Consider the following 57,671-nt stretch of genomic DNA (forward strand, 5'->3'; position numbering starts at 1 on the left):
CAAAGGAATTTCTCAACCAGCCCGAAAGCTGGACGAGGAATAAATTGGCATTTGACAAGTGCACGCTGTTGAGTTCTCAAGGATCGGATGCTCCTGCGTTCCGGCCTCTCGGCCTTCCCTTCAGGGCAACTTCTCTATCTTATCCGTCTCGCTCAGGCTGTCAAATCGACACGCCGTGAGGTTCAGAACCGGATCCGTTATCTCGTTTCCGAGGCAACTTCTCTAGCTTATCCCTCCCGGCCAGCTTGTCAAATCGACGTTCCTGGCGGACGGTCACCCTCTCAAGCGCACGCGCTTGACCCCGCCGCAGGGAGAACCTGCGAAGAGGAACCGACTTCCGAAGAAGAAGGTGGGTGGTGTTCGTCGCTTGGGGAGTCAGGCCTTCCGGCCCTTCGCTCTACCGCTTGGGGCGAACAGGTAATAACTTACGTGGATCCGGGTGGTCCGGCAAATCGGGGCGCCCACTCGGGCGTGTCGCGCACCGTTCCGCGGCCGGTCACCGCGGATTCATGCACCCCGCGACGCCGAACGCCACGCGGGCGCGAACCGCATCACCAGGATCAGCCCGAGGGTCAGGACGCCCCAGACCCCGCAGGCGAGCGGAAGCGTCCGATAGGCGAGGTGCCGAACGGTGAACTCCTCGGTGAGCGGCCCGTACGCGGCGAACCCGAGGGCGACGGCCAGGATCAGCATCACGGGGAGCGACAGCCACCAGCTCATTCGGATCCCGAGCGGCGCCGGATCCACCGGTCCCGGCGTGCGGCGGCGCAGCCAGAGCGCACCGGCGATCGCGAGCACGAGCAGTCCGCCGATCCCCGATCCGTACTGCAGCCACTTGTATCCGAGGAGCGGCCCCCACTGCTCGTCCAGGGCGGGGATCAGAGAGAGGCCCGCCCTCCCCTCGTGCGTGAACGCGTCCCAGAGGACATGCGTCACCACGCCGAGCGCGAGAGCGAGCACGAGGAGGAGCGCACGCGCGACGGTTCCGAAGGTCTCGGCCAGCACGGCGCGCGGGCCTCGGTCCCACTCCTGTGGAAGGCGCGCGCCGAGGAAGCGCGGCGCGAGCAGCCGGCAGGCCGGCCGCAGCACCATCCGCCAGAGGAGGAGCAGCGCCAGCGACAGCAGCACGGTGACCGGCAGCCAGCGCAGATCGTGCGTCACCGAGTAGTCGACGATCAGTCCGCGCGTGAACAGGGGCAGGTCCGGCGCCATCGCGCCGATCGCGATCGCCGCAGGCACGAGCGGCGTACGGACGAACGGCAGGGCGACGATCGCGTGACTCGGCGTGAACGGCATGGTCCGACCGTACCCGGGCCGGATCCCAGGTTCCCGGGAGACGTCGCGGTAGCCGGCCCATCCACGTCGACGCCCCTCCGAAAGATCGACGCCCCCTCCGACTTACGCACCCCCAGAGGGGGCGTGGACAGTCAGAGGGGGCGTCGGCGGATCGGGTCCACGTAAAGACCAGGCGGATCCGGTCCGCGAACAAGCCGGGCGGATCCGGTCCGCGAAGGTCAGGCGGGGAGCAGACCGGCGAGCGTCTTCTTGCCGCGGCGCAGCACCGAGACTCCGCCGGGCAGGCCGAGCGGCACGGTCGCGTCGTCGGACTCCACCCGCTCGCCGTCCACCGAGACCCCGCCCTGCGCGATGGCGCGCCGGGCCTCGGAGGCGCTGGAGACCAGCCCGGTCGCGACGAGCGCGTCGACGACGGTGGATCCGGCGGAGACCTGCGCGTTCGGCAGCTCCTCGAGCGCGGTGCGCAGCGTCGCGGCGTCGAGCGCGGACAGGTCGCCCTGCCCGAACAGCGCCTCGGACGCGGCGATCACCGCGGCGGTCGCGTCGACGCCGTGCACCGTGGCGACGACCTCGAGGGCGAGGCGCTTCTGCGCGGCACGGCGGAAGGGCTCGGACTCGACGAGAGCCGCGTACTCCTCGATCTCGGCGCGGCTGAGGAAGGTGAAGACCTTGAGCCGGTCGACCACGTCGGCATCCGCGGTGCTCAGCCAGAACTGGTACATCCGGTACGGGCTGCACATCTCGGCGTCGAGCCAGATCGCATTGCCCTCGCTCTTGCCGAACTTGGTGCCGTCGCTGTTCGTGATCAGCGGCGTGCCGATCGCGTGCACCGAGGCGCCCTCGACGCGGTGGATGAGATCCGTGCCGCTGGTGAGGTTGCCCCACTGGTCGGATCCGCCGGTCTGCAGCACGCAGTCGTACTGACGGTGCAGCTCGAGGTAGTCCAGGCCCTGCAGGATCTGGTAGCTGAACTCCGTGTAGCTGATGCCCGCGTCGGAGTTCAGGCGCGCGGCGACCGCATCCTTCTTCAGCATGGTGCCGACGCGGTAGTGCTTGCCGATCTCGCGCAGGAAGTCGATCGCGCTCATCGGCGCGGTCCAGTCGAGGTTGTTCACGATCCGCGCCGCGTTGTCGCCCTCGAAGCTGAGGTAGCGCTCGACCTGCGCGCGCAGGCGCCCGACCCAGTCCTCGACGGTCTCGCGCGTGTTCAGCGTGCGCTCGGCCGTCGGGCGGGGGTCGCCGATGAGGCCCGTGGATCCGCCCACGAGTCCGAGCGGCTTGTGCCCGGCGAGCTGGATGCGGCGCAGCGTGAGCAGCTGCACGAGGTTGCCGAGGTGCAGGCTCGGTGCGGTCGGGTCGAAGCCGCAGTAATACGTGATCGCGGGTCCTGCGAGAAGGGCGCGCAGCGCCTCCGGATCCGTGGACACGTGGACGAGTCCGCGCCAGACCAGCTCATCCCACACGTTCTCGAACGTGGGGTCGATGGCCGGTGTCGCGGTCGTCAGGGTGGGGTTCGACACCGGATCAGGCTACCAGCGCCGCTCCCGCCCTCCCGCCGCGCCCGCCTCTGCTCCTCCCCTTCCCCGCGAGACTCCATCTCCGCGACGAGACTGCGCTCCGCAACCGCAGTCTCGTCGCCCAGTTGGAGTCTCGCGGTCAAGAAGGGGGCGGATACAGTGGGGGGCGTGTTGGGAACGCGCGCGGGACGCACGGTCCGGGGCCTCATCGCCGCCCTGGTCGCGACGTTCGTGGCCTCCGTCTCGCACTCCACCGCCGACGGCGAGCCCGCCCCGCTGATCGGGATCGTGCTCGCACTGCTGTTCGCGGCGCCCGTCTGCATCGCGCTGGCCGGGCGGACGCTGAGCTGGGCCCGCCTGTCGCTCGCGGTGGGCCTGAGCCAAATCGCGTTCCACGGGCTGCTGCTGATCGGCGTGGGATCCGGATCCGGATCCGAGGTCGCCGCCGGGCACCTGCACGGCGCGGAGCTGGCCGGCGCCCTCGGCACCACGGCGGTCGACGCCGGGCACGCCCTGCACCTGCAGCCCGCGATGTGGGTCGCGCACGCGATCGCCGCCGTCCTCACCGTCCTGGCCCTGGGCCGCGGCGAGCAGGCGCTGCGCGCGCTGCTCGAGCTCAGCGGCTGGAACCTCGTCGCCCGGCTGCTCACCGCGCCGCCGGCTCCGGCGCATCGTGTTCCCGCCGCACCGCGCGCCGCCGCTCAGCCGCTCGGCTCTCTCTTCGTCCTCACCGTCGTGTCGAGGAGGGGTCCGCCGCTCGCGGCCTGACCTCCCTTCACCCGCACCTCTGCCGGGCCGCTCGCCGCGCGCCCGCGGTGCACACACACGACCTCAGAAAGAACGAATCCATGCGCAAGACCACTGCTTCCCGCGTCCTCGCCGGCCTCGCCGCCGGCGCCGTCCTCGCCCTCGCCGCCCCGCTCGCCGCCTCGGCGCACGTGACCGCGACCCCGAACCAGGCCGAGGCCGGATCCTGGACCTACGTCACCTTCCGTGTTCCGAACGAGTCCACGACCGCCAGCACCGTCAAGCTCGAGATCCACCTGCCCGCCGACACCCCGTTCACGAGTGTCAGCTACCAGCCCACCGCCGGCTGGACGGGAGCGGCGACCAAGACCGCCCTGCCCAAGCCGGTCAAGGTCGAGGGGAACACGATCAGCGAGGCCACCACGGAGGTCACCTTCACCGCCGACGCCGGCGGCGTCGCCCCGGGACAGTTCCAGACCTTCACGCTCTCGCTCGGACCGGTGCCCGACACGGGCCGCATCGTGATCCCCGCGACGCAGACCTACTCCGACGGCAAGGTCGTGGAATGGTCGGCGACGCCCGAGGAGGCCGCCAAGGACGACACCCTCGAACCCGCCCCCGTGGTGTGGGTGAACGACGCTCCTCCGGCCGACCACCACGGCGGCGCCACCGCGACGACCGCACCGGCGGCCGCGGCGGAAGCGCCCGCGAACGGCCAGGGCGGCCTCGCCCTCGGCCTCAGCATCGCCGCGCTCGTGGTCGCGGCGGGCGGTGCGCTGCTGGGCGGCTTCGCCCTGGGACGCCGGAAGAAGGCGGACGCATGACCCTGCGTCACCGTCTCACCGCACTCGCCGCGTCCCTCGGGGTCGGGCTCGTCCTCGCCACCGCCGGAGCCACGGCGGCGAGTGCGCATGACACGCTCGAGAACACGGACCCGGCCAAGGGGTCGACCGTGAAGAGCCTGTCGTCGGTCGCGCTCACGTTCAGCGCGGATCCTCTCGGGACCGAGGGGGCGACGATCATCCAGGTGATGGGGCCCGACAAGAAGTACTACGAGACGGCGTGCCCCGATCTGAACGGACCCGTGGTGTCCTCGCCCGTCGCGCTCGGAGGCGCCGGCACCTACGAAGTGCTCTGGCGCGTGGTGTCCTCCGACGGGCATCCCATCTCGGGCAGTTACACCTTCGCGTACGCGCCGGACGGCACCGCGACGCCCGCGGCGGCCGGATCCGTGAAGCCCGTCTGCGGTCCTGCCGCGACGGCGACCACCGAGGCGCCCGCAGCGGGCGGTGCCGACCCGGGTCTGTGGATCGGACTCGGCATCGGCGCCGTCGTGCTCATCGGCGTCGGCGTGGGCGCCTGGGCTCTCGCCCGCGGCCGCAAGAACTGAACACACCCTGACCGAAGCGGAACGCGGTGCCCCTCCGGGAGCACCGCGTTCCGTCGTTTCGGGCCTGACCGCGCTCTCGACCCAGGCACCGCTCGAACACCCGAGGGGCGACCCCGTCAGCGACGCGAGGCCGGCACCGCGGGCACGCGCTCGAAGACCAGCGCCCGCCCTCCGCGCAGGGTCCGTGACGTGAGTCCGGCGTCCTCCAGGAGGCGCACCACTCTGCGCGACAGGGTGGGCAGCGCGGCCGGCGTACCGCCGGGCTTGCGGGCGATCCCGGCGATGATCGCCACCTCGACGCCGGATCCGCGCGCCTCGATCCGGGCGAAGTCCCCCTCCGCGCGCCAGACCAGTCGCTCGAGCTCGCGGTAGCGGATCCGCTGCTCGGCGCCGTCGACCTCGATCCGCAGGCGATCCGCGTCGAAGCGCACCGCGCAGGCGACCGCACGTCGGCGCAGGAGCCAGGACATCAGCAGATAGGCGGGGAGACCCGGCACCGCGACGTACAGCAGGAGGAAGACCTTCGGCCCGACGTTCAGGATCGTTCCGCCCGACGCGATCACGACCACCATGACCAGGATCGCCACGACGGCCGCGGTGAGGACGCACCAGAACACGAGCGCTCTCGTGGTGAGCGGCACCCCGCGAAAGCGTGCGATGGATCCTCGCTCCGCGGGCTCCCACTGCGGAGCCTGCGGCGCCTTCGCGGCGTCCCGCGCGCCGATCATCGCCGTGAGCCGGCTGATCAGCCCCAGCCACACCCAGCCGGCGGCCGGCACCGCCGCCATCTGCAGCACCGCGAGGAGTGCGCGTGCGGGGTTGGGCTTGGGCGCCAGCAGCGCGGGGACCCCTTCGGCCAGGAGCCACAGCAGCAGCCCTGCTCCCACCGCGCCGACGACGTGCACGATGAGCCCGCGCCGACCCGGGGTCCGCAGGGTCGCGTTCACGAACGAGAAGCCGCAGAGCCAGCCGCCCACCAGTGTGAGGAGGAACGGAAGGAGCTCGAGACGGCCGCCGAGGTACCCCGGGACGGCCAGGGCACCGCACACCAGCGCCCAGAACAACGGCAGGTGCAGGATCCGCCGCCAGAGCGGCCCCGGCTCGGGGTTCACCGGCTCCGGATCCGCAGGCGCCACGGAGTGAACCGTGTGGTGCGTCGAACGCGGGACGGGGTGCTCGGACATCCCGGTCAGTCTAGGGAGCGCGCGGGCGCCGTCGTGGCCCCGGACCGCGCTACCCGAGCGCGCGCAGTCGCGCGTCGAGCTCGGCGAGACGCTCCGGCTCGATCGAGCCGAGTCGTGCGGCGCCGTCGGACAGGGTGATCCCGCGCGCGAGGAAGACGAGGGAGTGCGTCGAGACGCCGGGCACGATCTCGTCCAGCACGGCCCTCGCCTGGGGGTCGTCGAGGATCTCGCCGAGGGTGCTGTCCAGTGTGAACCGCGGCTGCTCGTCCATGGATCCTCCTGCCGGAGCGTTCGTGCGATCGGGGGCGGCGCCGCAGCGGCGTCCCCTCAGGACAAGGATCCCCGCGCCGCGCGCCCACGGCAACCCTGTGGCGACTCGGGCGGCGAGCGGCGTCGCTCAGAATCCGGCGCGCGCAGCCCACCACAGCAGCAGCGCGCCGCCGAGCGCCACGACCCAGCTGACCAGGCTGCCGACGAGGAAGTACTCCGCGCGGCCGCCGTTGACGCCGTCCCGGGAGATCTCCGGGAATCGCACGATCCCCTTCGCCGCGAGCATCGCCGCGAGCAGCGGATAGGCCGCGAACAGTGTGAGGAGGAGCACGAGCACGCGTTCGAGCGGGCCGATCAGGCGTCCGCCGCGGAAGCCGTGATCCGCCGCGGGCATCGGCGGAGTGGGTTCGGGCGCGGTGGGGGTTCCGGGGTCGACCGCACCCGGCGGCACGGGGACGAGCCCCGTCACAACAGCCCCACCGGCGCCCGCACCGGCACCGGCGGCTTCGCGCTCCGGCGCCACGTCCTCGGGGATCTCCGCCCGCTCGCCCAGCAGCGCCGCGCGAACGATCACGTTGCCGGTCTCGAGCAGCACGGCGAAGACGCCGAGGCCGAGCACGAGCAGGTCGAACCCGATCGGCCCGAACGGCGTCGCCAGCCAGCGCCCGGCGAAGAGCCCCGTCATCACGCGGGCCGGCATCAGGGCGACGAGCGCGACCACGAGGACGGCCAGCAGCACCGCCGGCCAGAACGACAGCCGTGGCCGTCCGTCGAGCGGGAGCAGCCATACCCACAGCGCGGCGACCACGAGCCCGGCGACGGCGTGGAGATAGGCGCCGCCCAGGGCCGCGAGCACCAGGACGAGGACGCCGGCGACCGCGATCCCGGCCCACAGCGCGCGACCGCGCAGGAAGCGTCGCAGCACGTCGGCGAGCCCGACCGAGAGCAGGATGAGCCCGGCGAGGATCATGACCGCACCGCCTTCCGCTCGTCGCCCGCCACGACCGGGCGCGGCGCCGCGCGAGGCGCGGACGCCGGCACGGGGGCGAGAGGGATCGTGGGCATGTACCCATCCTCCCGCGGACCACCGACAATCCGGGAGGCCCCTGCGGCGCGCCCGAACCCGGGGCGACCGAGGGGGAGGCCCCTGCGGCGCGCCCGAACCGGGGCGACCGAGGGCGAGGAAGGGGCGAGCGCGCCTTCTGCCGCGGCCGTCACGACGCGGAGCGGGGCGGACGCGAACGCCCGCCCCGCTCCGTGACGGATCCGTTCACGCCGAGAAGTCCTCCGGGACCTCGAGCGGACGCCGGGAGAAGTAGGCGTCCTTCGCCTTGCGGTAGAAGAGTGCGAGCGGCACCACCCCGATCGCGATCAGGCCGAGACCGAGGATGTTCACGACGGGCTCGTTGTTCGGGATGGACGTGAAGAAGATGTACATCATGAACAGCGCTCCGACCAGGGGCCAGATGCCGATCAGGATCGTGTTCTTCACGGATTTGAAGATCACCTTCCGGAAGCCGATCACCACGGCGAGACCGGCGAGCGAGTAGTAGAACGCGATCTGCAGGCCGATCGACGACACCGCCCAGCCGAGGATCTGGCCCACGCTGTCGCCGAACACGTTCGCGAGCACGAACAGCAGCAGGGAGACGACGACCACGACGAGGGTCGCGAAGACCGGCGTCTTCCACCTGCGGTTGATCCGGCCGAAGGCGAACGGGATCGTGCGGTCGCGCCCCATCGCGAACAGCGTCCGGCTCACCTGCACGAGCGTGGTCTCGAGCGTCGCGATCGTGGAGAGCGCCACCGCGATGATGAGGATCTTGCCGCCGATGCCGGGCATGATCGCATCGCCCAGCACGCTCAGCACGTTGCCGCTGTTGGCCTCGATGGTCTTGCCCGGGAGCATCACGAGGGTCGTGGTCGTGTAGATCTCGAACAGGATGAAGACGATCACGATGCCCAGGATCCCGGCCAGGCCCGTGGTCTTGTGCGCGTTCTTGGTCTCCTCGCCGAGGTTCGCGGTGACGTCCCAGCCCCAGTAGTAGAAGGCCGCGATCAGCGCGGCGGAGACGAAGACGCCGGCGGTCGTCAGATGCCCGAAGCCGAACCAGTCCCACGAGAACGTCTCGCCGTGGTGATACGTCGAGATCGCACGCGGGATCGCGATGGCGGCGAACACCACCAGGATCCCGACCTCGACCACCGACATGATCCACTGCGCGCGCTCCGTCGTATGCACGCCGAAGACCACGGCCGCCGCCATCACGAGGAACCAGACGGATCCGACCAGCGTCACGAGCAGCGTGTTGTTCGCCTGGTCGGGGGCGAACAGGGCGACGGTCATCTGTCCGGCGGGCAGGGCTCCCGCGACCATGAACACCGTCGCCGAGATCACCAGCGCCCACCCGGCGAAGAAGCCGAGGATCGGGTGCAGGCCGCGGGCGACCCAGGAGAAGGACGCGCCGGCATGGCTGTCCACCCTCGCGAGGTGGCTGAATGCGAATGCGATGCCGAGCATCGGGATGCCGCACCACAGGAGCGCGGCGGGGGCGCCGACGCCCGCGGCGCCGATCAGGAGAGCGGTGCTCGCGGCGATCGAGTACGCGGGCGCGCTGCCCGCGACGGCCATCAGCGTCGAGCCCGCTTTGGAGACGCCACCGGCCTGGAGCGCATGCTCCTGATAGTCGATCGCGCGTTGCAGAGACGTGTCCGTCTCGAGCGGATTCTGAGTCACTCTGTTCCCCTGTCTCATCGTCGGGTGTGGGGGATGACAGAGGGACGCTAGCACCGCGGATCCCCCCGCCACCAGAGCCGGATCCGATGATTTCGCCCACGGTTTCCGCAGCGGGGCGAAGGGGCGCGAAATGACGCGGATTCCCGCGGAAACTGACATCTAACGCATAGGTTTCCGTTGCGGAATCGACGCCGCTGATACGGGATGCGAAGGGGCGGTCACCATTCCCCGGTCGGACCCGGGTCCGACCAGGGCGACAGGCACTCCGGCTAGCGCACGTCGAGCGCGAGGCGCGCCCCGAACAGCATCAGCACGCCCCCGGTGATCCGGTCCATCCAGCGGATCACGCGGGCGGAGCGGAGTTTCGGCGCGAGCCGGTTCGCACCCAGGATCAGCGCGCCGAGCCAGACCGTGCCGAGCACGCAGTGCACGGCCGCGAGCAGCAGCCCGACGAGGAGCGGGGACTGGCCGGCCGGGACGAACTGCGGGATCGTCGCCATGTAGAAGACGCCGACCTTCGGATTCGTGATGTTCGTGACGAGGCCGAGCAGGAAGCCGCTGCGCGCACCGCGGCGGGAGGGGGCGACGGCCTCGACAGTCGGATCCCACCCGCGGCGGAAGGTCTTCGCGATCATCGTCGCGCCGAGATACACCAGGTAGGCGGCGCCCGCATAGGAGAGCACGCGGTAGCCCACCTCGCTCGCGGCCAGGAGGGCCGCCGCGCCCGTGGCCGCCGCGGCGCCCCAGACGAGCGTTCCGACCTGGATCCCGAGCAGCGCGGCGAAGCCGTAGCCCCGCCCCCGGGTGATGGTGCCGCGGATCACGAGCGCCGTATCGAGGCCCGGGATGATCGTGAGCAGGCCGACGACGAGCGCGAACGAGAACAGGGCCTGGGCGAGCGTCATAGGACGAAGGTAGCGCCCGCGACCGACGGTGCGGGCCGCCGCGCTCCCGTCCGTGCAGGCACCCTCGCGCCGGGACGGACGGGGGAATAGGCTGGTTCCACGTCACGCAAATGCTGTTGCGTATGGCGCAACGAGATCGAGGAGTCGTCGTGCTGAACCTTCTGCCCCAGCCGTCCCGCGTCGAGGCCGGATCCGGCGCGTTCCGGCTCTCCGCCGCCGCCCGGATCCGCGTCGCCGAGCCCCTGCGCGCGGCGGCGGAGCGGCTGCAGGAGGCGCTGCGGGCGGGGCTCGGCCTGTCGCTCGCACAGGATGCGTCCGCCGATGACGAGGGCGCCGCCATCGCCTTCGCCGCCGACCCGCTCCTCGCGGAGGAGGCCTACACGCTCGCGGTGGACGAGGGCGGCATCCGGATCACGGCCGCCGACGTCCGAGGTGCCCACTCCGCGGTGCAGACGCTCCTGCAGCTGCTGCCTCCTCGCGCCTACCGGCGAGCGCCGATCGCCCCCGAGGCGGCGGTGAACGTGCCCGCGGTGCGCATCGAGGACGCCCCGCGATACCGCTGGCGCGGCCTCATGCTCGACGTCGCGCGGCACTTCGCGCCGACGGCCGAGGTGCTGCGCGTCATCGACCAGCTCGCGATGCACCGGCTCAACGTGCTGCACCTGCACCTCACCGACGACCAGGGCTGGCGCGCCCAGATCCGCAAGTACCCGCTACTGACGGAGGTCGGCGGCTGGCGTCCGTCCTCCCAGCGCGGGTCCGGGCCCGGATCCGCGCAGGACGGCAGGCCGCACGGAGGCTTCTACGCCCAGGACGACCTGCGCGAGATCGTCGCCTACGCCGCCGCGCGCGGGATCACCGTGGTGCCGGAGATCGAGCTTCCGGGGCATGTGCAGGCGGCGATCGCGGCCTATCCGCAGCTGGGCCTGGTCGCCGAGCCGCTCGATCCGTGGACCGGATGGGGCATCAACCCGCACGCGCTCAACGTCGAGGAGTCGACGGTCGCCTTCTTCTGCGACGTGCTCGACGAGATCATCGAGATCTTCCCCTCCGAGGTCATCGGCATCGGCGGGGACGAGTGCCGCAAGGACGAGTGGCGCGCCGACGCCCGCACGCAGGAGCTCATGCGCGAACGCGGTCTCGCCACGGAGGACGAGCTGCAGAGCTGGTTCATCGCCCGCATCGACGAGCACGTCCGCTCGCGGGGCCGCCGCCTGTACGGCTGGGACGAGATCCTCGAGGGCGGCACGGTCACCGGCGCGACGGTCGCCTCCTGGCGCGGCACGGCGGGCGCGGTGATCGCGGCGCGGCGCGGATCCGATGTCGTGATGTGCCCGGAGGACACCGTGTACCTCGACTACCGGCAGTCCGACTCCCCCGACGAGCCCGTCCCGACCGGACTCGTGACGACGGTCGCGCATGTGCGGGCCTTCGATCCGATCCCCGAGGCGCTCGAGACCGCGCATCACGGGCGCATCCTGGGCGGGCAGGCGAACCTGTGGGCCGAGCACGTCGACTCCGCCCGCCGCCGCGACTACCAGCTCTTCCCCCGGCTGTGCGGCCTCGCGGAGGCGCTGTGGAGCGGGCAGGATCCGGATGCGGTCGGCTCGTTCGCCGATCGGCTCGAAGGGCATCTCGCCCGTCTGGACGCGGCCGGGATCGAGTACCGCCCGGAGGCCGGCCCCCGCCCGTGGCAGCGGATCCCCGGCGTGCCGGGCAAGACCTTCGACCGTGCGGAGCGCGCCGCCGAGATCGCCCGGCTCACCGCGAACCTGGAGTAGGCACGGCCTCCGCGGACGGAGGCGCCGCCGCCGCGCGTCGGCTGCGCGGCGGCGAGGCGCGTCAGCCGCGGGCGGCAGCGAGGAAGGCCCGAGCCTTCGCCGTGACCGCGGACCAGTCGCCCGCAGCGACGTCGGCGGCCGAGACGACGCTCGATCCGGCCGTCACCGCGATCGCGCCCGCGCGCAGGTAGTCCGCCGCATTGCCCTCGTGCAGTCCGCCCGAGGCGACCAGGGGCAGCTGCGGGAACGGTCCGGCAAGGTGCCGGAAGTACCCGGCGCCCACGGTCTCGGCGGGGAAGATCTTCACGGCGGCGGCCCCGAGCCGGGAGGCGGTGAGAGCCTCGGTCGGCGTGAAGGCCCCCATGATCACGGGCACGTCGTGCGCCGCCGCGACCTCGGCCACCTCGGCGATCACGGCCGGCGTCACCAGGAACGCGGCCCCGGCGGAGATCGCGTCCCGCGCCTCGGCCGCGGTCGTGACGGTGCCCGCGCCGACGCGCACTCCGGGGGCGTCCGCGCTCGCGGCGATGAGCTCGGTGACCCCTGGGGTCGTGAACGCGAACTCGACGACGTGGATCCCGCCCGTGGCGAGCGCCGCGAGCAGCGGCCGCGGATCCGGGATGCGCGCGAGTCGCGGCAGCGCGAGCGCCGCGTCCCGGCGCAGCAGTGCCATCACGTCGTCGGTCGCAGTGGTGTCGTTGTCGATCTCGGCGCTCATCGCGTCCCCTCCTTCGTCGCGCGCAGGCTCCGGCCCGACACGCTCTCCGTGCGTTCGCCGTCCCGGATCGCGAGACGGCCGTTGACCCACACGCCGGCCATGCCCTCCGCCGTCCGGCGCGGCTGCTCGAACGTCGCGCGGTCCTGGATGCGCTCGGGATCGAAGAGCACCAGATCCGCCGCGAACCCCTCGCGCACGAGGCCTCGATCGGCCAGGCGCAGCCGCCGGGCCGGGGTGGCGCTGAGGTGGCGGACCGCCTCCTCGAGCGTCAGCACGCCGAGCTCGCGCACGTAGCGCGCGAGGTAGCGAGGGAAGGTGCCCCAGGAGCGCGGATGCGGGCGGTCGCCGATGAGGATCCCGTCGCTGCCGCCGGTGTGCCGCGGGTGGCGCATGATGGCCTGCACGTTGTCCTCGTGCCCGATGTGCATGAGCACGCCGGTCGCGAACTCGTCGGCGAGGAGGATGCGGATGACGGCGTCCACCGGCTCCTCCCCTGTCGACGCGGCGATCTCGGCGATCGTGCGGCCGACGAGGCCGGCGAGCTCGGGGCGCCCGACGCCCGAGATCTGGATCAGCGTCCAGTCCGCGCGCTCGCCGTGGAAGCCGTCGCAGCCGTCCACGTCGAGGGCCTGCACCAGGGCGTCGCGGTCGGCGCCCGCCGCGAGGCGGTCCCGCAGGGTGTCGAGCCCTCCGGCGGCGATCCAGCTGGGCAGGAGGGCCACGAGCGTGGTCGCGCCCGGCAGGTACGGATAGCTGTCCATGGTGATGTCGACGCCGTCGGCGAGCGCCTGGTCGATGAGCTCGAGGAACCGCGGGGCGGCGCCCGCGTTCGGCGCGAAGTTGAGCGTCGCGTGCGCGAGGTGCAGCGCGCAGCCGGTCTCCCGGGCGATGCCGATGACCTCCGCGTAGGCGTCGATCGCCCCCGCGCCGTAGGACCGGGTGTGCGGGGCGTAGAACCCACCGTGCTCCGCCACCACCTCGCAGAGCGCCGTGAGCTCCGCGGTGTCGGCGTACATCCCCGGCACATAGGTGAGGCCGCTGGAGAGCCCGACCGCCCCGGCCGAGAGCGAATCGGCGAGGATCGCGCGCATGTCGGCGATCTCGGATCCCGTCGCCGCGCGGCTGCCGGATCCGACGGTCAGCAGCCGCAGGTTGCCCTGCGGCACGAGGACTGCGGTGTTGGTCGCGGTGCCCTGCGCGAGCCGGTCGAGGTAGCCCGCCATGTCGCGCCAGTCGATCGCGAGCTCCGCGTGCCCGTTCCAGCCGGCGATCTGGCGGCGCACGCCGTCGAGGATCCCGTCGTCGACGGGCGCGTAGCCGATGCCGTCCTGGCCGATGACCTCGGTCGTGATCCCCTGTCCGACCTTCGCGAGGTGCGAGGGGTCGGCGAGCACCGCGAGGTCGGAGTGCGCATGCATGTCGATGAAGCCGGGGGCGAGCACGAGCCCGTCGGCGTCCCAGACGTCGGCGCCCTCGTCCGCGGTCAGGGCAGTCGCCGGGGCGATCGCGCGGATGCGGTCGCCGTGCAGCAGGACGTCGGCGGCACGGCGGGGGGATCCGGTCCCGTCGACGACGGTCGCGCGGCGGAGGAGGGTCGGTGCGGAGGCGTCGGCGGCCATGCTCAGAACACGGTCTCCACGGCGTCGACGACGAGGGGATCCGGCGCATCGGCGTCGGCCACGACGGGGATCAGGCGCCACTTGTCGAGCGCCGTGCAGGGGTGCGAGAGGCCGAGCCGCACGACGTCGCCCACCTGCAGCCGTGCGGCGGCACCGGAGGCGACGGCCTCGTCGCCGAGTCGGAGGAATAGGTGCTGGTCGTTGAGCGCGGACACCTGGCTGCCCGCGAGCGCGCCGTCGTCCTCGGGACGTCCGGCGAGGCGCTGGGCGACCGGGAGGCCCTCGTCGAACGAGGCGTCGCGGCGACCGCAGTCCAGCAGCGCGAGGCCCGGCTCGGGCCGCGACAGCACCCGCGCCCACACGTGCATCGCCGACCGGAACGGCACATCGCCGATCGTGCGGCCCATCGGGCTGATCCCCGCATAGAAGCCGTCGTCATGGATCTGGAACGCGCCGGAGCGCACCACGACATCCGCGTCGGGGCACAGCGGGGGCAGCACGGCGCCGACGCGGTCGAAGTAGGCGCTCCCTCCCGCGGTGACCACGGGGCGCACGCCCTCCGGATACAGTCCGGCATCGGCCAGTTCGCGGTGGAGGTCGGCGAGGTCGGCGAGATACGCGTCGACCCGGGCGATCGCGGCGTCTCCGGCATCGTGCGCGAGGGCGCCCTCGTAGCCGCCGACGCCGGCCAGCTCGAGGACGGGCGAGGCCGCGATGGCCTCGGCGATCGCACGTGCAGTGGCGCGATCGCGGGCGCCCGTGCGCCCGCCGGCGCCGCCGAGTTCCACGAGCACGCGGAGCGGCCGCGGCGCTCCCCCGCCCAGGGCCGCCTCCATCGCGCGGACGACGTCGACGCCGTCCGCCCAGCTCAGGAGCTCGACGTCCGAGTGCGCGGCCAGCTCGTCCGCGATCCAGCGCAGGCCGATCGGATCCACGACCTCGTTCGCGATGAGGATGCGACGCACGCCGTGGGCGCGGGCGACCTGCGCCTGCCACGGCGTGGCGAGGGTGAGGCCCCACGCGCCGGCGCCCCGCGGCCGGTCGTCGAGCAGCTGCCGCCAGAGGGCGGGGGCCATCGTCGTCTTGCCGTGCGGCGCCAGCAGCACGCCGGCCTCCTGCGCCCAGTCGGCCATGCGCGCGACGTTGTGCGCTATCGCCCCCGCGTCCAGCGTGAGCAGCGGCGTGGCGAAGTCGGAGCGCGCGGGCCGCGTCGCCAGGAACTGGTCCCTCGTGCGGCCGTGCGCGGACGGCGGGAAGGACTTGTCCTGCACGGACAGCGGGCGGGCACCACTCGAAGACGTCTCCACCCCTCCATGATGCCGTCGTGTTGCGTTCGATGCAATCGGCGTTGCATCGGATTGCGCCGGTGGATATTCTCGATCCATGCCCGCGTCCGACGTCTCAGCCGCGACCCCGGAGGAGTTCCGATGAACCAGACCGTGACCCGCGCGCTGGACCTGCTCATCGCCCTGGAGGACGGGGCGCGCACCCTCGACGAGTGCGCCGAACGGCTCGGCGTGCACAAGTCGACCGTGCTGCGCCTGCTACAGACGCTCGAGGCGCAGCGCTTCGTGACGCACGACGCACAGCACCGCTACCGGCTCGGGAGTCGGCTGTTCGACCTCGCCGGCGCCGCGCTCGCCCAGCGCGACGTGCGCGAGGTGGCCCGCCCGCATCTCGAGCGGCTCAACGATCGCACGGGGCAGACCGTGCACCTGGCGGCCTACGAGTCGGGCGATGTCGTCTACATCGACAAGCTCGAGGCGCGCACAGGCATCCGGATGTACTCGCGTGTGGGCCTGCGCGCCCCGCTGCACAGCACGGCGGTGGCGAAGGTCCTGCTCGCCGATCTGCCGGTCTCCGCGCGACGCGCGATCGCGGAGGGCATCGACTACGTGCCGTACACCGAGCGCACGATCGCGAACCCGGCGGACTTCCTCGCCGAGCTCGAGCGCGTGCGCGCCGACGACTTCGCGCGCGACAGCGGCGAGCACGAGAGCTTCATCAACTGCATCGCCGCGCCCATCCGTGACGGCAGCGGCGCCGTGGTCGCCGCGGCGTCCGTGTCGGTGCCGACCATGTCGCTGCCCGCCCACGAGGTCCTGGCGCTGCTGCCGCAGCTCGTCGAGGCGACGCAGGCGGCATCCGCAGACCTGGGCTGGGCACCGCGTCCGGCCGCCGACCGAGAGGAACGACCATGACCGAGCAGACCCCGAAGACCCGCGTGCTCACCACCGACGCCCCCGCGCCCGCGCACGTGTTCTCCCAGGGGGTCCGCAAGGGCCCGATCGTGCAGGTGTCCGGCCAGGGCCCGGTGGATCCGGCGACGAGCGAGTACCTCTTCCCGGGCGATGTCGCCGCGCAGACCATCCGCACCCTCGAGAACGTGCGCGCGATCGTCGAGGCCTCTGGCGCGACCTTCGACGACGTCGTGATGCTGCGCGTGTACCTGACCAAGCGCGAGGACTTCGCGATCATGAACGACGCCTACGGGGAGTTCGTCACGAAGCACACCCCGAGCGGCGTCCTGCCCTCGCGCACCACGGTGTTCACGGGTCTGCCCCGCGAGGAGATGCTCGTCGAGATCGACGCGCTCGCCGTCGTCGGCTGAGCCGCGGGCTCTGACGCCCGCCTCCGGCATCCGGTCCCCCGGGGGTCTTCTCGGGGGACCGGATCCGTCTCACAGCTCGATCTGGGAACCCATCACGATCACGCGGTCGCGCGGCAGGCCGAAGTGGTCGCTGGCGTCCGTCGTGATGTGCGAGGCCGCCAGGAACAGCCGCTTGCGCCAGCGCGCCATGCCGCCTCTGCGCCCCTCGCGCAGCTCGATCTTCGACAGGAAGTACGTGGCGTTGTCCAGGTCGAGCCAGCCCTGCGTCTTGTGCGGGGGGATGCTGCGCAGCGCACGCGGCAGATCCGGCTTCTCGGCATAGCCGAACTTCGCGGAGATGTAGAGGATGCCGTCGGTGGGATCCCCCAGATCGTCGACCGTGCAGCGCTTCGTCTGCGGGACCCTGGGCACGTTCTGGATGTCCACGGACAGGATGATCACCCTGGCGTGACGCACGTGGTTGTGCTCGACGTTGGCGCGCAGCGCGAGCGGCGTCGTGGTGCCGCCGGGGTTGAGGAAGATGGCCGTTCCCGGCACGCGGTCGATGAGCTTCGGGTGCGTGCGCAGCGTGCTCACGAACTCGGCGAGGGATCCCTCCGCCTCGGTGCGGCGCGCCGTGATGAGCGCGCGCCCGCGCTGCCAGGTCGTCATGACGATGAACGCGGCGAGACCGATCGCGAGCGGCAGCCAGGCGCCGTGCACGAACTTGGTGGCGTTGGCCGCGAGGAACAGCAGGTCGACCGTGAGCAGGATCACCGCGCCGATCGCGAGGATCCAGCCCGGGATCTTCCAGCGCCGCCGGGCCAGATAGAAGAACAGCAGCGTCGTGATCGTGATGGTGCCGATGACCGCCATCCCATAGGCGAACGCGAGGGACGCGGAGCTGCGGAAGACGAACACCAGGGTGATGACCGAGACCATGAGCAGCCAGTTGATCCACGGGACGTAGATCTGGCCGTGCGTCTCGGACGAGGTGTGCGTGACGCGCAGCCTCGGCAGGTAGCCCAGCCCCGACGCCTGGGCCGCCACCGAGAAGGCGCCGGAGATCACGGACTGCGAGGCGATCACGGTGGCCGCCGTCGCGAGGATCACGAGCGCGATCCTGCCCCATTCCGGCGCGAGCAGGAAGAACGGCGCCGACATGTTCGCCTTGTCCTCCAGCAGCAGCGCCCCCTGGCCGAGGTAGGTGAGCGCCAGCGCGGGGAACACCAGGAACAGCCACGCGATCGAGATCGGCTTGCGACCGAAGTGCCCCATGTCGGCGTAGAGCGCCTCGGCGCCGGTGACCGACAGGACGACCGCGGCGAGCGCGAAGAACGCGATGTGGAAGTGACCGACCATGAAGCTGATCGCGTAGGTGGGCAGCAGGGCGAGCAGGATCTGCGGGTCGTGCAGGATGCCGCCGAGGCCCAGCACCCCCACGACCACGAACCAGATCGCCATGATCGGCCCGAACAGCCGGCCGACGACGGAACTGCCGAGCTTCTGGATCAGGAAGAGGATCAGCAGGATCGTCGCGGTGATGGGGACGATCCACTCGTCCAGACCCGGATTGATGGTCTTCAACCCCTCGACCGCGGAGAGCACCGAGATGGCGGGGGTGATCATGCTGTCGCCGAGGAACAGCGCGGCCCCCAGCACGGCGAGTCCGGACAGGACGGCCACGGTGCGCGTGCGCCCCTTCGGCGCCCAGCGGCGCAGCAGGGTCAGCAGCGCCATGATGCCGCCCTCGCCGTCGTTGTCCATCCGCATCGCGAGCAGCACGTAGGTGATCGTGACGATGAGGATGACCGACCACACGATGAGCGAGACGACCCCGTACAGGTTGTCCGTCGTGAGCGGGATCGGGTGCGGATCGTCCGGATTGAAGACGGTCTGCAGGGTGTAGATCGGGCTGGTGCCGATGTCGCCGAAGACGACGCCGAGGGCGCCCACGATGAGCGCGAGCCGGAGGGGGCTCCTCGCGGGTGCTGCGCTCTTCGCGCCGATGACGGACTGACTGCTCACAGGACGAAGCCTAGGGCCGGATTCCCGCGCCACCGGGCGCCCCTCACGGAATCCTCACACCGCGTGCCGCAGCGACCCTCACGGGATCCTCACGGGCGCCGGAGCGGCGAGCCGCATGCCGGAGCGGCGAGCCGCATGCCGGTGCGGACGACGGAGCGCCGGCCCCGATGCGGACATCGGGACCGGCGCTCCGGGCATCGCTGCCGGCTCGATCAGCCCAGAGGATCGGCCGTCGTGTCGCCCTGAAGGCGCCGGCGCCGGCGGGACATCACCAGGAATGCGGTCGCGAGCAGCACGAGCGCCCCGCCGATGATGCCGGTCGTCAGCAGCGCGTCGCCGTTCAGACCGGTGGCGGCCAGGTTGCCCTTGCTGCTCCCGTTGCCGTTGCCGCTCGTGCCGGGGTCGCCGCCCGGAGTGGTCGGCGTCGGGGTCGGGGTCGGGGTCACGGCATCGGCCACGACGAACGTGCTCTCCGAGGCGTCGCTGCTGACGCCGCCGTAGGTCTGCACCGCGGAGATCGTGTGCGATCCCACGGCGACCGTGCTCGGCAGCGCGACCGACCAGGTGCCGTCGTCGCCCACGACCGTCGGCTCCGCAGCCTCGGCCGCGGGGGCCTCGGCCTTGGCGGCAGCGGGGGCAGCGGCCTTGGCCGCGCCCTGCACGCCGTCGAGAGTGACCACGACGTCCGCGCCGGGGACCCCGGTGCCGCTCACCGCGGTCGGCGCCGTGTCGAGCTTCGCCCCGTTCGCCGGCGACGTGATCGCCGGCGCGTCCGGCTTCGCCGGGTTCTCGGAGAGCGGAGCGCGGACGGTGAGGAGCGCCGCCGTGTTGTTCTGCAGCGACTTCTTCACGGTGACCACGGTGCCGTATCCGACGCCCGCGTCCGCGGGGTTGCCGGTGCCGAGCGTGGTGAACCCGAGGTCGTGACCGTACAGATCGGTCGCCGGGGTGCCGTCCGGGTTGACGACGCGGGTGCTGTACGGCGCGCCGTCGACCGAGGGCACGACCACCGAGGCGTCGCGCAGACGGTTGAACAGCTGACCGTCGCGGACCTCAAGGCCGGCCACCCAGCCCTGGTCGTCGGTGAAGGACTTCACCGGCGCCTGGGCCGCGAAGTCGGTGCAGGCCTCGTTGAACTTCGCGTCCACCAGGCAGTCCTTGAACGGCAGGGTGGGCGTGAGACCGAACGCGGCGTTGGACGACTGCGCGCGACTGGAGATGTTCTTCGTCACGGACGGGTCCATCTCGGCCGCCGCTCCTGTGCGACGCAGCGGGTCGAAGTGGCTGTCCACCAGGAGCAGGCCGCCCTTCGCACCGTAGCTCGGCAGATTGGTCAGGTTCGAGGTGACCTGGTTGGAGTCGCCGTAGGCCGTGTCCCGGTACCAGACCAGCGCGCCGGGCGCGTTGTACGGGACCTTCTCGACCTTCCATCCGGCGTCGCTGTACACCGTCGTGTAGCCGTACCTCAGGCCCTCGTCGAAGCCGTCGAAGTTGCGCCACTCGACCAGGTAGTACTGCGCCTTGACCTGTGTGCCGGTGTCGCGCACCCAGCCCGCACCCGTGGTGTCGGTGAACGTGCCCGCGGTCACGGTCCAGCCGTTGTCGCCGGACTCCACGTCATCGGTCCAGACGTCGGCGCCGCCGGCCGTCAGGGCGAAGTCGTCGGAGAACCAGCCGCGATCCTCGTAGGCCGCGTCGGTCGCCTGGCGCAGCCGCACCTGGATGTTCTGGCCGGCGTACGCCGACAGGTCGATGTGATCGTGACGCCAGCCGTCCGTGGATCCGGTCAGACCGTACTTCTTGTTGCCGAAGTCCTTCATCCGCCCGTTCGGGTCGCTGTAGCCGTCGTCCGTCGAGACCAGCGCACCGGACTCGTCATAGACCTTCTGCTCAGTCCAGGTGGATCCGCCGTCGGTCGACACCTCGACGAAGCCGAAGTCCCAGTCCTCCTCGATGACGTAGTTGTTCCACATCGAGAACGTCGCGCCGGCCGGCACGTTGTCGATCGAACGCTTCAGCTGCGCGTCCGCCCAGTCCTGGTCGGCGTTCGAGTACCACATCTCCGATCCGCTGTGCGGCTCGGCGAGAGTGATCCGCTTGTCCGGCAGGTTGATCTTGACACCGTCCTCGGTGCCGTTTGCAGGCCGGGAGGCCTGGCCGACCTTGATGGTCTTGGTGCCGTCGCCCGGGTTGATCTCGAGCGGGTCGACCCACCCGAGCACCCACTTGTCCCAGATGCCCATGTGCGTCGGCATCGACTGGAAGATCGGGCCCGAGTGCGACCCCGAGCTCATCAGATCCCAGAAGTCGATGTCGGAGTTGCCCGCGTTGGACGTGTCGTACAGATCCGGAAGACCCAGGTCATGACCGTACTCGTGCGCGAACACCCCGACGCCGGAGTTCTCCGGCTGGACGATGTAGTTCTGGATCTTGAAGTCCGTGCCGGGGATCGTGGCTCCGCCCGCGACGTCGGACGAGTGCGCCCAGACCGCGTAGGTGCCCTCCTTGCCGCCGCCGCCGGACTTGTCCTCGCCCGCGTGCACGAGCACGACGTGGTCGATGATGCCATCAGGCTCGTGGAGGTTGCCGTCGCCGTCACGGTCGCCCTGGTCCTCGATGTCGTAGTCGGCCCACGGGAAGTCCGGGTTCTGCTGCGCGAGCGCCGCCACCGCGTCGATCGGCAGCTGGCCGGGACCGAGCGGGTTGTCGGGGTGGCCCTGCATGTCCTGCATGGGTCCCGCCTCGTATTTGTTCGTCGCGGGGTTGAGGTGGCAGACCGTGGCGCCGTAGTACCCCTCGGAGTGCGGGACCTTGACCCAGGCGGTGGCCTCGCCGGAGAGCGAGTAGGCGCCGCGCGACATCTCCTCGTACATCTTCTTCATGGTGTGACCGGAGATGTCGAAGCCGGGCTGGCCATCCAGCCCCGTCAGGTCCGTGCGTACCCGCTCGGTGATGCCCTCGTCGGAGAAGAGCATCCTGTTGTAGAAGTCGCTCGAGAAGTCCGGGACCCACATGGTGTTGTTGTCCTTGTGGGCCGCGCCCGCGGGATCCGGGATGTTGTTGTGCAGCGTCGGTCCCTGCACGTCGCCCGGCTTGCAGTCCGTCGCCCCGAATGCGGTCGGCACCTGCAGGCCCGAGAAGTCCTCGGTGCCGTCGAACTCGACGAGGATGGTCAGGAGCTTCGCCTTCTGGGTGCTGTCGGCGTGCTTGAGGTTCTTGGGGCTCTCGCCGGTCTGCACCGCCTGGGCCTCGGTCTTGGCCAGCTGCTCGGCTGCGACAGGGTTGCCCTGTGCGTGCTTCTGGTCGTTCTCCTTGGCGCGCTCGAACGCGGCGTCGCTGATCGCCTTCCGCGCGCTGGCGCCACCGCCCAGATCGGCGACCGCCTGGTCGTCGGACGCGTCGGTGAAAGCCTCCGCCCGAGGAGCCACGTAGTTGATGTAGTGATCGCTGGCACCGCTCTTGCCCGCGGTGCCGCCCGAGGCGGTTCCGGGACTCGTGCCGGCCACCTGGGCGCTCGGTGGTGCCGCACTCGGGGGCGCGGCACTCGCCGGCGCGGCCCCGAACGCCGCCACCCCTGCGGCGGCGAGCATGAACGCCGAAGTCGTCGCCGCTGCACGTCGTCGTGCGCGGGCGGTCTTCTCTGACATCGATTCTCCCTCCAGGCGTCGCCACGACGGTTTCCGTGGCGACGCGTCCGTCGTGCGCCGATCTGGCACACACAAGATTCAGGATTACCGTGAAACCCCTATGCAAGGGAAGAGAATCAGCTGACAAAGAACGAACTTCCTGCGCGCGCCACCTTGCGTCCACGCCCCCTCGCAGCACCCGCGCCCCCTTGCACGGACGCACGCGCGAGGGGGCGCCGACGCCATGAGGGGGCCTCGACACCGCGAAGGGGCGCCGCCCGGATCCCCCGAGCGGCGCCCCTTCTGAGCGTGCGGCGTGCGCCGAGGGCGTCAGCCCTTGTTGCAGACTTCCTGCAGCTTCTTGCCCTGCTCGGTGAGCTTGGCGCTGGCGGCCTGCGCCTTGGTCGAGACCTCCTGGATCTTGTCCTGCGCCTGCTTGACCTTGTCCATCGACGCCGGGTCGGTCGCATCGATGTTCTTCAGATCGGGGATCTCAAGACCCTCGTAGACCTTGATGAAGCCTTCGAACTCGCTCGCGAAAGCGGTGAGCGGGGCCTTGACGGTCTCGTTGGTGACCTTCTTGCCCGCCTCGTCGAGACCCTTCTGCACGGGGGCGAAGATTCCGGCGAAGTCGACCTTCTCGCCCTGGGTGGCCTTCTGCACGGCCGCGTTGAGGTCGCTCGAGACGCTCGAGGTGGCCTTGGTCATCTCCGCGTTCGCGATCTTGCAAGCGTCGACCACGCTCTGGCCGCCCGAGCAGGCGGTCATCGTGGCGGTGAGGGCGATCGCTGCGGCGAGGCCGCCGATCCGGGTCAGGGTTGCCTTGTTCATCGTGAGCTCTCCGGTCTCTGCATGGATGTGGCTGCCGGTCCGTGAGGGCGCGACAGCCATGGTCGCCTTCCACACTATTCCGAGCTGGCGCATAGGTTCGGACCGGGCCGCCGGATCCGGCGCGATCGTGACCGCACCGAGATGCCGTCGCCCACCACGGTCGATCGGGCTCCCGGGCCTTCCGGCGACGGGACAGCCGCCATGACACGCTCCGTTAGGGTGTACCCGTGAGCACGGACTGGACGCGTCGAGTCCTGGTCGTGGAGGACCAGTCGGCGTTGCGCATCCTGCTCTGCGATGTGCTCCAGCGGCACGGCTTCGAGACGGCCGCGGCGGCGGACGCGGCGACCGCGGCGCAGCTGTTCACGGAGTTCGATCCCGACGCGCTGCTCACCGACATCGACCTCGGCTCCCGCCCCTCGGGCGCGGAGCTCGCGACGATGCTCTCCGAGCTCGCGCCTCATCTGGCCATCGTCTTCCTCAGCAGCTATCCGCGCGCCGTAGCCGGAGCCGCAGCGATGGGCATCGCCCGCGCCGTCTTCGTCCCGAAGCAGACCCTCGACTCGCCTGCGACGCTCGTCGACGCCCTCGAGCAGGCCCTGTCGGCGCACCCGGCGCCGGAAGCGGATCCCGGACCGTCACGCGAGGGGCTCGGTGCGCTCACGCGGCATCAGCTCGACGTGCTGGCGATGATCGCCCGCGGCTGGTCGAACGATCGCATCGCCGCGGAGACCGGATCGACCGTGCGCGCCGTCGAGCGATCGATCAGCCGGCTCTTCGACCGGCTCGACGTCACCGGCGATCCCACCGTGAGTCCGCGCGTGGCCGCGGCGGCGATGTACTTCGCCGCGTTCGGCCCCGCACGATGAGAGGCCTCCTCGCCGCGGTGCACGGCGCGCTCCGCAGCGGGCGCTTCCTCACGATCTGGTCGCTCGCCGCGACCCTGCCCCTCTCTGCGACCGTGATGGCCCCCTTCGGGGCGGGGGTCGACGCGCCGAGTGCCTGGCCTGCGACCCTCGTGACGTGGCTGTGCTTCGCCTGCGCCCTGGGCGCGGTCGCCGTCGGAGAGCGATGCCTGCGGGGGCCCCGCGCACGCGCCGTCGCCGTCGTCCTGGGGCTGCTGCTCTGCAGCGCGCTGAGACCGATCCTGCAGGATCTGTGGACCTCCGCTTCGGCGCTGTCGACGCCGCCGGCCTGGCAGCTTCCTTTCCGCATCGCGACGAACGTCCTGGTGTGGGGAGTCGTGTTCGCCGTCGTGGCCGTCCTGGAAGGTTCGTTCCGCGGTCTGCGCAGCACCAATCTGCTGCTGCGCTCCGTCGCCGCCGAACTCGTCCAGGCGGAGGCGCGCTCTCGCATCTTCGACGAACGAGCGCACAGCATCGCTCTCACTGCCGCCTCCCGCCTGCGTGCGGGGATCGCGGCGCTCGGCACCGACAACGGAACCGTTGCGGTCGTCCGGTGTCTCGGTTCGAGAGGCTTTCGCACCTGGAGCCATCGGCTGCGCGCGCTCGCCGACGAGCCGGACACGGCAATGGCGGCGCCTGGCCATGATCCGCACCACGCCGGGGCCGCCGCCGTTCCTGCGGAAGCCGCCGCACACCGAGTGCCGTACCGGGTGCCCGCGAAGGGCGTGGTCGTCCTCCTGTACGGCGCCACGATGCTGCCCTACGCCCTGCGCAGCCAGAGCGCGACCGAGCTGCTGTTCGGCATCCCCGTGCTCGTCGTCGGCGGGCTGGCCGTCGATGCGGGATCGCGCAGCCGCGCCCTGGCCCGACCCCGGGGAGCGAGGCCCGCGGCCTTCCTTGCGATGTCGGCGGTCCTGGGGCTCGCCCTCGCAGCTCTCGCGGTCGTGAGCGGCGCGCCGACCGCGACCGCGGCCGTGGCGGCCGTCGTCTACCTCGCCTACGCGCTCTTCACCGGACTCTGCGCAGGCGTCCTGCACGCGCAGCGCCGTGAACAGCGCCGGTTGTCCGGGGCGATCAGGAGCGCTCAGCGCACCGCACGGGAAGGCACCAGGCCGGCGCGCGAGGGGCTGCGGCGCACGGCGGAGCTGCTGCATCGGGACGGGCAGGGCGGATGCACCGTGTTCGCGCTCGCCCACCCGGATCCGACCCGCACCGACATCGCGGTGCTGCAGCAGGACCTCGACGAGACGGTCTCGCGAATGGCGACGACCATGTCGCCGGACGGCGCAGCAGACGACCCCGATGCGGAGTTGGCAGCCCTGTTCGGCACCTGGGGGCATGTGATGGACCTGCGGATCGACGAGTCGGAGACGGCCCGGACCGCAAGGGGCTCGGCGCCCTGGGCGGCGCGCGACGCCTACGACCTCATCGCCGAGGGCCTTCTGAACGCCGTGAAGCACGGCACCGAGCGCCGCGTCGACATCTCGCTCGACGTCATCGCCACCGGCGCAGGACCTCACCTGCGAGTGCAGGTGAGGTCGTTCGGGGCTTTGGCTCCCGGCGCGCAGCTGCGGCCGGCATCGCACATGCGCGACCTCCACGCGCGTCTGCTTCCCGCGCCCGACGGGGCCGTTCTGGAAGCCGCCTTCGCCCTGCCGCACACCGCTGTCGTGTCAGCCGAACATCCCGCGGGACGCCCTCGACGGCAACCGTAATATCGCCAGCGGATCCCCGGACGAACCGTCCGGGGCCGCGACGCGAAACGGATGCCGACGTGAACGACCTGCACGATCTCATCCCGCTGGCGGTGGGGATGTCGCTGTCTCCGCTCCCCATCGTCGCCATCGTCGCCATCGTGCTCGCGCCGCGCGGGCGCCGCTCCGCCCCGGCCTTCACCACCTCGTTCACGCTGATCTCACTCGTGCCGATCGTCATCGGGGCGATCGCCTCCGCGAACGTCTCCACCGCCACCTCGGGCAGTCGTGTCGTCTCGCTCGTGGTGTCGATCCTGGTCGCAGCGGGGTTCGCCGTGTTCGCCGCGCTGAGCTGGCGGTCGCGTCCTCGGAACGGCGAGCCCGCGGTGGCGCCGCGATGGCTCGCCGCGATCGACGCCGTCACGCCGGCACGCGCCGCGGGACTGGGCGTGGTCATGGCGGCCGTGAACTCCAAGAACGTGCCCCTCGGGCTCAAGGGCGGAGCGCTCATCGGAGAGGCGCATCTGCCGCTCTGGGCGACCGTGGCCCTGTGCCTCGTGCTCGCACTCGCCGCGTCCTTCCTGCTGATCGCTCCCGCACTCGTCGAGCTCGGCGGCTCTGCCCGTGTCCGCGCCGCACTGCAGGGTCTGAAGGGCCAGCTGATCGCGCACAACGCGGCGATGATGACGGTCGTGTTCGCGCTCCTCTCCGCCAACGAGGTGGCCTCGATCGTGCACCGTCTCACCGCCTGATCCCGGCGCACCCCGCCACGAAAGACGTCCGAGAGAGAAGGAACCATGTCGCACCAGGAACCCACCCCTTCCGCCGCGCCCACGGTCGGTGACGTCCGCACCGTCGCGGCCCCCGCGGGAACCTTCCGGGGCGCCGCCGCCGATGGCGTCCGTTCCTGGCGAGGCATCCGCTACGCCGTGGCGCCCGTCGGCGGGCTGCGGTGGCGCGACCCGATCGCCGCCGCCCGGGTGGAGGGCGAGACCGACGCCACCGCCTACGGTCCGGCGTGCCCGCAATCCGCGAACCCGTCGGTACCGCTCGGCGACGACGTCATCCTCGACGAGGACTGCCTCGCCCTGAACTTATGGGCGCCCGAGGACGCGCTCGAGCCGCTGCCCGTCATGGTCTGGCTGCACGGCGGCGCCTACACGTTCGGCTCCTCCAGCCAGCCGCTCTTCGACGCGACCTCGCTGGTGCGTGCCGGCGACGTGGTCGTGGTGACCGTGAACTACCGCCTCGGGGCCTTCGGGTTCCTCGACCTCGCCGGCCTGCTCCCCGATGGCGGCTTCGACCGCAACCTCGCGCTCAAGGACGTGCTGCTGGCTCTGCGCTGGGTTCAGGACAACGTCGCGTCCTTCGGCGGCGATCCGGATCGGGTGACGGTGTTCGGCGAGTCCGCAGGTGGCGGACTGGTCACCACTCTGCTCGCGACCCCTTCCGCCGAGGGGCTCTTCCACCGCGCGATCGCGCAGTCCTCTCCTGCTTCGAGCATGTACGGCGTCGATCGGGCGCGCGACGTGGCGGAGCGCTTCGCCGCCGAGCTCGGCATCGACCCCGCGGACCCCTCCGCGGCGGCTGCGCTGCGCGAGGCGACCGCCGAGGAGGTCGTGACGGCAGGGATGGCCGTGTACGCGGCCGTCCCCGACGCCGCGCCGGGGACCCTGGCGTTCGCTCCGGTCATCGACGGCGACCTCCTCCCCGAGGCTCCTGTCGCCGTGCTGCATGACGGACGAGGGCTTCCCGTGCCCCTCATGATCGGAACGAACAAGGACGAGGCTTCGCTGTTCAGGTTCATGAAGTCGCCGCTGATCCCCATCACCGACGACCGCATCCGGCAGATGTTCGCGGACATGGCAGCCGACAATCCCGCCCTCACGATGCCCTCCGTCGCCCAGGTGCAGACGGCCTACGAGAACGTGCGGCAGCGCGCGATGGGTCTCGGCATCGCCCGGGACATCGGGTTCCGGATGCCCACGCTGTGGATCGCCGAAGGACACAGCGCGCACTCCGACGTCTGGCTGTACCGCTTCGACCACGCAGCCCCCTTCCTGCGATTGATCGGTCTCGGCGCCACCCACGCCACCGAGCTCCCCTATCTGTGGGGCAACCTGAACGGCGGCCCGAAGGATCCGACGTTCCGCCTCGGCGGGCGCCGCATCGCCGAAGCGATATCCGCACGCATGCAGCAGCGGTGGACGGCGTTCGCCCACGGCCGCACCCCCGACGCGGCCGAGGGGCCGGTCTGGCCTGCGTACTCCGTCGCCGACGACGGCGGGATCAGGGCGACCCTCGTGATCGACCGGCAGGATGCGGTCGTCGACGACCTCGACGGGCCGCTGCGGCCCGCCTGGGGCGACGAGGTCCTCGACTTCCGCTGATCCGCCTCGCCGCCCGCGCCCTCCGGGCGATGTCGCTCCCCTCCCCCACCTCCCTACCCCAAGGAGTCCCGTGTCCGACGACTGCTGCGCCGCCCTCCCGACGAGCCGCGCCCACCTCTCCCCCGCGATCTCCGCCGTCGGCCAGGGGATCTCTCCCGCTCGCTACGCCGCGGGTCGCACCGACGGCTCGACGGCCGACCTGCTGGTCGTCGGGCGCATCTCCACGGGCGACCCGGCGGCGCCGACGGCCGAGGCGATGGCCGTCTCCGGCGGACGCATCATGGCGCTCGGATCCGTCGCCGAGCTCGACGGGCTGACCGGCCCCGCCACGACCGTCCTCTCGCCCGACGGCGTGGTCATCCCCGGCCTCATCGAGCCGCACGCCCACATCTGGGTGTCGCTCATGACCTTGGACTGGACCGACGTCTCGCACGTCGCCTGCCCCGGGTTCGATGACGTCGTCGCCGCGCTGAAGGCGGCGGCCGCCGCCACGGCGCCCGGTCAGTACGTGCTCGCGAAGCTCTTCGACCCCAGCCTCTACCCCGGCGAACCTGCGCTCACCCGGGAGATCCTCGACCGGGTCGCGACCGACCGCCCCGTCATCGTGCTCAACGCGTCGATGCACTTCGCCTACGCCAACAGCGCCGCGCTGGCGGCCGCAGGCATCTCCGACGACACGCCGGCTCCTGCCGGCGGCACCCTGGAGAAGATCGACGGGCGCCTGACCGGCGTCGTCGGCGAAGCACCCGCTGTGACGATGCTCCTCGCGAACCTCCCCCGACCCGACGCCGCCGATGTGGCGCGCGGGGTTCGGCGGATCCTCACAGAGTTCGCGGGCCAGGGCGTCACCTCGATGCGGGAGGCGATGACCGGAACGCTCGCCGGCGTCAGCGAGATCGCCCTGCTGCACCAGCTCAACGGCGCGCAGCGGCTGCCCACAAGGGTGTCGACCGCGCAGTTCTCCGCGCTCGCCGGCTGCGCGAGCCCCGCGGAGGCCGCCGCCGCGTGGAAGGCCGCGGGCGTCACGCCGTTCAGCGGGGACGAGATGGTCAGGGCGGATGCCTGGAAGCTCGTCGCCGACGGCTCCAACCAGGGCCGTTCCGGCTACTTCCTGCAGCCATATCTCGGCGAGACCTCCGGCGGGCACGCGAACTGGACGCCCGAGGGCCTGCGCGGTGCGATGCGAGCCGGCCTCGACGACGGGTGGCAGCTCATGATCCACACCAACGGCGATGCGGCGGTCGAGCTGGCCCTGGAGGCCGCAGAAGATCTCCTGCCCGGGACGGATCCGCATCTGCGGCACCGTTTCGAGCACGCCTCCGTCACGACCGACGACCAGCTCGCACGGATGGCCGCCGCCGGGATCTCGCCGAGCTTCCTCATGGACCACGTGTACTTCTGAGGCGCCGCGTTCCGGGACACGATCCTCGGCGCCGAGCGCGCCGCACGGCTCGATCGAGTGGCGTCCGCCTACCGAGCGGGACTGCGCCCGAGCCTGCACTCCGACTACAACGTGACCAAGGTGCATCCGCTGCACAGCGCGCAGACGGCCGTGCTGCGCCGCCTCGAAGCGGACGGATCCGTGCTCGGGCCCGATGAGCGCGCCACAGCGGAACAGGCCCTCGCCGCGATCACCACCCACGCCGCCTGGCAGATCCACGCAGATGACCGCGGGACGCTGCGCCAGGACATGCGTGCCGACTTCGCCGTCGTCGACGCCGACCCGTGGTCGAGCGATCCCGCCGGCTGGGACGGGATCGCCGTGCACGCCACCTACATCGACGGCGCCGTCGCCTTCTCCTCCTGACCGCCCTCGCCTCCTCATCGGGCAGAGAGACCCTTCACGCAATGAACGACACCGCCACCGCCGACGTCCCCCGCACCGCGTCGCGCCTCGCCGTCCCCCTTCTGGGCGTCCTGGCCGCCGTCCAGGGCGCCGCACCCAACATCGCCGCCACCGCGCTCGTCGGCGCCAGCCGCGGCCTCGACATGGTCGGGGGCGCGCAGGCGCTCGGCGCGTCGATGCAGACCCTCGCGATCGCAGCGTCCGTCATCACGACGGGGCTGATCGCCGACCGGATCGGACGCCGCAGGATGCTCGTCGCTGCGCTGCTGGCGAGCATCGCGGGTCAGGCTCTCGTCGCCGTGGCCCCGACCGCGCTCGTCTACATCGTCGGGCAGGCGGTCTCCGGCATCGGGCTCGGCGCCGTGTACGCGGCGGCCTTCGCCTACATCCAGGTGCTCGCCGCGCCCGGACGCCTTCCCGCGACCGTCGCCACCTTCGCCGCCGTCGCCGGTGCGGCCGGCGTCGTCTTCACCTTCTCCGGCGGACTCCTCGCCGGCGCCGACTGGCGTCTCGCTTTCCTCCTCGTCCCCGCGCTGTCGGCCGCCGCCATCCCCGCGGTCCTGACGCTGCTCCCCGCGGTCGCGCCGAGCGTGACGGAGCGGCGCGATGTCTGGGGTCAGCTCCTGCTCGCGGCCGGGATGGTGGTGTTCCTGTATGGGGTCTCGCAGCTGGCGTCATCGCTGACGAACCCGGTCACGTGGGCCGTGATGGCTTCCGGGATCCTTCTCCTCGGAGCATTCGCGTGGTCGCAGACGCGGGTGCGCCACCCGTTCTTCCCGGTTCTCCTGTTCCGCCGCCCGCTCTTCCTCGGTGCTCTGTGCGCAGGATTCGTCTTCAATTTCGGGGTCGCCGTGGCCTTCCTCCAGCTCACCAACCTCTGGCAGTACGTCCTCGGGCTCACTCCCGCAGCGGTCGCGGTGTGGCAGCTTCCGGTGTCGATCACGTCGATCGTCGGCGCAGTGATCCTCGGTCGTCTCATGACCCGCGGGATGACCCCGCAGGCGTCGCTGCTGCTCGGCGGGCTGCTCACGGCGGCGGGCTTCGTCGCGGCCGCCTTCGCGCGGAACGCCGACGCTCCGATCGCTTTCGTGCCCGCCGGGGTGCTCGTCGCGTTCGGTGTGACGGCGGCGTCGCTTCCCTACGGCACGCTGATCCTGAGCGAGGCCCCCGCGGAGTTCTACGGCCCTGTGACGAGCGCGCGCACCACCTTCGGGCAGCTGTTCTACTCGCTCGGCACCGCCCTGTCCACGGTCGTCGTCACGCAGCTCACGATCTCGGGGATCACCGCGCGCCTGCGGGCCACAGGCATGTCGGACGCCGACGTGGCCTCAGCGCTGCGCGGCGTCGGCGCCTACGCCAAGGACGGCACGCGCCCTGCACCGCAGGTGTTCGAGGCCGCCACAGCCGCCTACCGAGACGGGTTCGGGGCTCTGATGATCGCGATCGCCGTCCTCGCCATGCTCGCGGCATTCGCCGGTTCGCGACTGATCGTGCGGGGAACCCGCCCGGAGGCGGCGGCCGGATGACTTCGCGGACGGCGCCCTGAGCGTACTGCTCAGGTGTCGTCCGCGATGCGGTCCCGCGTTCTCGGGGAACGACGGGACCGAGCTGGGGATGGGGCTGGGGCCGCTCGGGCCCGCGCTCTCAGGGACGGAGCGCGGGCCCGAGCGCCGGAAGAAGCTGTGCCGACGCCCCCTCGCAGCACCCACGCCCCCTCGCACGGACGTACGCACAAGGGGGCGTGGACAGTACGAGGGGGCGCCGACAGGAAGGCGCCGCAGGAAGACGCCGCGGCCGGATCAGAGGGACGCGAGAAGCAGATCCGCCTGCGCGACCCCCGAACTGTACGACTCCGACACGGTGCTCGTGCGCATGCCGGCCCAGAACAGGACGCCGCTCACCGTCGCCGACATCTGGTTCGCGTTGCCGCCGCTCCCGTAGGGGCCCCACGAGTACGGCTCGTTGGCCCAGTCCGTCAGCACGGCCTTGTGGTACTGCAGCCCCTGATCACCGGCGGACTTGCGGACCACGTCGAGCACAGCCTGGTACTTCTGCGCGAGGGGCAGAGCGTGGAGCTCCTTCGCCGCGGCGCCGGTCTCCCAGCCGACGATGACCTGGCCCTGGTAGCCGGGATAGGCGATCGAGGCGTTCCACAGGGTGGTGGGGAAGCCGTCCATGGTCTCGGCGTAGCCCCAGTCGTCGGAGCCGCGGGGCGTGAACACCTTGCCGGTGAACTCGAGCACGCACTTGAAGATGTCCTCGTACCGGAACGCGTCGAAGGCCGCCCACTTGGGCACCGGCAGGCCGGGCGTGAAGGCGATGCTGCGGCGCTGCATGACGCCGGCGGGCACCGCGAAGATCACCCTGCGGCCGAACATCGCTCCCTTCGAGGTGCGCAGCTCGACGCCGTTGGACGTGTAGGCGACCTCCTGCACGACGGTCTGCAGCAGCACCGGCACCGTGCCCGCGATGACGTGCAGCAGCTGGTCGTAGCCGCCGATGATCTTGTAGTCGCCGTCGTCGTACCGCGAGTCGTTCGGATCCAGGATCTCCGGCGCCGGGGCCTGCTCGGGATGCAGCGTGTACCGGATGCAGTCGCGCAGGGGGCCGGCGACCTCCGACGCCGCCGTGTTGTACAGCGGCTCGCTGTCGTCGGTCAGACGGTAGTTGAGGCCGCTCGGCGTGTTCGCCGCCGTCACTCCGATGCGCGCCAAGTACGCGTCCGCCATCTCGCCCGGTCGCACGGCGGGCAGCGGCTTCTTCTGCCCCACCGGGTCGTACGGCACGAGCGCGGCCGGGATGCCGAGCGGGAACAGCCACGACGTCGGCGAGTCCCACTGATGCCACTGCGACGTCGGCGACGACGCCGACGCGTTGCCGAGGCGGATGTGGTTGTTGCGGAACATCCGCATGTCGAATCCGGCCTGCTGGATCCAGGGATAGGTCGACGCGTAGGGGCCGCCGTGCACCAGCTCGCAGCCGCGCTCGATCGGAATGCCCATCGACGTGCGGTCCGTGAACATGCGACCTCCGATCCGGTCCCTGGCCTCGACGATCGCGACCCGCAGCGCCGGGTTCCGGTCGACGAGCCGGCGCGCGGCACCGATCCCCGCGGCTCCCGCTCCGACGACGATCACGTCCCAGGCGTTGTCTCCGCCCGCCGCATGTGCGAGCGACGGGCTCGCGGCGGCGCCGGCATCGGCGATTCCTGCGGTGGCGATTCCCGCCGCGGCCGCGAGGCCGCCCAGCAGGATTCCGCGACGACTGATGTTCTCCATGGTGCAACTCCTTCGTTGTTGGATCGGATCTTCGTTGTCGGATCGGGGAAGGGCGCTCCGGGCGACGAGGGCACCCCGGGGCGCGACGATCACCGGCCTCGCGTCATCGCGAGACCGCGCCGCCCTTCGTTGTCGACGCCCCCTCGGGGCACCCGCGCCCCCTCGCACGGACGCACGCACGTGGGGGCCTCGACACCACGAGGGGGCGTCGACGTTAGGGCGCGGGGATCCTGGAGGCGCCTAGTCGGCGCTGGAGACCTCGGGGACTCCCCAGCCGTAGGCGAGCTTGTGCACCTCGAGCACGAAGAAGGACTCGGTCGAGACGACGTCGTCGAGCGCGCCGATCTTGTTCTCCAGCACGTCGACGATGTGGGCGACGTCCCGGCAGATCACTTCGACCATGACGTCGAACTTGCCGCTCGTGATGACGACGTAGCTCGTCTCCGGCAGCGCGGCGAGGGCCTTGCAGATCGCCCGGGCCGAGCCGGGCCGCACCTGCACGCCGATGAGGGCCAGCCGGTCGAAGCCGATCGCCAGGGGGTTGGCGATCCCGACGACCTGCAGCACCCCCTCGTCCTCGAGCTTCTTCAGCCGGTAGCGCACCGAGGACGCGGGCACGCCGAACTCGTCGGCGAGGCTGGAGAAGGTGCGTCGCCCGTCCACCTGGAGCGCCGCGATGATGCGGCGGTCCAGGTGGTCCAGGCCGTCAAGCTCGTTCACGGGATCGAGGCTATCGCGAGGAGGGTCGGGATCCGCTGCATCAGTCGAGGTGGATCACGCCGGTGCGCAGGTCGCTCATATCGAGCAGCGTGTGCTTGCCGCCGATGCGGCCCCAGCCCGTGCGGCTCCCGCCGACGCCGCCGAAGGGCATGTTGATGTCCCAGAACCCGTTGCTGTCGTTCACGATCACCTGACCGGTGCGCATCTGCTCCACGAAGCGGTAGGCGCGGCTGAGGTCCTTCGTGAAGACCGCGCCCTGCAGCCCGAGCGCGTCGTCGTTGGCGATGCGCAGCAGCTCGTCGTCCGTGTCCGCCGAGATGATCGGGACGACCGGTCCGAAGGTCTCGGCGACGCTCAGCAGCGCGTCGGGTGCGACGCCGTCGACGACCGTGAAGTCGTAGTAGAGGTCGGTCGGGAAGCCCGCGGCGCGCCCTCCGCCGACCACGATCTCGAAGCCGCGCTCGCGGGCCTCGGCGAGATGCGCGTCGACCTTGCTCGCGGTCGCGTGGTTGTTCATCGGACCGAGCGTGGTCGCGGCGTGGAACGGATCGCCCAGCACGGCCTCCTGCGCGGCCGCGCGGGCCGCCTCGACGAAGCGCTCGCGCACGGAGCTGGCCACGAGCACACGCCCCGTCGCACAGCAGACCTGTCCGGCGTTGTAGTACGCCCCGCGCACCGCGGCGCGCGCGGCGGCCTCGACGTCGGCGTCGTCGAGCACGACCACGGGGCCGTTGCCGGACGCCTCGATGATCGAGCGCTTGAGCCCGGCCGTCGCGACGATCTTCTCGGCGGTCGCGGAGGATCCGATGAAGCCGATCGCGTCGATGCCCGGGTGCGACACGAGATCCGCCCCGAACGCGCCCTCGCCGGGGAGGATGCTGACGAGACCGGCCGGAACGCCCGCCTCCTCGAGCACCTCGACCGTGGCGAGGAGCGTGAGCGGCGTGTGCGTCGGCGGCTTCACGACCAGCGCGTTGCCCGTCGCGAGGCCGGGCGCCGCGAACTCGGAGAACATCAGGACCGGGAAGTTCCACGGGATCACGATCGCCCAGGTGCCGACGCCCTGGTAGAAGGTCCACATCCGCTTGTGCGTGTCGTTGGCCGGCAGGGTCTCGCCGTGCAGGCGCACCGCGTCCTCGGAGTGCAGGTGGAACAGCTGCGCGGTCTCGTCGATGTCGGCGTAGGACTCGGTCAGCGGCTTGCCCTGCTCGAGCGTGAGCAGGCGGGCCAGCTCGTCGCGCTTGGCGGAGATGAGGTCGCCGACCTTGTGCAGGATCGCGGCGCGCTGCCAGACGCCGACGCGGCTCCAGGCGCGCTGCGCCTCGCGGGCGGCGGCGACGGCGCGGTCGAGGTCTTCGCGCCCCGGGACGGCGACCGCGGCGATCACCTCGCCCGTGACGGGGCTGACGACATCGGTGGTCTCGCCCGAGGCGGCGTCGACGTAGTCGCCCGCGATGTACAGCTGCGAGTGCGGGACGAGGACGTCGGATGCGGCGACGACGGATGACAGGGTCATGATGATGGATTTCCTCTCGAGGGGATCGGGTGAAGGGGAGCGTCAGACGGCGTCGTCGACGGTCTGCGGAGCGAGTCCGTTGCGGCGATCGCGGGCACGGACGAACGCCCAGATCACGACGCCGAGGGCGAGGATGCCGATCGCGATGCTGAGTTCGAGGATCCCGCCGTAGCCGGTGATCGAGAACCCGGTCGCGCCGACGACGACGATGACCGCGAGCAGGACCGCGAGGACGATCGAGACCGGCACGAGGAAGTTCGGCAGCCGGATCGGGCGCACCGCGTTCGGGCGGTCCTTGCGGAGCAGGGCGAAGCCGGAGACCGCGAGCACGTGCGTGAGGACGTAGCCGAGGTTGCCGGTGACGATGATGGCGAGCGGCTGCTGGAGAACCACGAGCAGCACGATGTTCAGCACGAGCATGACGTTGAGCGCGCGCATCGGGATGCCACGGCGATCGAGCTTGCCCACGGCCCGGACGGTGACGCCCTCCTTGCCCATGTTGAAGAGCACGCGCGAGGAGTCGGCCACCGAGGTCAGCATCACCAGCACGAGCGACGCGATGAGGCACAGCACCATGATGTTCGCCGCCGCGTCCGAGGGGACCAGCTTCGCGAAGGCCGCGACGAAGAACGTAGCCGGATCCTTGCCGATCGCCGCCTCGCCGGCGAATCCGCCGAGCGTGATCGGGACGAGGAAGAAGACGCCGAGGCAGAACAGCGCGGCCGCGCGGATCGCCCGCGCCGTGTCCTTGACCGGGTCGCGGTACTCCGAGGCGAAGGTCGTGCAGACCTCGACGCCGAGCGTGGTCCACGCCATCACGTAGAGCCAGACGAGCGCGGTGTGCAGGCCCTCCCAGCCGCTCAGCTTCCAGGTGAGCTCGCCCGGGTGCCAGCCGCTGCTGAACAGCGGAAGCACGATGAAGACGAACAGCGGGACCATGAGGATCGCGGCGGTGATGTAGACGAAGGTCATCGTGACGCGCACGCCGATCGCGTTGATCGCGTAGAGCACGAAGATCACGACGAGGCCGATCACGATCGGGAAGCTGAGGTGGATCGGCCCGAAGGCGAGCTCCCAGGTCTGGTCGGGGAACCACTGCGACTGGATGATGAGGCCCGTCAGCGCGCCGTAGGTCGCGAGGTTGGATCCCCAGGGCAGCCAGTAGCCGACGCCGGCGACGGGGGCGAGCCAGGGCGCACGGCTCTTCCAGGCCTCGGCCGCGAAGCCCGCGATGCCGCCGGAGGACTCCGGGAACATCGTGGACAGCTCGATGTAGATCCAGTTGACGACGAACGCGATGACCATCGAGACGGCCCAGAGCACCGCTGCTCCCCAGCCGCCGAGGCCCGCGATCGACGCTCCGAGCGTGGCGATCAGGGCCGCCGGCATCGTCATCGACATCGCGAAGGCGTCATACCAGCGCAGCTTGCGCGGGAGCTTCTCCTCCACCGCGTCGCTCGGGTGCGACGTGACTTCCGTGCTCATGGGACTCCTCGACTCTCTCCGTTGAGTGCACGACGGCGGGCTCATTCACCCATCCGAGAGTCATCCTTGCGAACTCTTGCGGAATGCGCAACCATCAATCTGTACTTTTCACCAATCAGCATTTTCGGCCTCTCGGTGACCCCGAATCGTCAATGCCAGCGAGGAGCAGCGATGCCGCAGACCGCCTTCGAACGCATGCCGGCCCCGGCGGCCGCCGTCGACCACGCCCTCAGCGGCACCGCGCAGCGGGTCTTCTGGCTCGACGACGCCACCGCCGAGCACCACGATGCGCTGTCCGGCCGCGTGGACACCGACCTGGTGATCGTGGGCGGCGGATACGCCGGACTCTGGACCGCGCTGCTCGCGACCGAGCGCGACCCCGGCACCAGGGTGACGATCCTCGAGGCGAACCGGATCGGCTGGGCGGCGTCCGGACGCAACGGCGGCTTCTGCGAGGCCAGTCTCACGCACGGGTACGACAACGGCGCGAGCCGCTGGCCCGAGGAGATGGATGCCCTGGAGCGCATGGGCGCGGAGAATCTCGCCGAGATCGCCGCGACCGCGGAGCGCTACGGCATCCGCGCCGATCTCGAACGCACCGGCGTCGTGAAGATCGCGACCGAGGAGTACCAGCGCCGCCAGCTCGCGGGCGCTCGGCACGACGACCGCCACGTCTTCCTGGACGGACCCGACCTGCGGGCGATGATCTCCTCCCCCACCTATCGGGCCGGGCTCTGGGACCGGGACGGGAACATCCTCGTCCATCCGGCGAAGCTCGCGTTCGAGCTCGCGAGGGTCGTCGCGGAGCGCGGCGTGCGGATCTTCGAGCGCTCCCGCGTGACCGGAGTGCGCCGCGTCGACCGCGGCGTCGTCGCGACGACCGAGAGGGGCGCCGTCTGCGCCGACCGCGCGGTGCTCGCGACCAACGTCTTCCCCTCGCTCCTGACGCGCAACCGGCTGATGACGGTCCCCGTCTACGACTACGTGCTCGCGACTGAACCGCTCTCCGCCGCACAGCGGGCCGAGATCGGCTGGGAGGGCCGTCAGGGCCTCGCCGACATCGCCAACCAGTTCCACTATTGCCGGCAGACCGCCGATCACCGGATCGTGTTCGGCGGCTACGACGCGGTCTACCACCCCGGCGGCAAGGTGCGGGAGCGCTACGAGGACCGTCCCGAATCGTTCCGCCGACTGGCCGAGCACTTCCTGACGACCTTCCCCGCCCTCGAGGGGATCCGCTTCACGCACCGCTGGGCCGGCGCGATCGACTCCTGCTCGCGATTCTGCGCCTTCTACGGCACCAGCCACGGCGGTCGGGTGGCGCATGCCGCGGGCTTCACCGGCCTCGGGGTCGCCGCGACCCGCTTCGCCGGCAACGTGATGCTGGATCTGCTCGACGGCGCGAAGACCGAGCGCTCCTCCCTGCAGATGGTTCGCGAGCGGCCGGTCCCGTTCCCGCCCGAGCCGGCCGCGACGATCGGCATCAACGCCGTCCGCTGGTCGATGGACCGCGCCGATCACCGCGAGGGCAAGCGAAACCTCCTCCTGCGCACGCTCGACGCCCTGGGCATGGGCTTCGACTCCTGACGTACCCGGGGGATCCGCGGTCGCGTCGCCGCGTCCGCCCCGCCCCGCCTCGCCCCGTCCGTTACGTTCGCGCCCGCCCCCTTTCGTCGACGCCCCCTCGCAGCACCCACGCCCCCTCCCACGAACGCACGCACGAGGGGGCGTCGACACTACGAGGGGGCGTCGACGGAACTGGATCGGGGAACCCGCGCGCGTTTGTTATGCTGGCCAGGCGTCATCGACGTGCGGGGCTGTAGTTCAATGGCAGAACTTCTGCTTCCCAAGCAGACAGCGCGGGTTCGATTCCCGTCAGCCCCTCCGCATCCGAAAGGGCCGTCGCCGCAGGCGGGGGCCCTTTCGCGTCCTCAGCCGAACACCAGCGCCACCGCGAACAGCGTGTAGAACACCACGACCGACCACAGGAACGCGCGCTCGGTGAGGCCGACGACCCGGCGGAGCCTCGGCAGCACGAGGCTCGCGACCAGCGCGATGAGCGCCACCAGGATCACCACGGCCAGCACCCCGAGGATCCCGCCGATCACCGCCAGCAGCGGCGAGCCGCCGTGTGCCGCGGCACCCTGCACGAGTGCGGCGATCCGATCCGCCGGGCTGTACGCCGCCGCGAAGTTGATGATCGCGAGGGCGTAGTGCACGATCCCCTGCACGCCGAGGCGCGTACCCTGCGGCGGGATGGGTGCCGCGATCATGAGCAGCGGCGTGACCGCCGCCACGAGCAGGATCACGAAGCAGGGGATCCGGTAGTCCCATGACGGGAGGCCCAGCAGCACGGCGAACGCCGTCGCGGTCCAGGCTCCGGCGGTGATCACGCTCATCGCACGGAACAGCCGCACGGTCGCCCCGTTCGCATAGTCGCTGACCGTGTCGTGCAGGAGGTGCGCTGGGGCGCGCAGCATGTGCAGCCGCGCGAACACGACGATCCGCGCGAGCCACAGGGCGAGTGCGATGCCGGCCGCGACGAGCGCGATCGGCTGAGAGTGAAGAGTGTCCACGGTCTCCCCTTCCGGAGTTCTGGGTTCTGCCGACGTCCGCGCTGCTCAGTCCGCGGGATCGGCGTTCAACTGCGCGACCACGCGGGCGAGGCGGGCGGACAGGTCGTCCGGATCCTCGCCCGCCGCACGCACGACGTCGTCGAAGGATCCGCCGAGCGCCGCCGTGGCCTCGGAGAGGCGCCGGGTCCCGGCGGACGTCAGCGTGACGGGCTTGGCGCGCCCTCCCCCGGGGACGCCCTCGGCGCGGACGAGTCCCGCATCGGCGAGGTCGCGCACGATGCCGCTCATCCCCGCCTCGGTGACGCCGACCGCATCGGCGAGCTGTCGCGCGACGACCCCCGGATGCTCGCCGATGATCGTGAGCGTCACGAATCGGCGCATCGAGAGCCCGAACGGCGCGAGCTTGCGCTCCCCCTGGGCATCCATCGTCATCACCAGCTCGTGCAGCAGATGGGAGAGGTCGCTCATGGGACTAACTTAAGTACTTAAGTTAAAGAAGTCAAGATCCCGCCGGATCCGCCGCCGCACCTTCGCGCCGACAGTTCCGCCGCGCGTCTTCCGCTGTTCGGTCAGGGCGTCTACGATCTCTGGCGAGCACGGCTATCGAGCCGGGCCGGACGTGAAGGAGTACACCTATGGCTGACTGGGCCGCTGACGTCAAGATCTACCGCCCCAACGCCGATGAAGCGGCGATCGAGGGTCTCCTCAAGACCTACCGTCTCGTGATGAGCAGCCAGGATTCGGCATACGTCGCGTTCTCCGACAAGGACGAGGTCGCGACCGTCAAGACCAACTTCCTCCAGAAGAAGCTCGGCCTCACCGAATCGGACGCCGTGCTCGACGCCGCACTCGACGAGGTCAAGGAGACGATGAAGGCGGACCGCACCAAGAGCCGCATCACGGTGTACTACCTGCTCGCCGAGAAGTTCGGCAAGCTGGGCCTCTTCCACTGAGCCCGCTCCCCTGAACGACCGGAAGGGCCGTATCCGCAGCCGCGGGTGCGGCCCTTCCCGCGCGCCCCTCGCACAGGGACTGGATCCGCCGGGCTGCGCCGATGCCCCTCGGATCCTCGCCATACTGGCGGGATGACCGAACCCACCGAGTACCGCGCGCACTTCGGCTTCGACATCTCCTTCGCCAACGGCGGCGGGATGCAGGGCGAGGGGTTCCGCCTCGACCTGCCCTCCCCCGATCTCGACGCCGACGCGATCGGCCTGCTCCTCGTCCGCCATCTGGGCCTCGCCCTCGTCGATTCGGTCGTGCTGAACGACCTCCGGATCGTCGCCGAGCAGCATCGCGGCAGCCGGGGCGTCGACGCCCCGGCCGTGGCCTCCGAGCGGCGGATCGTCGACCTGTCGCATCCGATCCGGGCGGGCCTGATCACCTACCCCGGCCTTCCGGCGCCGGAGATCACGCCGTTCCTCACCCGGGAGGACTCGCGAGGGAAGTACGCGCCCGGAACCGAGTTCGCGATGGACGTCATCACGATGATCGGCAACACGGGCACGTACATCGACTCCCCGTTCCACCGCTACGCCGAGGGCGGCGATCTCTCCTCGCTGCCGCTGGAGAGGCTCGTCGATCTGCCCGCCGAGGTCTTCCACCTCACGGACACGTGGTCGCCCGGAAGCCGCGGGATCGGATCCGCGACCCTCGCCGACCGCGAGCTGCGGGGCGCGGCAGTACTGCTGCACACAGGCTGGGACCGCCGCTTCGGCACCCCCGAGTACGCCCACGGCGCACCCTTCCTCACCGGAGAGGCCGCGCGGTTCCTCGCCGACGCCGGGGCCGCGCTGGTCGGCATCGACTCGCTCAACATCGACGACACCGAGTCCGGAGGCGAGCGCCCGGCCCATTCGATCCTGCTCGCCGCGGGGATCCCGGTCGTCGAGCACCTGACCGGCCTCGGATCGCTCCCAGCCCGGGGCGCGCGCTTCACCGCCGCTCCGCCCGCCGTGGCCGGGTTCGGCACGTTCCCGGTGCGGGCGCACGCGGTCGTCTAGGCGGATCCCGCCTTCCCGGGGCGCACAAGGTCCGGCCCGGCACCGGCTCTCGCGAGGCCGCCCGGACCGGATGTCCCGACCCGCGGGTAGCGTGTCCCCCATGTCCCCGCGTCCTGCCGTCACCCTCCGCGCCCGCACCGAAGCCGACCTCGACGCGCTGTACACGATCGCGTCGGATCTGGACACCTGGGAGGAGCGCAACCCCGGCCGGCCCGCGGTGCGGACACGCCAGGCCTGGGAGGCGCGCGTGATCGAACGCGAGGCGGACCCGGCGAACAGCATGAACTTCGTCATCGACGTCGACGGCGATGCGGTCGGCAACGTCGGGTTGTTCGATGTGGACGAGGTCGCGCGTCACGCCGAGGTCGGCATCGCGCTCATCCCGACGGCACGGGGCAAGGGCATCGGCACCGAGGCCATGGCCCGGATCCTCGAGTTCGCGTTCGTGCGCGGAAACCTGCGCCGGGTGCACCTCGAGGTGATCGCGTCGAACGCCGCCGCGATCCGCTCCTACGAGAAGGCGGGCTTCGTCGTCGAGGGGCGCCAGCGCGAACACGCCTGGGTGCGCGGGCAGTACGAGGACATCGTGCGGATGGGCCTGCTCCGCTCCGAGTGGGCGGCCCGGCGCGCCGCGGACTGATCCGCCCACGGCGTACGGTCGAACCAGACGATCGAAGGGGATCCGCATGGCGACGCACACCGTCACGAACCAGGCGCCGCCGCGCGAGGGCCTGGACGAGTACTCGCTCGATCTGCCCCTCGTCGAGGGCGTGCAGCGGCACCGCGCATCCTGGGCCGAGCCGGAGCTGATCGCGACCGGGAAGCTGGTCGGATCCGCCGCGTTCCAACACGACGCCGAACTCGCCAACGCGCACGAGCCGGAGCTCGTGGCGTTCGATCGATGGGGACGGCGCATCGACGAGGTCGAGTACCACCCGTCCTATCACCGCGTCCTCTCCGCCGCCGTCGCCGCCGGAGCGCACACCGCGGCCTGGGCCGAACCGCGCCCCGGCGCACAGGTCGCCAGAGCCGCGCAGTTCCTGCTCTTCGCCCAGGTCGAGCCGGGGCACGCCTGCCCGGTCTCGATGACCCACGCGGTGGTGCCCGCGCTGCAGCAGTACGGATCGGCCGGGCTGCAGGAGGAGTGGCTCCCGCGACTGCTCTCCCGGGACTACGCGCCCGCGCTCGCCCCCGGCAAGACCTCGGCCCTGTTCGGCATGGCGATGACCGAGAAGCAGGGCGGATCCGACGTGCGTGCGAACCGCACGTCCGCACGGCCGGCCGACGACGGATCCTGGATCCTCACCGGGCACAAATGGTTCTGCTCCGCGCCGATGTCGGACGGCTTCCTGGTGCTCGCGCAGGCCCCCGGCGGACTGAGCTGCTTCCTCCTGCCCCGCGTCCTGCCCGATGGATCCCGCAATCCGTTCCTCATCCAGCGCCTCAAGGACAAGCTCGGCAACCGGGCGAACGCGTCGAGCGAGGTCGAGTTCGACGGCACGATCGCCTGGCTGATCGGCGAGGAGGGCCGCGGCGTCCGCACGATCATCGAGATGGTCAACCAGACCCGGCTGGACTGCATGCTCGGCACGGCCGCGGGCATGCGGCAGGCCACGGCCGAGGCGATCTGGCATGCGCAGCACCGCGCGGCGTTCGGCGCGCTCCTCGCCGAACAGCCCGCGATGACGCAGGTGCTCGCCGACCTCGCGGTCGAGACCGAGGCCGCGATCGCCTCGTCCCTGCGGGTCGCGGCCGCGTACGAGTCCGACGCCCCTGCGGCGGACGAGCCGTTCCGACGGCTCGCGACGGCCGTGCTGAAGTACTGGATCTGCAAGCGCGGGCCGGGCCATGCGTACGAGGCACTGGAGTGCCTCGGCGGCAACGGCTACACCGAGGCCTTCCCGCTCGCCCGGCGCTATCGCGAGCAGCCCGTCATGGCGGTGTGGGAGGGATCCGGCAACGTCATCGCGCTCGACGTGCTGCGCGCGATCGCCCGCGAGCCCGAGACCGCCGACGCCCTGCTCGCCGAGGTGCGCCTCGCGGAAGGCGCGGACGCCCGCCTCGACGCCCACGTCACCGGCACGGAACGCCTGCTCCGGGACGCGCAGCGCGATCCCTCCTCCGCCGAGGCGCAGGCGGGCGCTCGCCGGCTCACGGAGGCCCTCGCGGTGGCGCTGCAGGCGTCGCTGCTCGTGCGGCACGCTCCGGCCGAGGTCGCCGACGTCTTCGCCGCGTCCCGCCTGGGCGGGGCGCGCGGATTCCTCTACGGGGCCGCGCCGGCTGCGTCCGCGGCCGCGATCGTCGAGCGCCACGCCGGTTGAGCCGGGCCGTCGGCGGCGGCGGCGACCGTACCGATCTGCGGATCGGGCTCCGCCCCTGAGGAGAGCGGAGCCCGAGGCCTGGCACGCGGCCCGGATCGGCGCGCGGTCAGCTGCAGCCGCCGCCCTGACCGAGGTGCTTGCCGTTGTTGCCGGCGCAGTAGGCCGGCTGCACGATCGTGCCGGTGGCCGGATCCAGCGTCAGGGACGCATCCTTGCGCGGGTGCGAGAGGTCGAGCATGTTGCCGAGGGATCCGGCGACCGCGTCCAGGGATCCGTCGCCCAGCCGGCCGAGGCCCCAGTTGTCCTCGATGAACCGCAGGATCGACGACTGCTGGGTGACTGTGTGGTCGACGAAGTCCTTCTTCGCGAACGGCGAGACCACGAGCAGCGGCTGGCGCGGCCCCGGACCGCAGCGGTCGGCGTAGCCGCCGAGGATCGGAGTGCCGGCGGCGGCCGCGTCCAAGCACCAGGCGGCGTCGTTCTGCGGGTCGTTCGACGCGTTGGTCACCGTCGCCGCGACGTGGTCGTACCAGCCGTCGGAGTCGTCGTATGCGAGCACGATCGCCGTCGAGCCCCAGTTCTTCGACTTCTGGATCGCATTGATCTCGTTCACGACGAATGCCTGCTCATCGATCGGGTCGGAGTACGACGCGTGCCCGTCCTGATAGTTCGGGGCCTTCAGGTACGAGACCGCCGGCATGTTGTCGGTGTCCACGACGCGGTTGAAGGCGGTGATGTCGTACTGGTGGTTGGCCTGGCCGGCGTGCCCGATCTCGGCGTCGGAGGCCGGCGCGAGGTGGTGCGGGTTGGCCGTCGAGGCGAAGTACTGGAACGGCTCGTGATGCGGGTTGTAGTCGGTCGACGAGACGCCGGCGATGTTCGTGTGCGTCGTGGTGCACTGGGCGTAGTCGACGCCCTTGATCGTCTTCGTGCTCTGCGGGGTGAACCCGCCCTGGAACCAGCCCCACGACACGTTCTTCTCGTTCAGCAGGTCGCCGATGTTGCGGCCCTGCATCGCGGCGAGCGCGTAGCTCTTCGCGTGGCTGCTGTCGGAGCAGTCGTCGAAGGCGGGATCCGGATCCTCGGTCATGGTGCCGACGCCCTGTGCGTTCGGGCTCTTCACGGTGTACGCGTCGGGCGCCGCGGTCTGCGCCCCGGTGAACGGATCCACGCTGATCACGCCGTGCGTCTGCCCCGAGACGAGGTTCAGCGCCCCGGGGCTCGACGGGCCGAAGGTGTCGGAGAAGCTGCTGTCGCTGAGCGCATAGTGCTGGGCGTAGTTCCACAGCCCGGTGACGGTGTTGCCGTCGTAGTAGTCCATCGTCATGCCCGGCGTCGCGTAGCGGGGATCGCCGGGGTTCCCGCACGTGTCGGTGCTGGTGTTCTCGACGAAGCGGTCCATGGCGCCGCCGTTGTACGCCTTCTGCTCTGCGAGGTACTCGTGATCCTGGTCGCAGGTGACGGCCTGGCCCGGGGTGAGCCGCTTCGGCTGCACCGTGTTGGGGTTGTTCGGCGCGAGCAGGCCCGCGTTCGCGAGCGTGGCGATGCCGCTCGGCGTGCCCTTCTCGGCGGTGAACGAGGAGGCGGCCGCTCCCGTGCCCTGGACCGTCTCGCCCGCGATGTTCGCGGCGTTCGGGTAGGTGGCGAAGTAGTGGTCGAACGACACGTTCTCGCCGAAGATCACGACGACGTGCTGGATCGGGGTGGTCGCTGCGGCAGCAGGACGCGGAGACGCGGCGGCGGGGAGCGCACCGGCAGCGCCTCCGGCCGCGATCGCCAGCACGAGAGCGCCGAGAGCGCCGGCCGTGCCGAGTCGGGAACGGAACATCGAGGATCCTTTCGTGAGAGGGAAGGGGCCTCGGTGCCGCGGAGGACGCCAGGCTCTCCCGGCATCGGGTCCCGCACCGACGGTAGGCTCACGAGGCCTCCGGCGACAGGGGTCGCCGGCACCGTTCTCGATCCGTTCACCGGATCCATCGGGTTCTCCCAGGAAACGCCGCGGGCCGGCCCCGTTTCCAGGACCGGCCCGCGGTGCGCTCCGCGCCGTCGATCAGAGCGCCGCGATGATGTCCTCCACGCGCTGCTTGGCGTCGCCGAACAGCATCTGCGCGTTCTCGCGGAAGAACAGAGGGTTCTGCACGCCCGCATAACCGGCGGCCATCGAGCGCTTGAACACGATCACGTTTTCGGCCTCCCACACCCGCAGCACCGGCATGCCGGCGATCGGGCTGCCCGGATCCTCCGCGGCGGCGGGGTTGACCGTGTCGTTCGCGCCGATCACGAGCACCACGGACGTCGATGCGAGGTCGTCGTTGATCTCCTCCATGCTCAGCACGATGTCGTACGGCACCTTCGCCTCGGCGAGCAGCACGTTCATGTGGCCGGGCAGGCGCCCCGCGACCGGGTGGATGCCGAAGCGCACGTCGACGCCGCGCTCGCGCAGCTTGGACACGAGGTCGGCGACGGGATACTGCGCCTTCGCGACCGCCATCCCGTAGCCCGGGGTGATCACCACGCTCTTCGCGGAGGTGAGCATGTCGGCTGCGCCCTCCGCGGTGATCTCGCGGTGCTCGCCCTGCTCCTCGTCGCCCGACGCGGACGCCACGATCCCGAAGCCGCCCGCGATCACGGAGAGGAACGAGCGGTTCATGGCCTTGCACATGATGTAGGAGAGGTAGGCACCGCTGGATCCGACCAGCGCACCGGTCACGATCAGCAGGTCGTTGTTGAGCAGGAAGCCCGCCGCGGCCGCCGCCCAGCCGGAGTAGCTGTTCAGCATCGAAACGACGACCGGCATGTCGCCGCCGCCGATCGAGGCGACGAGGTGCCAGCCCAGCGCGAACGCGAGCACGGTGATCGCGATCAGCAGCCACAGCTGCTGATCGATCACGAACCACACTGTGAGCACCAGGAACGCCACGAGCGCCAGGACGTTGAGCACGTTCTTGCCCGGCAGCATGAGCGGCTTGGAGGAGATCCGCGCCGACAGCTTCAGGTACGCGACGATCGATCCGGTGAAGGTCACGCCGCCGATGAAGATGCCGATGAAGACCTCGGCGTTGTGGATCCCGACCAGTTCGGGCGCGATCTCCGCGTGCGCGAGGTGGCCGTTCCAGCCGACCAGCACCGCGGCGAGGCCGACGAAGCTGTGCAGCAGCGCGATGAGCTCGGGCATGCCCGTCATCTCGACGACCCTGGCGCGCCAGAGGCCGACCCCGGCCCCCACGACCACGGCGACCAGCAGGAACACCAGCCCGATCACGGCGCCGCCGGACCAGGCGTGCGCGACCGTCAGCGACACGGTCGCCACGAGCGCGATCGCCATGCCCGAGACGCCGAAGACCACGCCGGAGCGCGCCGTCTCGTGCCGGCTGAGCCCGGCGAGGCTGAGGATGAACAGCAGAGCCGCGACGATGTACGCGGCGGTGGAGAGAGCCCCGACGGTCACTTCTGGCCGCCCTTCGTGAACATGGCGAGCATGCGGCGGGTGACCGCGAACCCTCCGAAGATGTTGATGGATGCGAGCAGCACCGCGATCGCCGCGATCACCTGCACGACCGGATTCGGATCCGTGATCTGCAGCATCGCGCCGACCACGATCACGCCGGAGATGGCGTTGGTCACCGACATGAGCGGGGTGTGCAGCGCATGGTGCACCTTGCCGATCACGTAGAAGCCGATCACCACCGAGAGCGTCAGCACCGTGAAGTGCTGCGGCAGCGGTGCGGGCGCGAACGCGTTCACCGCGAACAGCGCAGCGATGCCGAGCACGATGAGCAGGGCCTTGCGCCCGGCCGACATGCTCTTCTTCTCCGGGATCTCGACGGCGGCCTCGACCGGCGCCTTCGCCGGAGCGGCGGCGACCTGCACGGGGGGCGGCGGCCAGGTGACGGCGCCGTCGCGGACGACCGTGACCGAGCGCTGCACGACGTCGTCGAAGTCGATCGCGAGCACGCCGTCCTTGCCCGGGGTGAGCAGGGCGACGAGGTTGGCGACGTTCGTGCCGTACAGCTGCGAGGCCTGGGCGGCGAGGCGCGAGGCGAGATCGGTGTAGCCGAGGACGATCACGCCGTTGTCGGTGACGATGCGCTCCCCGGCCACGGATCCCTCGACGTTCCCGCCCTGGCCCGCCGCCATGTCGACGATGACGCTGCCGGGCTTCATCGCGGCGACGTCCGACGCCGTGATGAGCCGCGGCGCGGCACGCCCCGGGATGAGGGCCGTGGTGATGATGATGTCGACGTCGGCGGCCTGCTCGGTGTAGATCTCGGCGGCGCGGCGGTCGTACGCCTCGCTCGTGGCCTTGGCGTAGCCGTCGGAGGACTTCTCCACGGCAACGTCGACGGGCAGGTACTCGCCGCCGATCGAGGTGACCTGATCCGCCACCTCGGGGCGCGGATCCGTCGCGCGCACGATCGCGCCCAGGCTCGACGCGGCGCCGATCGCCGCGAGGCCTGCGACGCCGGCGCCGGCGACCAGCACCTTGGCCGGCGGCACCTTGCCGGCCGCGGTCACCTGACCGGTGAAGAACCGGCCGAACTCGTGCGCGGCCTCGACGACGGCACGGTAGCCGGCGATGTTCGCCATCGAGCTCAGCACGTCCATCGACTGCGCGCGCGAGATGCGCGGCACGGCGTCGAGGGCGAGCGCGGTGATGCCGCGCTGCGCGAGCGACTCCACGAGATCGGGGCGCAGCGCCGGCGAGAGCAGCGCGATGAAGGTCGCCCCGTCCGAGAGCAGTGCGATCCGCTCCGGATCGGGCGGCGTGATCGCGAGGACGATCTCGCTCCCCCACGCCTGCTCGCGGTCGACCAGGGTCGCCTCCGCGGCCGCGTAGGCCTCGTCGGGATACGACGCGTCGGATCCCGCTCCGCGCTCCACGACCACGTCGTGACCGAGCTTCCGCAGCGACGCGATCGTCGCCGGGGTCGCGGCCACGCGCGACTCGCCCGCAGGCTCGCGCACGATGCCGATGACTGCCATAGCTACCTCCTCTGTGCCCGTCTGCGGCGACGGGACTCCAGGCGACCTCGCCCGGACAACCTGCTCAGAGTACTGAGCAGGCTGTCGGGGGTTCTCGACATTTCGCGATCTTACGCGCAAAGAAATGCGGATCTTTGCGCCATGGCAACACAGCGCGGCCACCGCGTAGGCTCGCAGGCATGGCACCGGATCCACGGCTCAGGGAACTGCTCGGCGATTGGACGGGGACGGAGGAGCTCTTCCCGACCGCCTGGACGGCGGCCGGATCCGCCCGCGGCGCGCTGAGCGTCGAGCCCGGCCCCGACGGCATCCTCCTGGACTACGTCGAATCGCGCGAAGGCGCCGAGGGCGCACCGCTCGTGGCGCACGCCGTGGTCGCCGGGACGGGGTTCTGGTGGTTCGACACCTACGGCTTCACGCCCACGGCGCCCGGATCCGCGACCTGGGAGGGCGATGCCCTGGTGCTGGAGCGCCGTTCCGATCGCGGCCGCACCGTGACCCGGCTGCGCGTGGACGGCGATCGACTCGCGTTCGAGCTGGACACCGCCGTGCCGGCCGACGCCGAGCCGTCGCCGCTCGTGCGCGGCGTCTACACCCGGCAGCCCGCGGAGGGCTGAGCGCCGCGGCCCCGCCCCCGGGGCACATGCGGATCAGGGGTGCTGTTCGCTCGTGAACACGTCGTTCAACGTGACGGTGACGAGCCCGCGCTCCGCGATGATCCTGGCGAGCTGAGGGAAGACGGTCGTCACGGGCCGGTGGTTGAGGTGCCCGATCACGATGTGCTGCGGAAGCAGCCACTCATGTCCGAGGCGGACGATCTCTTCCGAGGGGATGAGGCCGGAGTCGGCGAGCGAGCCGTACCAGAGGGTCGGCGCGGTGTAGCCGATCGACGCCGCGGCGGCGCGCACCCGGCGGTCGTGGAAGCCGAACGGCGGCCGGTAGAACGGGCGGGCGTCCACGCCGAACAGCTCGCCGATCCGATCGTGCGTGCGCTGCAGCTCGTCCACGATGCCCCGGTCCGAGAGCGACGTGAGGTCAGGGTGCGACCAGGTGTGATTGCCGATCTGTACCTGGCCTGAAGCGACCAGCGGAGCCAGCACGTCGACGTTCTCCGCCCATGCGGTGTACGACGCGGTGGCGAACAGCGTGAGCCGGGTTCCGGTCTCGTGCGCGAACTGCGCGTAGGCGCGCACGACAGCCGGATCGGTGCCGTCGTCGACGGTCCAGGCGAGAAGGTTCCCCTCGCCGGGCAGGCCGGTGAACGCCTCCTGCGGCGCCGGGACCCTCGTCACCGTCGGAGCCGAGGGCGGCGTCGGAGTGGGCGTCGGGGTGGGACTGCGCGTCAGGGTGGGTGCCGGAGACGGCGTGCGCGATGCGGCGCCCGCGGGAGCAGTCGGCTCCCGGGTCGCATCGCACGATGTCAGCAGCGCGCCCAATGCCAGCCCCGATGCCCCCAAGAACGTCCGACGCCCCCACGCACTGGCCCCCCGTATCCCGCTCCGCCCCATGCCGCACACCATAGGGGTGCTCCACGATTCCCTTCCGCGACACCGGCACGAGGGTGCGGAATCCCGGGGCGGCACGACAGAAGTCGTACGTGCTTGCCCGTATTCGCGACCGGGATCTGATGGGGCGGGTTCCCGCTCAGCGAGGCGTGCGGAATCCCGTCTCGGCATGGCTACGGGTTTCACCGTAGGCGACCGATGTGCGCGAGGCACCGCGGTGCTAAGTTTTTCGCAGTCGCCGCAAGGGGACGCCCCGCGAGTGTAGTTCAACGTCAGAATGTTGGCCTTCCCGGTCGAAGATGCAGTGTTCAACTCCTGCCACTCGCTCCAACGAACGGCCGCCGGCATCGCCGGGGGCCGTTCCTCCTCTCCCCCGACGGCGGAACCGGATCCTCCGCGCCGCGATGATCCGGAACCTCCCGCCGCGGGGTGCTGTGATGTCCTCGTGAAGACCACCGCACCCGCGCCCGCCGCTCTGCACCGTCCTGCCGTCAGCACGCGCCTCTTCGACGCCGTCGACATCGTGGCGACAGGGCTGTTCGCCGTCGAAGGAGCGGCGGCCGCCGCGCACGCCGGGTTGGATCTGCTGGGCGTGCTGGTGGTCGGCTTCATCGTGGCGCTCGCGGGCGGCATCCTGCGCGATGTGCTGCTCGGCGACCTTCCGCCTGCCGCGTTCTCCTCGCGGACCCGGATCATCGTCGCCCTCGGTGCGTCGCTCCTCACATTCGGGGTGCTCGCCGCGATCGACGAGATCCCCGCCCTCGCCCTCGCCACCGCGGATGCTGTGGGTCTGGCGCTGTTCGCGGTCGGCGGCGCGGAGAAGGCGGCCTCACGCGGCGCCAACCTCTGGGTGGTCGCCGCCCTCGGCACGATGACGGCCACGGGCGGAGGCCTGGTGCGGGACGTGCTCCTGAACCGCATCCCGTTCGTGCTGTCGCAGAGCGTGTATGGCGCCGCCGCGCTGGCCGGAGCGCTCACCACCGGGATGCTGCTGCGCTGGACGCGGGCACGCGGACTCGCCCTGCTCGCCGGCTTCCTGGTCGCGTTCCTGCTGCGTCTGCTGGCCGTCGTCTTCGACTGGCAGCTGCCCCGGCTCGGGATCTGAGCCCGGGCGTCGTAGCCTCCGGACTCAGCCCCCGGCGCGCTCCGCGGCCGCACGGATAGGCCCCGCCAGGGCGTCCGCGAGCCGGGCATGGCCGAGGTCGGTCGGGTGAAGCCCGTCGGCGCCGATCTGCCCCGGAGGGCCGGTCACGAGCCAGGTTCCGAGCCCGTCGATGTACTCCAGACCGAGCTCCGTCGCGACCGCTCGGACGGCGTCGCGCGTGTTCAGGATCCCGCGATCGGGATCCTTCTCGACCCAGGGCGTGCTGGTCACGATGATCTGCGCGTGCGGAGCGCGCACGACCGCCTCACCCAGCGCCACCCGCGCCTCGCGCTCGATCTCCTCCGGCGGATGCGTCGCGTCGTCGTCGCTGCCCATGATGACCACCACGTCCGCGTCGGACGGGATCTCTCGGACGAGGTCGCGGTAGGTGAAGTCGTGATCTCCGGGATCTGCGTATCCGGAGGCACCGGCCGAGATGACGTCGAGTCGCATGCCGAGCCGCGTCGCGACGAGCCCCGGCCAGCGGCGAGCCGTTCCCGAGTCCATCGGGGATCCGCCGACGAAGGAGTTGCCGACCGCGACCAGGAGCTTCCCCGCCGTGCCGCTCGGGGCCGGCGTGATCGGCGGCGCGGGCGCGGTGGCGCACCCGCCGAGGGTCGCCGCGAGCACGATGCCCGCCACGACCCCGGCGACCCGCGAGCGCGCCCTGCGCGGCATGCGCCGGCTCAGACCCCGACGAGAAGCCCCGCGAAATGCGAGACCAGCTGATCGATCGGGATGCGCACCTGCTGCATCGAGTCGCGATCGCGCACCGTCACGGCGTGATCCTCGAGCGAGTCGAAGTCGACCGTCACGCAATACGGCGTGCCGACCTCATCCTGGCGGCGGTAGCGGCGGCCGATCGCCTGGGCGTCGTCGTAGTCGACGGCCCAGTGCTCGCGGAGCTGGTCGGCGACCTCCTTGGCCGTCGGAACCAGACGTTCATTGCGGGACAGCGGCAGCACGGCGATCTTGAACGGCGCCAGGCGCGGGTCGAGTCTCAGCACCGTGCGGCTGTCCGTCTTGCCGTCGGCGGTCGTGGTCTCCTCGACGTGATAGGCGTCGACGAGGAACGCCATCAGCGCGCGGGTGAGGCCGAACGACGGCTCGATCACGTAGGGGATGTACTTCTCATTGGTCGCCGGATCGAAGTAGGAGAGGTCCTTGCCGGACTTGTCCTGGTGCACAGAGAGGTCGTAGTCGGTCCGGTTGGCGACGCCCATCAGCTCCCCCCACTCGGATCCGACGAAGCCGAACCGGTACTCGATGTCGACGGTGCGCTTCGAGTAATGCGCGAGCTTGTCCTTGGGATGCTCGAACCAGCGGATGTTCTCGGCGTCCACACCGAGGCCGATGAACCACTTCCAGCAGAGGTCCATCCACGTCTCCTGCCATTCCTCGTCGGTGCCGGGCTGCACGAAGAACTCGATCTCCATCTGCTCGAACTCCCGCGTGCGGAAGATGAAATTGCCCGGCGTGATCTCGTTCCGGAACGCCTTGCCGATCTGCCCGATCCCGAACGGGGGCTTGCGGCGCATGGTCTGCTGCACCGCCTTGAAGTCGGTGAAGATGCCCTGGGCGGTCTCCGGTCGCATGTAGTGCAGGCCCGATTCGTCATCGACGACGCCGAGGTAGGTCTTGACCATTCCGGAGAACATCTTGATCTCCGTCCACTGCCCGACCTTGTCCGGGTGCTCCGGATCCGGGATGTCGGCGAGGCCGTTCTCCGGCGGGTGCCCGTGCTTCTCCTCATAGGCCTCGAACAGGTGGTCGGCGCGATAGCGCTTGTGCGTCACGAGCGACTCGGTGAGCGGATCGCTGAAGACCCTGAGGTGCCCCGACGACTCCCACACCGCCGTGGGGAGGATGATCGCCGAGTCCAAGCCGACCATGTCGCCGCGGCGCTGCACGAACGTCTTCCACCACTGGCGCTTGATGTTCTCCTTAAGGGCAACCCCGTAGGGGCCGTAGTCCCAGGCTGAGCGCGTGCCGCCGTAGATGTCCCCCGAGGGGAAGACGAACCCGCGATGCTGCGCGAGTGCGATGGCGGCTTCGAGCCGCTCCGACTGTTCCATGGGGTCTCCTCGTCTCACGGGGCGGCGCAGGGATGCGCGAACGGCAGGACTATAGTCGCTCGTGCCTCGCCCCCGACATGCCGGCCCACGGACAAGGAGCCTCCTGTGACCTGGTTCTTCAAGCTCGGCGTCATCGACGGGCCGCTCCCGCTCGCGATCTGGGGCCTGACGATCGTCGGCGTGATCGTGCTGCTGGTCCGCCGCCCGACCCCTGCGTGGCTGTGGCGGATCGTGATCGCCCTGGCGGTCGGAATCGGCGGCGGCGTCGCCCTGGTTATCTGGGCGAACGCCACGGACGCCTTCGGCGGACAGCTGCCGTTCGCGTGCAGTTTCTGGGTGCCCGCGGGCTTCGCCGCGGCGCTGGTCGGGATCGTCTCCCTGTGGGAGCGTCGGGCATGGCGAAAGATCGTCGCGGTGCTGGTGGTGATCCTCGCGCTGTTGTCCACGACCCTCGGCGTCAACGCCGCGTTCGGGATCAACAAGACCGTGGGGTCGATGTTCGGGATCTCGACCGAGGACCAGATCGACGGGCTGCCCAAGCCGGCGCCGACCCAGACCTCCAGCGGCCCGCTCTACCAGTCCTGGACGCCGCCCGCCGGTATGCCGGCAACGGGTCAGACGGCGCTGTTGAGCGGGGCCCACGCCATCCCGTCCACGGGCGGCTTCACCCCACGCCCGGCAACGATCTACCTGCCGCCGGCGGCCCTGACCAAGAACCCCCCACGGCTCCCCCTCGTCGTCCTGATGATGGGCTACCCGGGCAATCCGGAGCCGACTTTCATCACCCCGGTGCTCGACAAGATGGCGAAGGAGAACAAGGGCCTCGCGCCGATCGTCATCATCGCCGATCAGCTCGGAACATCCGGAGCGGATCCCATGTGCGTGGATTCTCGGGCCTACGGCAGCGTCTCGACCTACTTCAATACCGACATCCCGGCTTATGCGGAGAAGCAGCTCAACGTCATCCTGGACCACTCGGCCTGGACGATCATGGGCTACTCGAACGGCGGGGCGTGCGCGTTCACCTGGGCCACTCATCGCCCCGACATCTGGACCAGCGTGATCGCGATCTCCCCGGACCAGTACCCGGGTGTCGAAGAATCCCGCGACAACATCGCGAAGGTCTTCGACGGAGACTTCGCGAAGTTCGATCAGAACAAGCCGGCCGCGGGGATCGAGGCTCACCCCGGCGCCTTCACCGATCGTCTCGCGGTCTTCACGGTCGGCGAGAACGACCACGGATTCATTCCCGGGGTGCAGAAGAACGTGGAGCTCGCCAAGAAGGCCGGCTACGACGCGCGCTACTACACCGTCCCCGGCGCGGGCCACGTGCAGGACGCCCTCACGGGCGGTATCCCCTACGCGATGCAGCTGCTGTACAAGCGGCTCGGGCTCTCGCCCTGACACGATTCCTCCGCACCGCGACCACGCCTCCCGCAGAAAGCAGCGCATGACCGCTTCCGAGCCCGCCCCGTCCGCCGCCACGGTCACGCCCGACCTTCCCCCCGCCGCGAAGAAGACCGGTGCGTTCGCCGCGTACCTGCGCGCGAACCCGTTCAGCGTCGTCCTCGCTCTGATCGTGCTCGGCACGGGGCTCGGGTTCGGCACGTTCTGGGGCGAGTTCCCGACCGAGCTCGCCGCCGGATCGCAGTCGACGTGGGAGTGGGGCGGGTGGTGGACCCCCGCGACCGCCCTGCTGATCCCCGATTCGCTGATCGCCGCGGTGCTCGCGATCCTGCTCGCCCTGACCGCGGGCGCCTATGCGGAACGGCGTCTCGGCACGGTCCGGGCGATGATCGCGTTCTTCGCCACCGGTGTCGTCGCCGTGCTGCTGGGACTCGGCGTCCAAGCGGTGATGAACGCCTGGGGCACGATCTGGGCCCTGATGAAGAGCGACGAGTTCGTCGCCGACCCGTCGATCGGCATCATCGGCATGCTGATGTCGGCTACGGCTCTCGCACCCGCGCTGTGGCAGCGCCGGATCCGGGTGATCGGCTTCACGGTGCTGGTGATGTTCGTGCTCTACGCGGGCGACATGGACAGCGTGTTCCGCCTCATCGCGGCCGTGCTCGGTCTCCTGCTCGGGCTTCTGCTCGCCCGCGGCGCCGCCCGTGGATCCTGGCATCGCAGCTCGTACCGCGAGGTGCGCACGCTCGTCGCGGCGATCGTCGCGGCGACGGGCCTCGGGCCGTTCATCGTGCTCATCTCGGGGAACTACGACGCGCCGCTGAGCCTCGTGCTGTCGGGTTTCGTGGCCGACACCTCGAACGGGATCGACGCCTCGTGCGGTGAGAACTTCACCAGCGCCTGCGCGAACCAGGCCTCGGCGATCCTCACCGCCGGCGCCGGGCCGCTCCTTGTGAGCCTGGTGCCGTTCCTGCTCGCACTGCTCGCGGCCTGGGGACTGCGGACCGGACGACGCGCCGCGTGGATCCTCGCGCTCGTCGCGAAGGCGGGCACCGCGATCGGCACCGCCATCGCGCTCTCGCCGGGCGACCTGCTCGACGCGAAGGCCCGTGCGGAAGTCGGCGTGGAGTTCATGGTGCTCGTGCTGCTCGCGGTCGCCCTGCCCCTCGCCGTGATCGTCCTGCTGCTCGTGACACGTCGCCGGTTCCGGGTGGCGGCGCCGCGCCGCGCGGCGGGGCAGTTCGCCGTCACGGTCATCGGCGCCTGGCTCGTGCTCACCGCGGCCTATTTCGCCATCGCCCTCGCCCGCCCCCAGGACTACCTCGGCGAGCACGTGTCCTTCGGCGCGCTGTTCGCCGACGTGCTCCTCCCCTCTGTTCCGGCCGGGTTCCTCCCCAACGTCACCGAGGACGCGATCCCGATGGACGGACCGTCGCTGCTGGCCTACCAGTGGATCGGCGTCGCGTTCTGGCTCGTCTTCACCGTCGCCATGATCCGGCTGTACCGCGCCACGCGGCTGCAGCGGGCCGCGACGGAGGAGGCGCAGTTCCGGTCGCTGCTCCAGGCGGGCGGCGGCGGCACCCTCGGGTTCATGGGCACCTGGCCCGGCAATGCCTACTGGTTCACCCCCGACGGCCGGGGCGCGGTCGCCTACCGCGTGATCAAGGGCGTCGCGCTCACGATGTCGGATCCGGTCTGCGCCGAAGGCGCCGAGAGGGTGACGATCGAAGGATTCGTCGCGCACTGCGAGGCGCAGGGCTGGTCCGCCTGCTTCTACAGCTTCCACGAGAAGTACCTGCCGATCTTCCAGTCCTTCGGGTGGCAGCACATGTCCGTGGGCGAGGAGACCGTGCTCGACCTCCCCGGGCTGGAGCTGGCCGGCAAGGCCTGGCAGAAGGTGCGCCAGCCCCTCAACCGCGGCCAGCGCGAGGGCATCACCACGCTGTGGTCCACCTGGCACGATCTGCCGGCGCAATACACCGCCGAGATCGAGGCCGTCAGCGAGGAATGGGTCGCGAACAAGAAGCTGCCCGAGATGGGCTTCACGCTCGGCGGCATGGACGAGCTCAAGGATCCGGACGTCGGGATCTTCCTCGCGATCAACAAGGACGGCGGGATCGAGGCGACGACCAGCTGGCTGCCCAGCTGGACCGACGGCAGGATCACCGGCTGGACCATCGACTTCATGCGCCGAGGAGACGGATCCATGCCCGGCATCATGGAGTTCGTCATCGCGTCGGCGGCGCTGCACATGAAGGAGCAGGGCGCCGAGGTGATGAGCCTCTCCGGCGCCCCGCTGGCCACCAAGCCCGGCGAGGAGCCCGGGGACCCGACGGTCATGAGCCGCCTGCTGGAATGGCTCGGGCGGATGCTGGAGCCGGCGTACGGGTTCACCTCGCTGTTCCGGTTCAAGAGCAAGTTCAACCCGCGGTACGAGACCATCCACATGGCCTACGCGGATCCGGCGCAGCTCGCGAACATCGGACTCGCGATCGGAGAGGCCTACCTTCCGCACGCCACACCGAAGGAGTACCTGGCGCTCGTGCAGACCATCACAGGGCGCGGCGGCGACCACTGAGGGGAA

At 70.9% G+C, this 57,671-nt stretch carries 45 protein-coding genes, 2 tRNA genes and 1 pseudogene; 23 read left to right on the forward strand and 25 right to left on the reverse strand.

All coding sequences use genetic code 11. The features are described from left to right. Window positions 1-507 precede the first annotated feature (507 nt). Complete coding sequence (locus ACIPY5_RS19025; protein WP_400973581.1) at window positions 508-1,296, reverse strand: DUF4184 family protein; 789 nt, start codon at window positions 1,294-1,296, stop codon at window positions 508-510. 218 nt (window positions 1,297-1,514) lie between these two features. Beyond that, complete coding sequence (gene tyrS / locus ACIPY5_RS19030) at window positions 1,515-2,816, reverse strand: tyrosine--tRNA ligase (RefSeq protein WP_400973583.1); 1,302 nt, start codon at window positions 2,814-2,816, stop codon at window positions 1,515-1,517. Between the two features lie 165 nt (window positions 2,817-2,981). Here tyrS and ACIPY5_RS19035 point away from each other — a divergent pair, with 165 nt between their 5' ends. The 3 genes from ACIPY5_RS19035 to ACIPY5_RS19045 all read left to right on the forward strand — a co-directional run bounded on the left by ACIPY5_RS19035 (window position 2,982) and on the right by ACIPY5_RS19045 (window position 4,950). Then, window positions 2,982-3,581, forward strand: coding sequence for a hypothetical protein (locus ACIPY5_RS19035; protein ID WP_400973586.1), 600 nt, complete (start codon window positions 2,982-2,984; stop codon window positions 3,579-3,581). An 80-nt stretch (window positions 3,582-3,661) separates the two neighbouring features. Beyond that, window positions 3,662-4,384 carry a YcnI family protein gene (locus tag ACIPY5_RS19040; RefSeq protein WP_400973589.1) on the forward strand — a complete coding sequence of 241 codons (723 nt, stop codon included), beginning with the start codon at window positions 3,662-3,664 and terminating at the stop codon, window positions 4,382-4,384. After that, window positions 4,381-4,950, forward strand: a complete 570-nt coding sequence (locus ACIPY5_RS19045) for a copper resistance protein CopC (RefSeq protein WP_400973592.1) — start codon at window positions 4,381-4,383, stop codon at window positions 4,948-4,950. Before ACIPY5_RS19040 ends, ACIPY5_RS19045 begins: the two co-directional genes overlap by 4 nt. Before the next feature lie 116 nt (window positions 4,951-5,066). Here ACIPY5_RS19045 and ACIPY5_RS19050 read toward each other — a convergent pair whose 3' ends face one another. The 5 genes from ACIPY5_RS19050 to ACIPY5_RS19070 form a co-directional block, all read right to left on the reverse strand. After that, the gene (locus ACIPY5_RS19050; RefSeq protein ID WP_400973595.1) at window positions 5,067-6,134 is read right to left on the reverse strand and encodes a hypothetical protein; all 1,068 of its coding nucleotides are present in this window, start codon (window positions 6,132-6,134) and stop codon (window positions 5,067-5,069) included. A gap of 49 nt (window positions 6,135-6,183) precedes the next feature. Continuing rightward, a complete protein-coding gene (locus ACIPY5_RS19055; protein WP_400973597.1) occupies window positions 6,184-6,405 on the reverse strand; it encodes a hypothetical protein in 222 nt (73 codons plus the stop codon). Between the two features lie 126 nt (window positions 6,406-6,531). After that, window positions 6,532-7,374, reverse strand: coding sequence for a hypothetical protein (locus tag ACIPY5_RS19060; RefSeq protein WP_400973600.1), 843 nt, complete (start codon window positions 7,372-7,374; stop codon window positions 6,532-6,534). A gap of 300 nt (window positions 7,375-7,674) precedes the next feature. After that, window positions 7,675-9,141 carry an APC family permease gene (locus ACIPY5_RS19065; RefSeq protein WP_309339724.1) on the reverse strand — a complete coding sequence of 489 codons (1,467 nt, stop codon included), beginning with the start codon at window positions 9,139-9,141 and terminating at the stop codon, window positions 7,675-7,677. Window positions 9,142-9,410: 269 nt separating this feature from the next. Next, entirely contained in the window at window positions 9,411-10,046 is a 636-nt protein-coding gene (locus tag ACIPY5_RS19070; protein ID WP_400973604.1) for a LysE family translocator, read from the reverse strand. A 149-nt stretch (window positions 10,047-10,195) separates the two neighbouring features. Between ACIPY5_RS19070 and ACIPY5_RS19075 the strand changes: the two genes are divergently transcribed. Next, window positions 10,196-11,827 carry a beta-N-acetylhexosaminidase gene (locus ACIPY5_RS19075; RefSeq protein ID WP_400973607.1) on the forward strand — a complete coding sequence of 544 codons (1,632 nt, stop codon included), beginning with the start codon at window positions 10,196-10,198 and terminating at the stop codon, window positions 11,825-11,827. A 61-nt stretch (window positions 11,828-11,888) separates the two neighbouring features. Here ACIPY5_RS19075 and ACIPY5_RS19080 read toward each other — a convergent pair whose 3' ends face one another. From ACIPY5_RS19080 to ACIPY5_RS19090, 3 genes are read right to left on the reverse strand one after another with little or no spacing between them, the layout of a single operon-like run. Then, a complete protein-coding gene (locus ACIPY5_RS19080; protein WP_400973610.1) occupies window positions 11,889-12,545 on the reverse strand; it encodes a bifunctional 4-hydroxy-2-oxoglutarate aldolase/2-dehydro-3-deoxy-phosphogluconate aldolase in 657 nt (218 codons plus the stop codon). Next, the gene (locus tag ACIPY5_RS19085) at window positions 12,542-14,164 is read right to left on the reverse strand and encodes an amidohydrolase family protein (RefSeq protein WP_400973613.1); all 1,623 of its coding nucleotides are present in this window, start codon (window positions 14,162-14,164) and stop codon (window positions 12,542-12,544) included. Before ACIPY5_RS19085 ends, ACIPY5_RS19080 begins: the two co-directional genes overlap by 4 nt. Window positions 14,165-14,166: 2 nt before the next feature. Further along, window positions 14,167-15,471, reverse strand: coding sequence for an alanine racemase (locus tag ACIPY5_RS19090; protein ID WP_400973616.1), 1,305 nt, complete (start codon window positions 15,469-15,471; stop codon window positions 14,167-14,169). 120 nt (window positions 15,472-15,591) lie between these two features. On the opposite strand from ACIPY5_RS19090, the gene ACIPY5_RS19095 reads away from it, so the two are divergent. Further along, window positions 15,592-16,365, forward strand: a complete 774-nt coding sequence (locus ACIPY5_RS19095; RefSeq protein ID WP_309339713.1) for an IclR family transcriptional regulator — start codon at window positions 15,592-15,594, stop codon at window positions 16,363-16,365. Next, window positions 16,362-16,775, forward strand: a complete 414-nt coding sequence (locus ACIPY5_RS19100) for a RidA family protein (protein ID WP_309339711.1) — start codon at window positions 16,362-16,364, stop codon at window positions 16,773-16,775. The genes ACIPY5_RS19095 and ACIPY5_RS19100 overlap by 4 nt, the downstream gene beginning before the upstream one ends. A 69-nt stretch (window positions 16,776-16,844) precedes the next feature. On the opposite strand, the gene ACIPY5_RS19105 is transcribed toward ACIPY5_RS19100, so the two are convergent. The 3 genes from ACIPY5_RS19105 to ACIPY5_RS19115 form a co-directional block, all read right to left on the reverse strand. After that, entirely contained in the window at window positions 16,845-18,782 is a 1,938-nt protein-coding gene (locus ACIPY5_RS19105) for a potassium transporter Kup (RefSeq protein ID WP_400973620.1), read from the reverse strand. 212 nt (window positions 18,783-18,994) lie between these two features. Next, a complete protein-coding gene (locus ACIPY5_RS19110; protein ID WP_309339707.1) occupies window positions 18,995-22,429 on the reverse strand; it encodes an immune inhibitor A domain-containing protein in 3,435 nt (1,144 codons plus the stop codon). A gap of 309 nt (window positions 22,430-22,738) precedes the next feature. Beyond that, complete coding sequence (locus ACIPY5_RS19115) at window positions 22,739-23,239, reverse strand: hypothetical protein (protein ID WP_400973623.1); 501 nt, start codon at window positions 23,237-23,239, stop codon at window positions 22,739-22,741. Between the two features lie 227 nt (window positions 23,240-23,466). On the opposite strand from ACIPY5_RS19115, the gene ACIPY5_RS19120 reads away from it, so the two are divergent. The 6 genes and pseudogenes from ACIPY5_RS19120 (at window position 23,467) to ACIPY5_RS19145 (ending at window position 31,600) form a co-directional block, all read left to right on the forward strand. Continuing rightward, the gene (locus tag ACIPY5_RS19120) at window positions 23,467-24,108 is read left to right on the forward strand and encodes a response regulator (RefSeq protein ID WP_400973626.1); all 642 of its coding nucleotides are present in this window, start codon (window positions 23,467-23,469) and stop codon (window positions 24,106-24,108) included. Beyond that, window positions 24,105-25,859 (forward strand): hypothetical protein, encoded by a 1,755-nt coding sequence (locus ACIPY5_RS19125; RefSeq protein ID WP_400973629.1) that lies wholly within the window; start codon window positions 24,105-24,107, stop codon window positions 25,857-25,859. Before ACIPY5_RS19120 ends, ACIPY5_RS19125 begins: the two co-directional genes overlap by 4 nt. Before the next feature lie 59 nt (window positions 25,860-25,918). After that, entirely contained in the window at window positions 25,919-26,590 is a 672-nt protein-coding gene (locus tag ACIPY5_RS19130; RefSeq protein WP_400973632.1) for a GAP family protein, read from the forward strand. A 45-nt stretch (window positions 26,591-26,635) separates the two neighbouring features. After that, entirely contained in the window at window positions 26,636-28,228 is a 1,593-nt protein-coding gene (locus tag ACIPY5_RS19135; protein WP_400973635.1) for a carboxylesterase/lipase family protein, read from the forward strand. Between the two features lie 280 nt (window positions 28,229-28,508). Next, window positions 28,509-30,035 (forward strand): annotated as a pseudogene (locus ACIPY5_RS19140) (amidohydrolase). Between the two features lie 41 nt (window positions 30,036-30,076). Further along, complete coding sequence (locus tag ACIPY5_RS19145) at window positions 30,077-31,600, forward strand: MFS transporter (RefSeq protein ID WP_400973638.1); 1,524 nt, start codon at window positions 30,077-30,079, stop codon at window positions 31,598-31,600. A 273-nt stretch (window positions 31,601-31,873) separates the two neighbouring features. Here the strand turns inward: ACIPY5_RS19145 and ACIPY5_RS19150 are convergent, their stop codons facing one another. The 4 genes from ACIPY5_RS19150 to ACIPY5_RS19165 form a co-directional block, all read right to left on the reverse strand. Continuing rightward, entirely contained in the window at window positions 31,874-33,352 is a 1,479-nt protein-coding gene (locus tag ACIPY5_RS19150; protein ID WP_400973640.1) for a flavin monoamine oxidase family protein, read from the reverse strand. A 240-nt stretch (window positions 33,353-33,592) separates the two neighbouring features. Further along, window positions 33,593-34,072, reverse strand: coding sequence for an Lrp/AsnC family transcriptional regulator (locus ACIPY5_RS19155; RefSeq protein ID WP_052680128.1), 480 nt, complete (start codon window positions 34,070-34,072; stop codon window positions 33,593-33,595). Between the two features lie 40 nt (window positions 34,073-34,112). After that, a complete protein-coding gene (locus ACIPY5_RS19160; protein ID WP_400973643.1) occupies window positions 34,113-35,588 on the reverse strand; it encodes an aldehyde dehydrogenase family protein in 1,476 nt (491 codons plus the stop codon). Window positions 35,589-35,630: 42 nt separating this feature from the next. Continuing rightward, entirely contained in the window at window positions 35,631-37,073 is a 1,443-nt protein-coding gene (locus ACIPY5_RS19165; protein WP_309339702.1) for an APC family permease, read from the reverse strand. 171 nt (window positions 37,074-37,244) lie between these two features. On the opposite strand from ACIPY5_RS19165, the gene ACIPY5_RS19170 reads away from it, so the two are divergent. Together ACIPY5_RS19170 and ACIPY5_RS19175 are read left to right on the forward strand one after the other, a co-directional pair. Beyond that, the gene (locus ACIPY5_RS19170) at window positions 37,245-38,660 is read left to right on the forward strand and encodes an NAD(P)/FAD-dependent oxidoreductase (protein ID WP_400973646.1); all 1,416 of its coding nucleotides are present in this window, start codon (window positions 37,245-37,247) and stop codon (window positions 38,658-38,660) included. A gap of 226 nt (window positions 38,661-38,886) precedes the next feature. Beyond that, window positions 38,887-38,957, forward strand: a tRNA-Gly gene (locus ACIPY5_RS19175). A 47-nt stretch (window positions 38,958-39,004) separates the two neighbouring features. Here ACIPY5_RS19175 and ACIPY5_RS19180 read toward each other — a convergent pair. Together ACIPY5_RS19180 and ACIPY5_RS19185 are read right to left on the reverse strand one after the other, a co-directional pair. Next, the gene (locus ACIPY5_RS19180; RefSeq protein WP_400973649.1) at window positions 39,005-39,649 is read right to left on the reverse strand and encodes a hypothetical protein; all 645 of its coding nucleotides are present in this window, start codon (window positions 39,647-39,649) and stop codon (window positions 39,005-39,007) included. A 45-nt stretch (window positions 39,650-39,694) separates the two neighbouring features. Next, window positions 39,695-40,117, reverse strand: a complete 423-nt coding sequence (locus ACIPY5_RS19185; RefSeq protein WP_400973652.1) for a MarR family winged helix-turn-helix transcriptional regulator — start codon at window positions 40,115-40,117, stop codon at window positions 39,695-39,697. Between the two features lie 167 nt (window positions 40,118-40,284). Here ACIPY5_RS19185 and ACIPY5_RS19190 point away from each other — a divergent pair, with 167 nt between their 5' ends. From ACIPY5_RS19190 to ACIPY5_RS19205, 4 genes are all read left to right on the forward strand, one after another. Next, a complete protein-coding gene (locus tag ACIPY5_RS19190) occupies window positions 40,285-40,602 on the forward strand; it encodes a DUF2853 family protein (RefSeq protein WP_309339696.1) in 318 nt (105 codons plus the stop codon). Window positions 40,603-40,734: 132 nt separating this feature from the next. Further along, a complete protein-coding gene (locus ACIPY5_RS19195; protein ID WP_400973655.1) occupies window positions 40,735-41,652 on the forward strand; it encodes a cyclase family protein in 918 nt (305 codons plus the stop codon). 100 nt (window positions 41,653-41,752) lie between these two features. Further along, window positions 41,753-42,292, forward strand: coding sequence for a GNAT family N-acetyltransferase (locus ACIPY5_RS19200; protein ID WP_400973657.1), 540 nt, complete (start codon window positions 41,753-41,755; stop codon window positions 42,290-42,292). A 46-nt stretch (window positions 42,293-42,338) separates the two neighbouring features. Beyond that, on the forward strand, window positions 42,339-43,973 hold the full coding sequence (locus tag ACIPY5_RS19205) for an acyl-CoA dehydrogenase family protein (RefSeq protein ID WP_400973660.1): 1,635 nt from the start codon (window positions 42,339-42,341) through the stop codon (window positions 43,971-43,973). 106 nt (window positions 43,974-44,079) lie between these two features. Here the strand turns inward: ACIPY5_RS19205 and ACIPY5_RS19210 are convergent, their stop codons facing one another. The 3 genes from ACIPY5_RS19210 to ACIPY5_RS19220 form a co-directional block, all read right to left on the reverse strand. Beyond that, window positions 44,080-45,801, reverse strand: coding sequence for a phospholipase C (locus ACIPY5_RS19210; protein ID WP_400973662.1), 1,722 nt, complete (start codon window positions 45,799-45,801; stop codon window positions 44,080-44,082). 222 nt (window positions 45,802-46,023) lie between these two features. Continuing rightward, on the reverse strand, window positions 46,024-47,421 hold the full coding sequence (pntB, locus tag ACIPY5_RS19215) for a Re/Si-specific NAD(P)(+) transhydrogenase subunit beta (RefSeq protein WP_400973665.1): 1,398 nt from the start codon (window positions 47,419-47,421) through the stop codon (window positions 46,024-46,026). Next, window positions 47,418-48,956, reverse strand: a complete 1,539-nt coding sequence (locus ACIPY5_RS19220) for a Re/Si-specific NAD(P)(+) transhydrogenase subunit alpha (RefSeq protein WP_400973668.1) — start codon at window positions 48,954-48,956, stop codon at window positions 47,418-47,420. Before ACIPY5_RS19220 ends, pntB begins: the two co-directional genes overlap by 4 nt. Window positions 48,957-49,135: 179 nt before the next feature. On the opposite strand from ACIPY5_RS19220, the gene ACIPY5_RS19225 reads away from it, so the two are divergent. Beyond that, entirely contained in the window at window positions 49,136-49,573 is a 438-nt protein-coding gene (locus ACIPY5_RS19225) for a hypothetical protein (RefSeq protein ID WP_400973671.1), read from the forward strand. Between the two features lie 33 nt (window positions 49,574-49,606). On the opposite strand, the gene ACIPY5_RS19230 is transcribed toward ACIPY5_RS19225, so the two are convergent. Next, window positions 49,607-50,248: a polysaccharide deacetylase family protein gene (locus ACIPY5_RS19230; protein ID WP_400973674.1), complete on the reverse strand. Its 642-nt coding sequence runs from the start codon at window positions 50,246-50,248 to the stop codon at window positions 49,607-49,609. A 468-nt stretch (window positions 50,249-50,716) separates the two neighbouring features. Here ACIPY5_RS19230 and ACIPY5_RS19235 point away from each other — a divergent pair. Together ACIPY5_RS19235 and ACIPY5_RS19240 are read left to right on the forward strand one after the other, a co-directional pair. Further along, window positions 50,717-50,791: transfer RNA gene (locus ACIPY5_RS19235), tRNA-Gly, on the forward strand. 115 nt (window positions 50,792-50,906) lie between these two features. Beyond that, entirely contained in the window at window positions 50,907-51,566 is a 660-nt protein-coding gene (locus ACIPY5_RS19240; protein WP_400973677.1) for a trimeric intracellular cation channel family protein, read from the forward strand. Between the two features lie 24 nt (window positions 51,567-51,590). Here the strand turns inward: ACIPY5_RS19240 and ACIPY5_RS19245 are convergent, their stop codons facing one another. Then, complete coding sequence (locus ACIPY5_RS19245; RefSeq protein WP_400973679.1) at window positions 51,591-52,283, reverse strand: SGNH/GDSL hydrolase family protein; 693 nt, start codon at window positions 52,281-52,283, stop codon at window positions 51,591-51,593. An 8-nt stretch (window positions 52,284-52,291) separates the two neighbouring features. Beyond that, window positions 52,292-53,680, reverse strand: a complete 1,389-nt coding sequence (locus ACIPY5_RS19250; protein ID WP_400973682.1) for a glycine--tRNA ligase — start codon at window positions 53,678-53,680, stop codon at window positions 52,292-52,294. Window positions 53,681-53,785: 105 nt separating this feature from the next. On the opposite strand from ACIPY5_RS19250, the gene ACIPY5_RS19255 reads away from it, so the two are divergent. Together ACIPY5_RS19255 and ACIPY5_RS19260 are read left to right on the forward strand one after the other, a co-directional pair. Next, a complete protein-coding gene (locus tag ACIPY5_RS19255) occupies window positions 53,786-55,084 on the forward strand; it encodes an alpha/beta hydrolase-fold protein (RefSeq protein ID WP_309339792.1) in 1,299 nt (432 codons plus the stop codon). Window positions 55,085-55,130: 46 nt separating this feature from the next. Next, a complete protein-coding gene (locus ACIPY5_RS19260; protein ID WP_400973685.1) occupies window positions 55,131-57,665 on the forward strand; it encodes a bifunctional lysylphosphatidylglycerol flippase/synthetase MprF in 2,535 nt (844 codons plus the stop codon). The last annotated feature ends 6 nt before the right edge of the window (window positions 57,666-57,671 follow it).

This window comes from Microbacterium sp. NPDC089698 (assembly GCF_044749045.1).
Lineage (GTDB): Bacteria > Actinomycetota > Actinomycetes > Actinomycetales > Microbacteriaceae > Microbacterium.

What these genes read in the sequence shown, in the direction of transcription:
- ACIPY5_RS19025 (WP_400973581.1), bottom strand. Translation starts at nt 1,296, where the DNA reads ATGCCGTTCACGCCGAGTCACGCGATCGTCGCCCTGCCGTTCGTCCGT.
- ACIPY5_RS19040 (WP_400973589.1), top strand. Translation starts at nt 3,662, where the DNA reads ATGCGCAAGACCACTGCTTCCCGCGTCCTCGCCGGCCTCGCCGCCGGC.
- ACIPY5_RS19045 (WP_400973592.1), top strand. Translation starts at nt 4,381, where the DNA reads ATGACCCTGCGTCACCGTCTCACCGCACTCGCCGCGTCCCTCGGGGTC.
- ACIPY5_RS19050 (WP_400973595.1), bottom strand. Translation starts at nt 6,134, where the DNA reads ATGTCCGAGCACCCCGTCCCGCGTTCGACGCACCACACGGTTCACTCC.
- ACIPY5_RS19055 (WP_400973597.1), bottom strand. Translation starts at nt 6,405, where the DNA reads ATGGACGAGCAGCCGCGGTTCACACTGGACAGCACCCTCGGCGAGATC.
- ACIPY5_RS19060 (WP_400973600.1), bottom strand. Translation starts at nt 7,374, where the DNA reads ATGATCCTCGCCGGGCTCATCCTGCTCTCGGTCGGGCTCGCCGACGTG.
- ACIPY5_RS19070 (WP_400973604.1), bottom strand. Translation starts at nt 10,046, where the DNA reads ATGACGCTCGCCCAGGCCCTGTTCTCGTTCGCGCTCGTCGTCGGCCTG.
- ACIPY5_RS19080 (WP_400973610.1), bottom strand. Translation starts at nt 12,545, where the DNA reads ATGAGCGCCGAGATCGACAACGACACCACTGCGACCGACGACGTGATG.
- ACIPY5_RS19085 (WP_400973613.1), bottom strand. Translation starts at nt 14,164, where the DNA reads ATGGCCGCCGACGCCTCCGCACCGACCCTCCTCCGCCGCGCGACCGTC.
- ACIPY5_RS19095 (WP_309339713.1), top strand. Translation starts at nt 15,592, where the DNA reads ATGAACCAGACCGTGACCCGCGCGCTGGACCTGCTCATCGCCCTGGAG.
- ACIPY5_RS19100 (WP_309339711.1), top strand. Translation starts at nt 16,362, where the DNA reads ATGACCGAGCAGACCCCGAAGACCCGCGTGCTCACCACCGACGCCCCC.
- ACIPY5_RS19110 (WP_309339707.1), bottom strand. Translation starts at nt 22,429, where the DNA reads ATGTCAGAGAAGACCGCCCGCGCACGACGACGTGCAGCGGCGACGACT.
- ACIPY5_RS19115 (WP_400973623.1), bottom strand. Translation starts at nt 23,239, where the DNA reads ATGAACAAGGCAACCCTGACCCGGATCGGCGGCCTCGCCGCAGCGATC.
- ACIPY5_RS19125 (WP_400973629.1), top strand. Translation starts at nt 24,105, where the DNA reads ATGAGAGGCCTCCTCGCCGCGGTGCACGGCGCGCTCCGCAGCGGGCGC.
- ACIPY5_RS19135 (WP_400973635.1), top strand. Translation starts at nt 26,636, where the DNA reads ATGTCGCACCAGGAACCCACCCCTTCCGCCGCGCCCACGGTCGGTGAC.
- ACIPY5_RS19145 (WP_400973638.1), top strand. Translation starts at nt 30,077, where the DNA reads ATGAACGACACCGCCACCGCCGACGTCCCCCGCACCGCGTCGCGCCTC.
- ACIPY5_RS19150 (WP_400973640.1), bottom strand. Translation starts at nt 33,352, where the DNA reads ATGGAGAACATCAGTCGTCGCGGAATCCTGCTGGGCGGCCTCGCGGCC.
- ACIPY5_RS19160 (WP_400973643.1), bottom strand. Translation starts at nt 35,588, where the DNA reads ATGACCCTGTCATCCGTCGTCGCCGCATCCGACGTCCTCGTCCCGCAC.
- ACIPY5_RS19165 (WP_309339702.1), bottom strand. Translation starts at nt 37,073, where the DNA reads ATGAGCACGGAAGTCACGTCGCACCCGAGCGACGCGGTGGAGGAGAAG.
- ACIPY5_RS19170 (WP_400973646.1), top strand. Translation starts at nt 37,245, where the DNA reads ATGCCGCAGACCGCCTTCGAACGCATGCCGGCCCCGGCGGCCGCCGTC.
- ACIPY5_RS19185 (WP_400973652.1), bottom strand. Translation starts at nt 40,117, where the DNA reads ATGAGCGACCTCTCCCATCTGCTGCACGAGCTGGTGATGACGATGGAT.
- ACIPY5_RS19190 (WP_309339696.1), top strand. Translation starts at nt 40,285, where the DNA reads ATGGCTGACTGGGCCGCTGACGTCAAGATCTACCGCCCCAACGCCGAT.
- ACIPY5_RS19195 (WP_400973655.1), top strand. Translation starts at nt 40,735, where the DNA reads ATGACCGAACCCACCGAGTACCGCGCGCACTTCGGCTTCGACATCTCC.
- ACIPY5_RS19200 (WP_400973657.1), top strand. Translation starts at nt 41,753, where the DNA reads ATGTCCCCGCGTCCTGCCGTCACCCTCCGCGCCCGCACCGAAGCCGAC.
- ACIPY5_RS19205 (WP_400973660.1), top strand. Translation starts at nt 42,339, where the DNA reads ATGGCGACGCACACCGTCACGAACCAGGCGCCGCCGCGCGAGGGCCTG.
- ACIPY5_RS19210 (WP_400973662.1), bottom strand. Translation starts at nt 45,801, where the DNA reads ATGTTCCGTTCCCGACTCGGCACGGCCGGCGCTCTCGGCGCTCTCGTG.
- ACIPY5_RS19220 (WP_400973668.1), bottom strand. Translation starts at nt 48,956, where the DNA reads ATGGCAGTCATCGGCATCGTGCGCGAGCCTGCGGGCGAGTCGCGCGTG.
- ACIPY5_RS19225 (WP_400973671.1), top strand. Translation starts at nt 49,136, where the DNA reads ATGGCACCGGATCCACGGCTCAGGGAACTGCTCGGCGATTGGACGGGG.
- ACIPY5_RS19245 (WP_400973679.1), bottom strand. Translation starts at nt 52,283, where the DNA reads ATGCCGCGCAGGGCGCGCTCGCGGGTCGCCGGGGTCGTGGCGGGCATC.
- ACIPY5_RS19250 (WP_400973682.1), bottom strand. Translation starts at nt 53,680, where the DNA reads ATGGAACAGTCGGAGCGGCTCGAAGCCGCCATCGCACTCGCGCAGCAT.
- ACIPY5_RS19260 (WP_400973685.1), top strand. Translation starts at nt 55,131, where the DNA reads ATGACCGCTTCCGAGCCCGCCCCGTCCGCCGCCACGGTCACGCCCGAC.